The organism is Sphingobium sp. MP9-4, from assembly GCF_005281675.1.
Lineage (GTDB): Bacteria > Pseudomonadota > Alphaproteobacteria > Sphingomonadales > Sphingomonadaceae > Sphingobium > Sphingobium yanoikuyae.
On record NZ_LUFI01000024.1, the window covers coordinates 1 to 57,671 of the forward strand.

Annotated in this window: 49 protein-coding genes; 35 read left to right on the forward strand and 14 right to left on the reverse strand. The window is 60.0% G+C overall.

Annotated features, from left to right (window positions below; all coding sequences use genetic code 11):
- Position 1 precedes the first annotated feature (1 nt).
- Positions 2-991, forward strand: a complete 990-nt coding sequence (locus tag A0U87_RS06310) for a cation transporter (protein ID WP_240700508.1) — start codon at positions 2-4, stop codon at positions 989-991.
- On the opposite strand, the gene A0U87_RS06315 is transcribed toward A0U87_RS06310, so the two are convergent.
- The gene (locus A0U87_RS06315; protein ID WP_048936698.1) at positions 988-1,935 is read right to left on the reverse strand and encodes a cation diffusion facilitator family transporter; all 948 of its coding nucleotides are present in this window, start codon (positions 1,933-1,935) and stop codon (positions 988-990) included. The genes A0U87_RS06310 and A0U87_RS06315 overlap by 4 nt on opposite strands.
- A gap of 5 nt (positions 1,936-1,940) precedes the next feature.
- Positions 1,941-2,549 (reverse strand): NAD(P)H-dependent oxidoreductase, encoded by a 609-nt coding sequence (locus A0U87_RS06320; protein WP_048936697.1) that lies wholly within the window; start codon positions 2,547-2,549, stop codon positions 1,941-1,943.
- Positions 2,550-2,864: 315 nt separating this feature from the next.
- Here A0U87_RS06320 and A0U87_RS06325 point away from each other — a divergent pair, with 315 nt between their 5' ends.
- From A0U87_RS06325 to ligD, 3 genes are read left to right on the forward strand one after another with little or no spacing between them, the layout of a single operon-like run.
- Positions 2,865-3,749 carry a Ku protein gene (locus A0U87_RS06325; protein ID WP_048936696.1) on the forward strand — a complete coding sequence of 295 codons (885 nt, stop codon included), beginning with the start codon at positions 2,865-2,867 and terminating at the stop codon, positions 3,747-3,749.
- The gene (locus A0U87_RS06330) at positions 3,749-4,225 is read left to right on the forward strand and encodes an MgtC/SapB family protein (protein WP_037509452.1); all 477 of its coding nucleotides are present in this window, start codon (positions 3,749-3,751) and stop codon (positions 4,223-4,225) included. The genes A0U87_RS06325 and A0U87_RS06330 overlap by 1 nt, the downstream gene beginning before the upstream one ends.
- A complete protein-coding gene (gene ligD / locus A0U87_RS06335) occupies positions 4,222-6,735 on the forward strand; it encodes a DNA ligase D (RefSeq protein ID WP_048936695.1) in 2,514 nt (837 codons plus the stop codon). Before A0U87_RS06330 ends, ligD begins: the two co-directional genes overlap by 4 nt.
- Positions 6,736-6,935: 200 nt before the next feature.
- Here ligD and A0U87_RS06340 read toward each other — a convergent pair whose 3' ends face one another.
- Genes A0U87_RS06340 through coxB form a run of 5 tightly spaced genes read right to left on the reverse strand, consistent with a single transcriptional unit; the run spans position 6,936 to position 12,427 of the window.
- Positions 6,936-7,976 (reverse strand): c-type cytochrome, encoded by a 1,041-nt coding sequence (locus A0U87_RS06340; protein ID WP_004209547.1) that lies wholly within the window; start codon positions 7,974-7,976, stop codon positions 6,936-6,938.
- Entirely contained in the window at positions 7,973-8,569 is a 597-nt protein-coding gene (locus tag A0U87_RS06345; protein ID WP_004209548.1) for a cytochrome c oxidase assembly protein, read from the reverse strand. Before A0U87_RS06345 ends, A0U87_RS06340 begins: the two co-directional genes overlap by 4 nt.
- Entirely contained in the window at positions 8,566-8,943 is a 378-nt protein-coding gene (locus A0U87_RS06350) for a hypothetical protein (protein WP_004209549.1), read from the reverse strand. Before A0U87_RS06350 ends, A0U87_RS06345 begins: the two co-directional genes overlap by 4 nt.
- Positions 8,940-11,462 (reverse strand): cbb3-type cytochrome c oxidase subunit I, encoded by a 2,523-nt coding sequence (locus A0U87_RS06355; protein ID WP_004209550.1) that lies wholly within the window; start codon positions 11,460-11,462, stop codon positions 8,940-8,942. The genes A0U87_RS06350 and A0U87_RS06355 overlap by 4 nt, the downstream gene beginning before the upstream one ends.
- Positions 11,459-12,427, reverse strand: a complete 969-nt coding sequence (gene coxB, locus A0U87_RS06360) for a cytochrome c oxidase subunit II (protein WP_004209551.1) — start codon at positions 12,425-12,427, stop codon at positions 11,459-11,461. Before coxB ends, A0U87_RS06355 begins: the two co-directional genes overlap by 4 nt.
- Before the next feature lie 186 nt (positions 12,428-12,613).
- Here coxB and A0U87_RS06365 point away from each other — a divergent pair, with 186 nt between their 5' ends.
- The 9 genes from A0U87_RS06365 (at position 12,614) to A0U87_RS06405 (ending at position 26,137) form a co-directional block, all read left to right on the forward strand.
- Entirely contained in the window at positions 12,614-13,042 is a 429-nt protein-coding gene (locus tag A0U87_RS06365; RefSeq protein WP_004209552.1) for a DUF2231 domain-containing protein, read from the forward strand.
- Positions 13,039-14,334: a sorbosone dehydrogenase family protein gene (locus A0U87_RS06370; protein ID WP_099230799.1), complete on the forward strand. Its 1,296-nt coding sequence runs from the start codon at positions 13,039-13,041 to the stop codon at positions 14,332-14,334. The genes A0U87_RS06365 and A0U87_RS06370 overlap by 4 nt, the downstream gene beginning before the upstream one ends.
- Positions 14,335-14,362: 28 nt before the next feature.
- Positions 14,363-14,602 (forward strand): hypothetical protein, encoded by a 240-nt coding sequence (locus A0U87_RS06375; protein ID WP_004209555.1) that lies wholly within the window; start codon positions 14,363-14,365, stop codon positions 14,600-14,602.
- A 248-nt stretch (positions 14,603-14,850) separates the two neighbouring features.
- On the forward strand, positions 14,851-17,583 hold the full coding sequence (locus A0U87_RS06380; protein WP_234415678.1) for a PAS domain-containing protein: 2,733 nt from the start codon (positions 14,851-14,853) through the stop codon (positions 17,581-17,583).
- Positions 17,584-17,766: 183 nt separating this feature from the next.
- Positions 17,767-20,013: an acyl-CoA dehydrogenase gene (locus A0U87_RS06385; protein ID WP_004209557.1), complete on the forward strand. Its 2,247-nt coding sequence runs from the start codon at positions 17,767-17,769 to the stop codon at positions 20,011-20,013.
- Positions 20,010-21,296 (forward strand): acetyl-CoA C-acetyltransferase, encoded by a 1,287-nt coding sequence (locus A0U87_RS06390; RefSeq protein WP_004209558.1) that lies wholly within the window; start codon positions 20,010-20,012, stop codon positions 21,294-21,296. The genes A0U87_RS06385 and A0U87_RS06390 overlap by 4 nt, the downstream gene beginning before the upstream one ends.
- A gap of 8 nt (positions 21,297-21,304) precedes the next feature.
- On the forward strand, positions 21,305-23,398 hold the full coding sequence (locus A0U87_RS06395; RefSeq protein ID WP_234415677.1) for a 3-hydroxyacyl-CoA dehydrogenase NAD-binding domain-containing protein: 2,094 nt from the start codon (positions 21,305-21,307) through the stop codon (positions 23,396-23,398).
- Positions 23,395-25,239, forward strand: a complete 1,845-nt coding sequence (locus A0U87_RS06400) for an acetyl-CoA hydrolase/transferase C-terminal domain-containing protein (protein WP_137405296.1) — start codon at positions 23,395-23,397, stop codon at positions 25,237-25,239. Before A0U87_RS06395 ends, A0U87_RS06400 begins: the two co-directional genes overlap by 4 nt.
- A gap of 49 nt (positions 25,240-25,288) precedes the next feature.
- Entirely contained in the window at positions 25,289-26,137 is an 849-nt protein-coding gene (locus A0U87_RS06405) for a formate/nitrite transporter family protein (protein WP_037490759.1), read from the forward strand.
- 9 nt (positions 26,138-26,146) lie between these two features.
- On the opposite strand, the gene A0U87_RS06410 is transcribed toward A0U87_RS06405, so the two are convergent.
- A complete protein-coding gene (locus A0U87_RS06410; protein ID WP_037490762.1) occupies positions 26,147-26,866 on the reverse strand; it encodes a glutathione S-transferase in 720 nt (239 codons plus the stop codon).
- Between the two features lie 265 nt (positions 26,867-27,131).
- On the opposite strand from A0U87_RS06410, the gene A0U87_RS06415 reads away from it, so the two are divergent.
- Positions 27,132-27,341 (forward strand): hypothetical protein, encoded by a 210-nt coding sequence (locus A0U87_RS06415; RefSeq protein ID WP_037490766.1) that lies wholly within the window; start codon positions 27,132-27,134, stop codon positions 27,339-27,341.
- A 76-nt stretch (positions 27,342-27,417) separates the two neighbouring features.
- On the opposite strand, the gene A0U87_RS06420 is transcribed toward A0U87_RS06415, so the two are convergent.
- A complete protein-coding gene (locus A0U87_RS06420) occupies positions 27,418-29,118 on the reverse strand; it encodes a GGDEF domain-containing protein (RefSeq protein ID WP_037491889.1) in 1,701 nt (566 codons plus the stop codon).
- 465 nt (positions 29,119-29,583) lie between these two features.
- Between A0U87_RS06420 and A0U87_RS06425 the strand changes: the two genes are divergently transcribed.
- Together A0U87_RS06425 and A0U87_RS06430 are read left to right on the forward strand one after the other, a co-directional pair.
- Positions 29,584-30,138: a hypothetical protein gene (locus A0U87_RS06425; RefSeq protein ID WP_004209566.1), complete on the forward strand. Its 555-nt coding sequence runs from the start codon at positions 29,584-29,586 to the stop codon at positions 30,136-30,138.
- A gap of 284 nt (positions 30,139-30,422) precedes the next feature.
- Positions 30,423-30,716, forward strand: a complete 294-nt coding sequence (locus A0U87_RS06430; protein WP_004209567.1) for a hypothetical protein — start codon at positions 30,423-30,425, stop codon at positions 30,714-30,716.
- Between the two features lie 60 nt (positions 30,717-30,776).
- Here A0U87_RS06430 and A0U87_RS06435 read toward each other — a convergent pair whose 3' ends face one another.
- Positions 30,777-31,535 carry an N-formylglutamate amidohydrolase gene (locus A0U87_RS06435; protein ID WP_004209568.1) on the reverse strand — a complete coding sequence of 253 codons (759 nt, stop codon included), beginning with the start codon at positions 31,533-31,535 and terminating at the stop codon, positions 30,777-30,779.
- A 32-nt stretch (positions 31,536-31,567) separates the two neighbouring features.
- Between A0U87_RS06435 and A0U87_RS06440 the strand changes: the two genes are divergently transcribed.
- Genes A0U87_RS06440 through A0U87_RS06450 form a run of 3 tightly spaced genes read left to right on the forward strand, consistent with a single transcriptional unit; the run spans position 31,568 to position 35,341 of the window.
- Positions 31,568-32,518 (forward strand): transglutaminase family protein, encoded by a 951-nt coding sequence (locus A0U87_RS06440; RefSeq protein WP_004209569.1) that lies wholly within the window; start codon positions 31,568-31,570, stop codon positions 32,516-32,518.
- A complete protein-coding gene (locus A0U87_RS06445) occupies positions 32,512-33,327 on the forward strand; it encodes a transglutaminase family protein (RefSeq protein WP_004209570.1) in 816 nt (271 codons plus the stop codon). The genes A0U87_RS06440 and A0U87_RS06445 overlap by 7 nt, the downstream gene beginning before the upstream one ends.
- Positions 33,320-35,341 carry a M3 family metallopeptidase gene (locus A0U87_RS06450; RefSeq protein ID WP_004209571.1) on the forward strand — a complete coding sequence of 674 codons (2,022 nt, stop codon included), beginning with the start codon at positions 33,320-33,322 and terminating at the stop codon, positions 35,339-35,341. The genes A0U87_RS06445 and A0U87_RS06450 overlap by 8 nt, the downstream gene beginning before the upstream one ends.
- Positions 35,342-35,508: 167 nt before the next feature.
- On the opposite strand, the gene A0U87_RS06455 is transcribed toward A0U87_RS06450, so the two are convergent.
- Together A0U87_RS06455 and A0U87_RS06460 are read right to left on the reverse strand one after the other, a co-directional pair.
- Positions 35,509-36,357, reverse strand: coding sequence for a transglutaminase family protein (locus tag A0U87_RS06455; protein ID WP_004209572.1), 849 nt, complete (start codon positions 36,355-36,357; stop codon positions 35,509-35,511).
- Between the two features lie 160 nt (positions 36,358-36,517).
- Positions 36,518-38,347, reverse strand: a complete 1,830-nt coding sequence (locus A0U87_RS06460; RefSeq protein WP_099230805.1) for an ATP-binding protein — start codon at positions 38,345-38,347, stop codon at positions 36,518-36,520.
- A 239-nt stretch (positions 38,348-38,586) separates the two neighbouring features.
- Here A0U87_RS06460 and A0U87_RS06465 point away from each other — a divergent pair, with 239 nt between their 5' ends.
- The 5 genes from A0U87_RS06465 (at position 38,587) to A0U87_RS06485 (ending at position 45,864) form a co-directional block, all read left to right on the forward strand.
- Positions 38,587-40,731: a catalase gene (locus A0U87_RS06465; protein WP_004209575.1), complete on the forward strand. Its 2,145-nt coding sequence runs from the start codon at positions 38,587-38,589 to the stop codon at positions 40,729-40,731.
- 182 nt (positions 40,732-40,913) lie between these two features.
- Entirely contained in the window at positions 40,914-41,408 is a 495-nt protein-coding gene (locus A0U87_RS06470) for a nucleoside deaminase (RefSeq protein WP_004209576.1), read from the forward strand.
- A 28-nt stretch (positions 41,409-41,436) separates the two neighbouring features.
- On the forward strand, positions 41,437-42,096 hold the full coding sequence (locus A0U87_RS06475) for a PAS domain-containing protein (RefSeq protein ID WP_240700510.1): 660 nt from the start codon (positions 41,437-41,439) through the stop codon (positions 42,094-42,096).
- Positions 42,093-45,518, forward strand: coding sequence for a chemotaxis protein CheB (locus A0U87_RS06480; RefSeq protein WP_004209580.1), 3,426 nt, complete (start codon positions 42,093-42,095; stop codon positions 45,516-45,518). Before A0U87_RS06475 ends, A0U87_RS06480 begins: the two co-directional genes overlap by 4 nt.
- On the forward strand, positions 45,511-45,864 hold the full coding sequence (locus A0U87_RS06485; protein ID WP_004209581.1) for a response regulator: 354 nt from the start codon (positions 45,511-45,513) through the stop codon (positions 45,862-45,864). The genes A0U87_RS06480 and A0U87_RS06485 overlap by 8 nt, the downstream gene beginning before the upstream one ends.
- 94 nt (positions 45,865-45,958) lie before the next feature.
- Here A0U87_RS06485 and A0U87_RS06490 read toward each other — a convergent pair whose 3' ends face one another.
- On the reverse strand, positions 45,959-46,219 hold the full coding sequence (locus tag A0U87_RS06490) for a hypothetical protein (RefSeq protein WP_004209582.1): 261 nt from the start codon (positions 46,217-46,219) through the stop codon (positions 45,959-45,961).
- A gap of 242 nt (positions 46,220-46,461) precedes the next feature.
- On the opposite strand from A0U87_RS06490, the gene amyA reads away from it, so the two are divergent.
- Entirely contained in the window at positions 46,462-47,940 is a 1,479-nt protein-coding gene (amyA, locus tag A0U87_RS06495) for an alpha-amylase (protein ID WP_004209583.1), read from the forward strand.
- 204 nt (positions 47,941-48,144) lie between these two features.
- On the opposite strand, the gene A0U87_RS06500 is transcribed toward amyA, so the two are convergent.
- Positions 48,145-48,795 carry a sigma-70 family RNA polymerase sigma factor gene (locus A0U87_RS06500; protein ID WP_004209584.1) on the reverse strand — a complete coding sequence of 217 codons (651 nt, stop codon included), beginning with the start codon at positions 48,793-48,795 and terminating at the stop codon, positions 48,145-48,147.
- Between the two features lie 231 nt (positions 48,796-49,026).
- On the opposite strand from A0U87_RS06500, the gene A0U87_RS06505 reads away from it, so the two are divergent.
- The 10 genes from A0U87_RS06505 (at position 49,027) to A0U87_RS06555 (ending at position 57,548) form a co-directional block, all read left to right on the forward strand.
- Positions 49,027-49,578, forward strand: a complete 552-nt coding sequence (locus A0U87_RS06505; protein WP_004209585.1) for a type 1 glutamine amidotransferase domain-containing protein — start codon at positions 49,027-49,029, stop codon at positions 49,576-49,578.
- A 59-nt stretch (positions 49,579-49,637) separates the two neighbouring features.
- A complete protein-coding gene (locus A0U87_RS06510; protein WP_037490782.1) occupies positions 49,638-49,928 on the forward strand; it encodes a hypothetical protein in 291 nt (96 codons plus the stop codon).
- Between the two features lie 387 nt (positions 49,929-50,315).
- The gene (locus tag A0U87_RS06515; RefSeq protein ID WP_004209586.1) at positions 50,316-51,032 is read left to right on the forward strand and encodes a Crp/Fnr family transcriptional regulator; all 717 of its coding nucleotides are present in this window, start codon (positions 50,316-50,318) and stop codon (positions 51,030-51,032) included.
- 54 nt (positions 51,033-51,086) lie between these two features.
- Positions 51,087-51,287, forward strand: coding sequence for a hypothetical protein (locus tag A0U87_RS06520; RefSeq protein WP_004209587.1), 201 nt, complete (start codon positions 51,087-51,089; stop codon positions 51,285-51,287).
- Between the two features lie 161 nt (positions 51,288-51,448).
- A complete protein-coding gene (locus A0U87_RS06525; protein ID WP_004209588.1) occupies positions 51,449-52,543 on the forward strand; it encodes a glycosyltransferase family 4 protein in 1,095 nt (364 codons plus the stop codon).
- Between the two features lie 8 nt (positions 52,544-52,551).
- Positions 52,552-54,771, forward strand: coding sequence for an amylo-alpha-1,6-glucosidase (locus A0U87_RS06530; protein ID WP_004209589.1), 2,220 nt, complete (start codon positions 52,552-52,554; stop codon positions 54,769-54,771).
- A 115-nt stretch (positions 54,772-54,886) separates the two neighbouring features.
- Positions 54,887-55,951, forward strand: a complete 1,065-nt coding sequence (locus A0U87_RS06535; protein WP_137405297.1) for an AI-2E family transporter — start codon at positions 54,887-54,889, stop codon at positions 55,949-55,951.
- Positions 55,952-56,042: 91 nt separating this feature from the next.
- Positions 56,043-56,255: a hypothetical protein gene (locus A0U87_RS06540; protein WP_240700511.1), complete on the forward strand. Its 213-nt coding sequence runs from the start codon at positions 56,043-56,045 to the stop codon at positions 56,253-56,255.
- Positions 56,256-56,519: 264 nt separating this feature from the next.
- Positions 56,520-57,005, forward strand: coding sequence for a hypothetical protein (locus A0U87_RS06545; protein WP_004209592.1), 486 nt, complete (start codon positions 56,520-56,522; stop codon positions 57,003-57,005).
- A 396-nt stretch (positions 57,006-57,401) separates the two neighbouring features.
- Positions 57,402-57,548, forward strand: coding sequence for a lmo0937 family membrane protein (locus A0U87_RS06555; RefSeq protein WP_004209597.1), 147 nt, complete (start codon positions 57,402-57,404; stop codon positions 57,546-57,548).
- Positions 57,549-57,671 lie beyond the last annotated feature (123 nt).

A 57,671-nucleotide genomic window follows, 5' to 3' on the forward strand; every position in this document is an offset into this window, starting at 1 on the left:
GATCTCGCCGCATGAACTTCCACGCGACTGTGTAAGCTATCGAAATGAGGGGTCCCTTTTAGACGCCGATCACCCCGCTAACGGGGTTCTTTTTGCACGCCGATTCACACGCCTGGAATATTGGAACATCTTCTGGACCCTAACCATCATCGTGACGATGGGCCTAGTGCTTGGTCAGAGCCAGACGATGAAGACCGCGTGGATAGAGGACACGCTGGGCCTGGTTCCGCCTGTCATGTTCCTGATCGCCGCGCATTTGGAGCGTCGCGCCCATCGATCGCGCCGCTTTCCTTTCGGTTTCGAGCGGGTCAACGGCCTTGGTTTCTTTGTGGCGGCTGTTGCACTGACTGCCGTCGGCGCGCTGCTCCTCTACAATGCGATGATGGCGCTGGGCTCGCAGGAGCACGCGACCGTCGGATCGATCGTCATTCTGGGGCATGATATCTGGTTGGGATGGCTGATGATCGCCGCCCAGATTTACTCCCTCATCCCGCCGCTCTTCATCGGCCGGAAGGAACTTCCGCTGGCGCAGGCTCTCAACGACAAGCTGCTGCATACCGACGCACTCATGAACAAGGCCAATTGGCTGACCGGGGCGGCGGGGCTCGCCGGTGTCATTGGGCTGGGGCTTGGCTGGTGGTGGGCTGACTCGTTGGCAGCAGCTATCATTTCGCTCGATGTCCTCAATGACGGTATCAAGGCGTTGCGCTCTTCCACGGCAGAACTGGTCGATGGTGCGCCAAGGGCGCTTTCCAGCACTGATCTCTCGGATGATGCGCAAAGTCTGTGTGATCGCCTCAGCGCTGAATTTCCCGGTGCCACGATACGGCTGCGGGAAACCGGCCGCCTTATTCGGGCCGAAGTGCATGACACGCATCCACCGGGCGAATGTCGTCACCCGCGCCATTATTGGCCGGAGGGTGAGGACAGGTCCTGGCGGTTGGCACAGGTGAGCTTCATCCCGCCTGTTGGACGCGAGGAAGGAAATTAGGCCGGCGGTGTTTGTCGCACAGCATCCGACTGCTTTTCCGGCCGGATGTAAATGGACGTCAGATCGGGGACGCAAGCCTTCATTTCGCGTTCAATATCCTCGATCAGACGCTCTGCATCTCCCATCGGCAGATCGTCGACGAAATCAGCACTGATCGCTACGAAAACGGCATCAGGCGCGGTATGGATCGTACGGACATGATTGACCGCGCTGATCTGCGACCGCTTGGCGAGAATGGTCCATAGAACCGAAATGATCGCCGGGTCGGCGCTTTCGCCGATCAACAGGCCTTTGGCTTCGCGCGCAAGCAGAATAGCGACCCCACCCAGAATGAGACCAATGGCAATCGATGCAAAACCGTCAATCCGTGGATTTGCGAAATAATGGCTGGCCCAGACGCCGATGCCTGCAATGGCGAGGCCGATCAGCGCAGCGCTGTCCTCGAACAGGACAATGAACCCGGCGGGATCCTTGGATCGGCGGATCGATTGCCACCAACTGCTGGCACCGCGCTTGCCGTTGAATTCGCGCACCGCGATGAACCAGCTTGTTCCTTCAAGCAGCACAGCAACACCCAGCACCACATAATTGATCGTCGGATCACGCAAGGGCTCAGGTTCGGCGATGTGCAACCAGCCCTCGTAGACCGAAACGCCCGCGCCGACGGCAAAGATCAGGATCGCAACGACGAAGGCCCAGAAATAGAGTTCGCGGCCATAGCCGAAGGGATGGGTGGCGTCGGCGGGACGTCTGGCCTTTGCCTGACCATAGAGCAGCAGAACCTGATTTCCGCTGTCGACCAGCGAGTGGACACCCTCGGTCAGCATGGAAGAAGAGCCACTGATCGCCGCCGCCACGAACTTGGCGACCGCTATCCCGACATTGGCGAAAAGCGCGCCATAGAGGACGATATTCTCGCGGATTTGGCGTGACAGACCGGCCATCGCGTTCAGCCTGGATAAGGGCTGGACTGAAGCAGGCTTGCGAGATGCGCGGCATTGCCGGCGACCATTTTCGCCGTCTTCATTACCGCCTCCGGCGTCTCGCCGAGATCCTTGAAATCGACCGCCCCCATCGCTTCGCCGACCCAATAGCAGGCCGCAACAGCGGGGATCGTCCAGCCCACATCGTTCAAAGCCTGGAACAGCTGAGCGGAGCAGAAGTGGGCGCCATCTTCATTACCCACGATTGCTGCGACAGCGACCTTCCCATAGCTCGGCATCCGACCCTCATCGTCGGTCTCGGAGAGGAAGGCATCCATCCGTTCCAGGACGCGTTTGGCGATGCTGCTGATCTGCCCCATCCAGATCGGTCCTCCGAAGATCACAATGTCATGAGCGAGTATCTTCTCGCGCAGTCCAGGCCACGCATCGCCATCCCCTTCGTCGGAGCTAACGCCTGGCCTGATGTCAAGGGCTGCAACCCGGACCGTTTCGCTGACCGTCACATCATTCTTGTTGAAGGCCCTCGTCAACACGGCGATCATCGCGTCGGTCGAACTCTCCTGGCGGGAGTCCGCCTTGAGCGTGCAGTTAAGCGCCAGCGCCTTGAGCGGCATGTGTCATCTCCTTGAGGGGCCAGGATCAGCAGAACGCGCCCATCCCTTCTTCGCGGAAAGAACACCTGGGCGCGTAATGGGTTCTGCGGATCGAGGGAGAATTGGCTGAGCGATGCCGCTGCTGTGCAACTTCCGCGTGCACGAAAGTTCAGCGACACGCCCCGATCAGGTGCCGGTGCCAGATGGTAGCAACATGAAGATGAGTGATTTGCCTTGCCACCCCATGGGAATGGCGAAGCTGTGCTGTCGGCTTTCTGTTGGAGGCTATCACGGAACCAACTTGCCGATTGCACGCTCTCATCGGGGAGGTCGCACATGGCTGCACGCGCATTTTGGCAGGGCCAGATCAAGCTGGCACTGGTGTCCATCCCGGTCGAAGTCTATCCCGCAACCAAATCGGGTGCGGCGGTCAGCTTTCGTCAGATTCACGAGCCAACCGGCAAACCCATTCATTATGAAAAGGTCGTGAGCGGCGTGGGGCCCGTCGACCGAGATGAGATCCTCAAGGGGTTCGAGCTTTCAAAAGGCAATTATGTGCTGCTCGAACAGGAGGAAATCGAAGCGGTCAAGATTGAGAGCCGCAAGACCCTCGACCTCGTCCAGTTTGTCGAGGCCGATGCGATCGACGTTCTTTATTATGAGAAGCCCTATTTCGTCGTACCCGCCGATGACCTCGCAGAAGAGGCCTATGCGGTGCTGCGGGATGCGCTGCGAAAGGCAAAGAAGGTCGGACTTGGCCAATTGTCGGTCCGTGGACGGGAACAGCTGGTATCGATCAAACCCTGTGGACGGGGGCTGGTCATGGAAGTTCTGCGCTATGCCGACGAGGTAACCAAGGCGCAGACATATTTCCGAGGTTTGCCTGCCGATACGGCGGATGAGGACATGCTCGATCTTGCTACCAGCATCATCGACAAGCGAACGGCGCCCTTCAAGCCGGAAGAGTTTCGCGATCGCTATGTCGATGCGCTCCATCGCCTGATCGAAAAGAAGAAAAAGGCCAAGGGGAAGCGGATAATAGAAGAGGTGGACGATGAGCCGGCGCGCAAGGGCGGCAATGTCATCGACCTGATGGCGGCGCTCAAGAAGTCAGCAGGAGAAACGGCTCGTACCACCGCGACGAAGAAGAAGTCGAAAAGCGGTTCGCCGACAGACACTGGCAATAGACGTGCGACTGCAGCCAAGCGCAAAAGCGCGTGATGACGCTGAATCCCGATACCCCGCTCCACCTTATCGACGGGCCGGTCATGCTGCGCCTGAGCATTGCTGCTCTGCTCGGCCTGCTTTTGGGGCTCGATCGACAGTTACGCGGCCATGCAGCGGGGCTACGCACCCATGGCCTCATCTGCTTCACCAGCGCCCTTATGACTGTCTGTGCAATCGCGCTGCACAATCAGTTGCAAGGCGAGGGGAATATAGATCCCCTGCGAGTCTTCGAAGCTTCTGCCGCATTTTCGGGCATCATAGCGACTGGCCTCATCATATTCAGCAAGGGTGAGATCAAGAATCTGACCACGGCAGCCCATATCTGGCTGGCGTCGATGATCGGAATCGCTTCCGGCGCTGCCCTCTGGCCCCTGGTCGCCAGTGCCACTCTCGTCGCGATCCTCATGCTCAGCCTGCTGGGATTTGTGGAACGGCGCTGGCTCGCGTCCGAGGAGCGACCGGGCGAATGAGCCGGCTCCATCCCCTTGCCTCCTATAATGCCAAACGGGACTTCAATCGCACCAGCGAGCCTGAAGGCAAGATGGCAAAGAAAGGCGGTAACAGTTTCGTTGTCCAGAAACATGCCGCCACAAGGCTGCACTGGGACTTCCGGTTGGAAGTCGATGGCGTGCTCAAGAGCTGGGCCGTCACCAAGGGGCCGAGCCTAGATCCCGATGACAAGCGGCTTGCTGTCCGCACCGAAGATCATCCTCTGAGCTATGGCAGTTTCGAGGGTAATATTCCCAAGGGCGAATATGGCGGCGGCAGTGTGATGCTCTGGGACCGCGGTTGGTGGGAACCGATCCCGGGAAAGAGCGCGAAGGATATAGAGGATGGCCATCTCCATTTCATCCTGCATGGCGAACGGATGAAGGGGGAATGGCTGCTGGTGCGGATGAAGGGGCGCGCGGGCGAAAAGCGCGAGAATTGGCTGCTCCGCAAGATTGAGGATGGCGAAGCCCGCCGGAATGGCGATCTGGTCGAGCGCGCGCTGACAAGTGTTCTGACTGACCGCTCGATGGCGCAAATCGCCGGGGACATCGCCGGCACGCAGTCATTGAAAGGCGCCAGGGGCAAGACATTCACGGATAGGATGCAGGCGGCAAACGCGCATAATGCAAAGATCGGCAGGACGAAGGTGAAGGCGATCGCCAAAACGGAGGCTATGCCGCGCTTCATCAAGCCGCAGCTTGCAACTTTGGTCGACCATGTACCGGTCGGCAACGAATGGCTGCACGAGATCAAATATGACGGATATCGCGCGCTCGTTGCAGTCAGTGGCGAAGCGATAAAAATATATACGCGCAGCGGCCTGGACTGGACGGACAAATTTGGTCCTTTGGCCGGAGCCATAAAAGCGCTCGACCTCCCGCCTGCATTGATCGACGGCGAGATCATCGCCTTTGACGCTGACGGCAATCCCAGTTTTTCGGCGCTGCAGGCGGTGTTGAAACGGGGCCATGGCGCGGAGCGAGCCGACACGCCGTTCCATTTCTTCGCTTTTGATCTTCTTTCATTTGACGGCATGGATTTGAAGTCTCTCCCCGCAATCGAGCGAAAGGAGCGGCTCGAAGCCTTATTGGCGGATGCAGAACAACCGATCCACGTTGCCGATCACCTGATCGGCTCGGGCGAGAAGCTCTACCGATCGCTTTGTCAGGCCGGGCAGGAAGGCATTATCGCAAAGCGCGTCGATGCGCCCTATCGCAGCGGACGGACACGCGCCTGGGTGAAGGTCAAATGCACTCGTCGGCAGGAATTCGTGATCGTCGGCTGGACCCGTAGCAAGGTAAAAGGGCGTGCCTTCTCCTCCCTGCTACTGGCGCAGCATGAAGGCGGTGCACTGGTCTATAAGGGCAAGGTCGGCACTGGTTTCGATGCCGCCACAATGACCGACCTGGCCGAGGCCATGAGTCCGATTGCGACCGGCACGTCGCAGATCATCATTTCCGCCGCCCAAGCGCGCGGCGTCCAATGGGTCAAACCCAAGCTCGTTGCGGAAGTCGGTTTTGCCGAGTTCACAAGGGAGGGTCTCGTGCGACATGGCAGTTTTCTGGGGCTACGAAGCGACAAGTTGGCAAAGACGGTCAAGCCCGAAAAAGCGGCCCCAACGCCTCCTTCGGCCACAGCCATCAGGATCAGCAATCGCGCGCGCGTGATTTTCCCGGAGAGCGGGCAGACCAAAGGGGAGTTGGCCGATTATTACGCGCGGATCGCCCCGCTGATGCTACCTTTCGCCGCCAATCGGCCGATCAGTCTTGTGCGATGCCCCCAGGGCCGCGCGAAGAAATGCTTTTTCCAGAAACATGACAGCGGCGCCTTTGGCGACCATGTCCGCCATGTTGCGATCCGCGAGAAAGACGGCGGCTCGGAAGATTATCTCTATGTCGACGATGCCGAAGGCCTGATCGCTTGCGTCCAGATGGGTACGATTGAATTTCATGGCTGGGCGAGCCGTGCCGATGCCGTCGAGAAGCCCGATCGCATGATCTTCGATCTTGATCCCGACGAGGGCATGGATTTTGCACGGGTGCGTGAAGCGGCAAAGGATATTCGCGATCATCTGCGCGACATCGGTCTGATCTCCTTCGCCATGCTGTCGGGAGGGAAGGGGGTCCATGTCGTCGTCCCCCTCAGCCCCACCCACGACTGGGACGCACATAAGGATTTCGCCGCCCGTTTCGCCCAGGCCTTGAGCGCGGCAGAACCCGATCGCTTTGTCGCCACGATGAGCAAGGCCAAGCGCAAGGATCGCATATTCATCGACTGGCTGCGCAATCAGCGCGGCAGCACCGCCATCCTCCCCTACTCGGCGCGGGCACGCGCCGGCGCGCCCGTAGCCATACCGGTCGACTGGGACGAATTGAACGATTTGCAGGACGCCCATCCCTACGAAATTGGAGATGCCGAAATATTGGGGGAGCGCGCGGGGAAGCTCAAAGGCTGGGGCTTCGCTGCGCAGACCCTGCCCGATCTATGATCCGTTTCGGGCACCATGAACCCCGCCATGCGTTGTTGGGAGAAGATCAGCATGAAAGGATCATAATGCCCCATCACAAGGAGCGTCCTGCCCGCAAAGCCACCAGTCGCCTTGCGCTCTACCTCGTCTTCGCATTCATCGTTGCAGCCATCCTGGCTTTCATCTGGGTCAACATGCACGCCTAATCGGGCGATAGCCCCTTAGTCCGAACCGGACTGCGCCACGGTCCGTGCCAGTTCATCGATCTGATCGACCGGGATACGTCTTGCTATCATCGCCATGGTGTCCGGCGGCAGGCGCGCGTCGATGACATTATCGTCTTGCTGCCAAAGCCGCAGGCGCGCAGCAAGATAGCCTGGCTTCTGCCCGGCAAGAATGGGCGCCGCCTTGCCGACTGCATGACAATTGCTGCAGGCGGGCAGGGGCTGACCGAAACGGTCCAGCCCCGGTGAACTGCGTGTGGTGGCAATATTCGCCAGCCCGGGCATCGCAGAGAAATAGGTCGCCAGCCTCGCCATGTCCTCGCGCCCGGTCGTTGCCAGCGCCGTCTGCATGACCGCACTGCTGCGCTTCCCCGACACATATTGGCGCATGCTGGCGACCAGATAGGCCGCGCTCTGCCCAGCCAGGACCGGAATATCGGATTGCTCCCTCCCCCGACCATCGACGCCATGGCAGCTTGTGCATGCCGACAAGGTTGCCGGAGCAACGCCGGGCAGACGTCCCTCCTCGCCAGCCTGGGTCAGCGCTTGATATTGCGCCGCCGTCATATGCGGCAAGCGCCGGACGAAAGCGGTCATGCGCCTTACTTCGTCCGGTCGATCAGCCGCCGCCCAGGCCGGCATGCCGGTGAATTTGACGCCATGCCGGATGATCCAGAATAATTCGCGATCCCGCCATTCCCCTGCCGTCCGGGCAAGATCAGGCGCTGGCGGCGTTGCCTGCTGCATCACGGGTGATGGACGCACACCCGGCGCGCCATGACAGACCTGGCAGGCCTGACGAAAATGCCCCGCTGCACTGACCAGGCCCTCATCGTCGAGCGGATCGGGCGGTGCGTCCAGCCAGGCATAAGTCCGCACGGAATTGCGCATCGTCCAGTGAAGGAACCAGTCGGTAATACGCCAATGGCCCGACGACGCGGAAATCTTCATGGCCCCGGACCAGGCGAACAGCATGCCGAGAACCCCAAGTCCGAGCAACGCGACAATTGCGCGCTTCAAGCTGATGCGAAGGATCATGCCGCCCCCCTCTGGCGCAGGAGGCTCGCCAACAGGACAAGACCACCGATGAAATAGCTGGCCCCGCCAACCAGCAGCATGAGGACACCGCTCAGTTGCTGGTCGATCAGCGGGTCCATGCCGGCCAGATGATGATGATCCGCCGCCGCGTAGAGAGGCCGTGGCGCCAGGCCTATCAGGACACCAAGCAGGGTCATATGCATCGATGTCAACAACAGGGCACCCATGCCAGCGGCCCGATGATCGGCGCGGAGCACCGATGACCAGAGCAGCAGACCTGCGCCAAGGAAACAGAACTGCTCGAGCCCGAGCAGAGGCAGGGACGTCATTGTCGCCGCGCGAAGGGCCGGCAGGTGCCAGAGCCAGACCGTGACAAGTTCCACCAACATCATCGCCATCGGGCTTGCGAGGCCGGGCCAGAGACGCGCAGGATCAAGCCGCCCTTGCGAAAGGCCAAGGGCAAGAAAAGGCGCTGCAATCGCCACGGCAATCATATGGCCTGCCATGTGGCCAGTCATGCCAAGCGGCAGCACAGCCAGGATCCAGCCGATCGGTACCAGCGCGAGGCCGGCGGCAAGTGCGGCGCGTTTCATCGGCAGTCCCGCAGGAAGATGACCGGAAGCGCCGTGAACAGCACCCCGACGAAGCTCAGCCCTGCCAGGAGCAAGGTCGACTTGGCCAGGAAACGGAGCCGGTCGATCCGGGTCGAGTCCTCATGGGGCGGCGGATTGCCCGGCAGGCGTGCCTGCGCCCAGGCGATCCATCCCGAAAGCCCGATCATCAGCAGCGCAAGCATCGTGCCGATGACGAACAGCAGCGGAAAACTGGCAAAGCGCCCGGCCTTGGCACAGGAGATGGCCGCCCAGAGATAGGACGCCAGGAAATGACCCGCCCAGATGGCTGGCGGCACGATCAGCGTCCAGAGCGTGACCTTGAGCCGCTCATGCCATTTGCCTCGCTCGCTCATGTGACCTGCGGGAACAGGCCGATCGTCGCATAGGTGACGATAGCGGTCAGCGCATAGAAATGCATGTAGACGGTGACGTTGCGCAGGTCCGCGTCATGCACCGGGGACATGCGCCCGGCGAGACTGCGCGCGAGTGCATAGCCCTGCATGATGACGGCAACGCCCGCATGGGCCGCGGCCCAGATGGCGAGTGTCCACACGATTGCAGGATAGCTGTGCGCCTGCGGGTCCATGCCATGGGTCCATGGTCCGGCGAGCCCTGCCCCGACTCCGGCAAGGCTGAGTAGTAGCGCGACCATGAGGCAGAGCCGTGCCATGCCGACATGCTTGCGGGCATGCACCTCGCGCGCGCCTAGCGTCAGCAGCCAGCTTGCGATGCCCAAGAACAATGCGAGCATGGGCCAGGCCATGCCGGGACCGTCCGCCAGAGCGACCGGCGGGAAATCGGCATGGCGGGTCCAGAAGAAGAAATAGCCGAAGACCAGTCCGGAAAACGCGGTCGCATCGGCCATCATCGTGATGAACATCGCCCACCAGCCTGGCGCAGAGGGCCCGGAGAGATAGAGCGGCAGCTCAAGGCCGTGGCCGATCGGTTTGCACGGCTTTTCGGGAATTTCGGCCGTCCCGGTCCAGAGCCACCACAGCGCCATGGCGAGTGTGGCAACGCCACTGACGAGCGCAGCCCAGTAGAGATGATAGGTGGTGAGGATGAAGACCCCGCCGAGCGCGACCGCCGTCAGCATGGGCTTGATGCTAGGGGTTCCCAGGCGGATCACGGCCAGTGGCCGGGCATCAAGGACGCTCGTGACGATCGTCTCGCGTCGCCCCTCCTGTGCATCGGGCAGGAAGAAGCGGCCCTCATCCACCTTGCGCACGAAATCTGTCTGGTCCCAGATTGGATAGCGGCTCTCGATCAATGGCACCGACCTTATGCCCCAGTCCTCGTCCTCGGGATGGGCGAGCCACTCCAGCGTGCCCGCATTCCAGGGATTGCGGACGGCCCGAACACGGCGCGGCGAGAGGCTAAGATCGACGCATATCACCGCCACCCCCGCGGCAAACAGCCAGGCCCCCAGGGTGGACGCCATGTTGAGCCCGCCCAGCCCCAGCTCGGTAGGATAGGTGAAGACGCGCCGCGGCATGCCCATGAGCCCGGAAAGGTGCATCGGGAAGAAGGTCAGGTTGGCGCCGACGAACAGCATCCAGAAAGCGATCCGGCCAAGCCGGTCGGACAGTTTCTTGCCCGTCACCAACGGCCAATAATAATAGAGGCCGGCAAAAAGCGGCATCAACGTGCCGCCGATCAGCACGTAATGGAGATGGGCGACGACGAAATAGCTGTCATGCGCCTGCCAGTCGAACGGTGCGACTGCCACCATCACGCCGGTAAGACCACCGATCACGAAAATGGCGAGGCTGCCGGTCGCATAGAGTAGGGGTGTGGACCAGGTGACCCGCCCAGCCCACAGCGTCGCTATGAACACGAAGATCTGGACGCCGGTCGGAATGGCCACGGCTTCGGAGGCAGCCGAGAAGAAGGCGAGGCTGATCTTCGGCAGCCCGCTGGTGAACATGTGGTGGACCCACAGGCCGAAGGACAGGAATGCGGTGCCCACAGCGGCCAGCACGATCCATGGATAGCCCAGCAGATGGCGGTTGGCGAAGGTCGGCACCAGCATCGCGAACAGCGCGATCGAGGGCAGGAATATGATGTAGACTTCGGGATGACCGAAGATCCAGAACAGATGCTGCCACAGGAGCGGATCCCCGCCCCGGCGCGCATCGAAGAAGGGCCAGTCGAGCAGCCTTTCCATTTCGAACAATATGTCGCCGGCGATGAGCGGCGGAAAGGCAAAGAGGATCATCACCGCCACGACCAGTATGTACCAGGCATATAGCGGCATGAGATTGAGCCGCATGCCCGGCGGTCGACATTTGAGCACGCCGACGATCAGTTCGACTGCGGCCGCGACCGACGACACCTCGATGAAGGAAAGGCCGAGCATCCAGATATCGGCTCCGAGCCCCGACAGGTCGGTGCGGGTGGTCAGCGGTGGATACATGAACCAGCCGCCGTCAGGGGCGGCATTGAAGAAGATCGATCCCCCGACGAACAGCCCGCCGATCAGGAAGGACCAGTAGCCAAAGGCCGACAGGCGAGGGAACGGCAGGTCGCGCGCGCCCAGCAATTGCGGCAGCAGGATGATCGACACCGCCTCGAACATCGGCACGGCGAAGAGAAACATCATCATCGAGCCGTGCAGGGTGAAGAGCTGGTTGAAGGTATCAGGCCCAACCAGATCATTGTCGGGCACGGCAAGCTGGGTGCGCATGATGAGCGCGAGCACGCCGGCAAAGAGCATGAAGCCAAAGGCGGTCAGCACATACCAGACGCCGACGCGATTATTGTTGCAGTCGGTCCAGCGCAGGAAGATCCCCCTGGGCGGCGCCCACACCGCGCGCAGCCTTTCTTCCTGCGCCGCGCGGAGCGCCGGGTCATCCTGATCGTGGAGGCTCATTTCAGCCCCTCGAGATAATGGGCAATGGCAATGGCCTCCTGCTCGGACAGCTGGGGATAGGCGGGCATGCGCGCGCCTGGCTTTGCGATCTGGGGCGCTCGGATGAAGGCGGCGATATTGGCGGTGGTCGGTGGCAATATCCCGGCCCCCAGCGTCCGCCTCTGTCCAAAACGGCTAAGGTCAGGCCCGATCGCCGCATCATGCGCGGTTCCCCGGATGGCATGGCAGGCGCCGCAGCCATGCGCATCGAAGAGAGACTGGCCCCTCGATGGGACCAGGCCCTTGCCGGCCCCGCGCGCGCCCGCCAGCCATGCGTCGAAATCAGCCGGGTTCATCGCGATCACGTCGAAGGCCATTAGCGCGTGCGACAGGCCGCAAAACTCCGCGCAAACGCCCCGGAAGCGGCCGGCCTTTTCGGCGCGCACAACCAGCCTGTTGGTCCGTCCGGGTATCATGTCCATCTTCCCGGCAAGACCGGGAATCCAGAAACTGTGGATCACGTCCTGCGCGCCGAGTTCAAGGATCACCGTCCGCCCCACGGGAAGGCGGATCTCATTGGCAGAAACAAGTCCAGGCCCCGCGCGTGATGCCCCATAGGCGACCCGCCACCAGAATTGCTCGCCCTCGACCCGAATGGTGAGGTCGCCAGGCGCTGTCTCGCGCGGGCGCATGGCAGGCAACGCATAGAGAAGCAGCGCGCCAAGGATCAGGGCCGGGCCGATGGCGCCCAGCCACAGGATGATCCGCATGCCGCTACGATGGCTGAGCGCCCCTTCCGGAGCGCGAAGCGCACGAACATAGATGAGGACCATGACCGTCACGATGATCGCCGCGCCGATGGTCAACAGGATCGCCATCTCGCGCACCTGCCGTGCTTCGGCGCCGAAGACATGGAGGGCCGACTGCTGCGCATTGCAGGCGCCAAGGCCGAGCAGTAAAATGGTCCAGAGCCATGGATTGCGCATTGCGCCCGCGTCACCCCTTTCGCGCCGCATCCTATGTGCAGCGTCTTTCGTGCCAACACGCGAAGCGGCATCCGGTTCAAACATTTCTGTTTCGTAACAAGTGGATGAATTGCCGGTGTCGGCGAAACCAAAAGCCAGCCGGCGCATTGGCGAGGGATCGTTCTTCCTTCGACAAGGAGACCTGTCTTGCCCAGCGCCCCGCCGCGCACCCGGCCCCTGCTCCATCCGCTTCACGGCCTGCTGCTCGCCTGGCCGGTCGCCCTGTTTCCCGCTGCCCTGCTGTCGGACATCACCTATCTCAACAGCGCGGAAATCCAGTGGAGCAATTTTTCGGCCTGGCTGATCACCGGCGCACTGATCGGCGGCGGCCTGGTATTGCTATGGGCCTTGATCGCGCTGGCGCGCGCCAAAGGGCCTGCACGTCGGCAGCATGGCCTTTATCTGCTGCTGTTGGCGCTGATGTGGGTCTGCGGGCTCATCAACGCCTTCCAGCATAGCCGCGACGGCTGGAGTTCGGTCGGGACCATTGGCCTTATCCTCTCCATCCTCAGCAGCCTGGCTGCCCTTGCCGCGGGCTGGACGGCCTTTGCGAGCTATCGGGAGGTTCGGCCATGACCGTGCGTGCCTTCATCCTGGGCGCCAGTCTCCTGGCACTTGCCGCCTGCGGGCGCAGCCAGCCTGGCCTTGACCAGACCGGCGACCGGCCGGATCTGCCCGATCAGCGCCAGACATTGCTGCCGCCGATGAAAATCGCGACGCCCGCTGGCTGGGGGAATGAAAAGCCGACGGCACCGGCCGGCTTTAGCGTGACGGCCTTTGCCACGGGGCTCGCCATTCCGCGCCAGATGCTGGTGCTGCCCAATGGCGACATTCTGGTGGCGGAAGGGTCAGGGGGATCGGCCCCCGCCCTGCGGCCCAAGGATGTCATCGCGACCCAGATCAAGGCCATGGGGAAGACATCGGTAAAGGGTGGCAATCGCATCACCCTGCTGCGCGATGCCGATGGCGATGGCCGCGCCGAATTGCGCAGTACGCTCATCACCGGATTGAATGCACCCTATGGCCTCGCCCTGGTCGAGGGCCAGCTCTATGTCGCGACACAGGACGCGCTGCTGCGCTTTCCCTATCGCGAGGGCGAAACGCGCATCACCATACCGGGCGTTGAGGTGACCAGATTGCCCTCGCGCATCAATCATCACTGGACCAAGTCGCTGGCAGCTGGCCCGGACGGATCGAAACTCTACGTCGGTATCGGCTCCAACAGCAATGTCGGCGAACGCGGCATGGCGGTGGAGGAAGATCGCGCCGTCATCTGGGAGGTTGATCGCCAGTCCGGCATGCATCGCACCTATGCCTCGGGCATCCGCAATCCGACAGCCCTTGCAGTTGAGCCGCAGACGCGCCGGCTCTGGGCCGTGGTGAACGAACGCGATGAGCTCGGACCGCAACTGGTGCCCGATTATATGACTGCGGTTCGCCCCGGGGCCTTTTATGGCTGGCCCTACAGCTATTGGGGACAGAATGTCGATCCGCGGGTGCATCCTCAGAATGCCGATATGGTGCGACGCGCGATCCGGCCCGATTATGCCCTGGGATCCCATGTCGCGGCACTCGGTATCAGCTTTGTAACAAGCCCCGGTCTTGGCCCCACCTATGCGCAGGGCGCCTTCGTCGGGGAGCATGGCAGCTGGAACAGGCAGGATCTCGCCGGCTATAAAGTGGTCTTCATTCCCTTCGCCAATGGGCGGCCGACCGGTAAGCCCCAGGATTTCCTGACCGGGTTCATCAAGGATGGACATGCCCGCGGACGGCCGGTGGGCGTGAGCTATGATCTGGTCCATGGCGCGCTCCTGGTCGCCGATGATCTATCCAACAGCGTCTGGCGGATAGCCCCAACCCGTCGCTGACATGAGGCAGAGGGCAAGGAGAGAGAAAATGGAGAAACGACAGGAAGACGGCGAAACGGTTACCCATCTGTCGAAAGTCGAGGCACGCAGCGGATCGCGTACCACCGTGACCCGCTCCATATTGGTGACAAGCCTCGCGCTCGTCATTGCGGTTCTGCTCATTGTGGTTGCGATCGGCTATTTCAGGGCCGACAAGACCGGCGCGGATGAGGTTAACAGCGATAACCGCGCAGGATCGGCCGCCCCCAGGACTGAAGCCGTCGAGTAATAGCGGCAATATCAGGTTAAATGCGCCAAGTGGATGGAAAGAACGCCGTCGTGCGCGGTGACAGGATGGCGAAGTCCGTCTATCCCCAAGTCATGGCCTCCATTTTTTCTCCGGCGCCCACGCACGCGGATTCGCTCAGAACACGGATAGCCTCTTTCCCGTGGGAGAAAACGGCACTGGGAGCCAAGGCCGGCTGGCCAATTTCGCTGCGGACCACGGTCGAGCTCGCGCTCGCCTCGGATTTTCCGATGTTCATCATGTGGGGGGAGGCGCAGATATTCCTCTACAATGATGCCTATGCGCCCTTTTTGGGAGCTCGTCACCCCGCAGCACTTGGCCAATCGATGTGCGATGTCTGGCCCGAGATCTGGTCCGAGCTCTCGCCCCTGATCGATAGAGCCCTTGGCGGCGAGACGGTTTCGGTCGAGGACATGCACCTCGTCATGACCCGCAATGGTGATGCCGAGGATACATGGTGGACCTTCTGCTACAGTCCGTTGCGCGACGACGCAGGCGATATCATCGGCGTGCTCGATATCGCGGTGGATGTGACGCAGAAGTTTACGGACGCCCGCAGGATCGAGGAAAAACGGGCAAGGCTGGAGAAAAGCGAAGCGCGTTTCAGCGCATTGGTAAGCGCGACCTCGGACGCAATCTATCAGATGAGCGCCGACTGGCAGGAAATGCGCCACCTCGACGGACGTGGTTTCCTCGTCGACACGCAAGCACCATCTGTTCGCTGGCTTGAACTCTATGTTCCAACGGATGACCATTCCATCGTGATGGACGCGATCGCCCGCGCCATCGAAGCCAGGTCCCCCTTCATGCTGGAGCATCGCGTACGTCAGGCTGATGGCACCATCGGCTGGACAGCGTCCCGCGCCGTCCCCATCCTCGACGATGACGGCAATATCCTTGAGTGGTTCGGCACGGCCACCGATGTAACGGCCTCGCATCTTTCGCGCGAAGCTCTGGCCACAAGCCGGGAAAAGCTGGAACTCGCGACACGCGCGGCCCGCCTTGGTCAGTTCGACTATTGGCCGCAAACCGGACAGCTTGAATGGGACGATCGCTGTCGTGCCCTTTTTGGCCTGCATCCCGGTGCCCCCGTCAGCTATGAAACCGCCTTTCTGGCGGGCCTGCATCCCGAGGATCGCGAAGGGGCCGACGCAGCGGTGCGCGCCGCGCTCGATCCGGCCGGCAGCGGCATTTTCGACACCGAGTATCGGACCGTCGGGATCGAGGATGGGGTCGAACGACATATCCATGCTCAGGGCCTGGCGATGTTCGAGGGCCAGGCCCCGATTCGCCTTATCGGTACCGTGCAGGACGTCACGGCCGATCGCCAGGCGCAGGCCAGTTTGCGGGAGGTCGAGGAGCGGCTGCGTCTTGCCGGACGGGCTACCAATGATGCGGTATGGGACTGGAACTTCAGCGACGATCATGTGACCTGGAACATCGCCCTTGAGCATGCCTATGGGCACAGGCTCGAAGATGTCGAACCGACCGGCGAGTGGTGGCTGGACCATATCCACCCGGATGACCGGCAGCGGATCAATGACAGCATCCACGCGGTGATCGATGGTAAGGGGACTGACTGGACTGACGAATATCGCTTCGCACGCGGCGACGGCAGCTATGCCGATGTGCTTGATCGCGGCTATGTTCTGCGTACGCCTGCCGGCGAGCCGCTGCGTATGGTCGGCGCGATGCAGGACATGTCAGCTCGCAAGGCTGTCGAGCGCCAGCTTGAGGAGGATCGTCGCAGGCTCATCGAGGAGGTCGAGACCAAGACGGCCGAGCGCGACAGGGCTGAGGACGCCCTGCGCCAGTCGCAGAAGATGGAAGCGGTCGGCCAGCTGACTGGTGGCCTTGCCCATGATTTCAACAATCTGCTGACGGGTATTTCCGGCGCCCTGGAAATGATGCAGATACGCATAGCGCAGGGCCGGGTCGGCGAGATCGACAAATATTCTGTCGCAGCCCAGGGCGCCGTGCGCCGCGCCGCTGCGCTCACCCACCGCCTGCTCGCCTTCTCCCGCAGGCAGACGCTCGATCCCAAACCGGTCAATTCCAATCGGCTGATATTCGATCTGGAAGAACTCATCCGGCGCACGGTTGGGCCGCAGATCGAGGTTGAGACCGTGGGCAAGGCCGGCATCTGGACCACCCTGGTCGATCCCAATCAGCTTGAAAATGCGCTGCTCAACCTCTGCATCAACGCGCGCGATGCGATGCCAGATGGCGGGCGCATCACGATCGAGACCGCAAACAAATGGCTGGACGACGCAGCAGCGCGCGAGCGCGATCTGGAACCGGGCCAATATGTCTCGATCTGCGTGACAGACACCGGCACGGGCATGACGCCAGAGGTGATTTCCCGCGCCTTCGATCCCTTTTTCACGACCAAGCCGCTGGGCGAAGGCACTGGCCTTGGCCTATCGATGATCTATGGATTCGCACGTCAGTCCGGCGGCCATGTGCGGATCTATAGCGAGGTCGGGACGGGTACGACCATGTGCCTCTATCTGCCCCGCCACTTCATGGAAGACGAGGAAAGCGAGGACGCGTCAGTCATTCCATCGCTGAGTGAGCAGGCGGCCAGCAATGAATCACGACGCGGTACGATCCTGGTGGTCGATGATGAGCCCACGGTTCGGCTCCTCGTTGTCGAGATAGCGCAGGAACTGGGCTATGATGTGCAGGAAGCGATGGACGGCCCAGGCGCCATGCGGCTGTTGCAAAATGGCGTGGCAATCGACCTGCTGATCACGGATGTGGGCTTGCCCGGCGGGATGAACGGTCGACAGGTTGCCGATGCCGCACTCAGCCTCCTGCCGGAGCTCAAGGTCCTGTTCATTACCGGCTATGCTGAAAATGCCGTCATCGGCAATGGCCAGCTCGCGCCCAATATGGCGCTCGTCACCAAGCCGTTCGCGATGGACGCATTGGCAAAGCGGATTGGCGATATGCTGCCCTGATCCCGCGAGGCGGCAATCGACCGAGCACTGCGCCGCCTCCAATATCAAGAGATCGTCAATCTTGCGGTACGACCGGCGGTCGGCCTGACAAGATTTTGCGGCTGAGTTTCAGGCAAGGCTTCAGGCCGCGACGGATCATGTACGGGGTCTTCCGCGTTCATGGGGCAAGCAAAAAGGACAGAGATGATGCTTGCCAACGCCCGCCGTGAAATCCTGACCCGCCCGATCTTCTCCCTCGTCGAGGCAGCCCTGCCCGCCCTTTCCGCTACGGAGAGCGAAGCGATCGAGGCTGGCAACAGCTGGTGGGACGCGGCCCTGTTTACCGGCAATCCGGATTGGGATCAGCTCCTTGCCGTGCCGCCCGCCAGGCTCACCGACGCGGAGCAGGCCTTCATGAATGGCCCTCTCGAACAGCTGTGCGGCATGATCGACGACTGGCGCATGACTTGGGAAACGCACGACCTGTCGCAGGAAGCCTGGGACTTTCTCAAGCAGGAAAAATTCTTCGGCATCATCATTCCCGAGGAACATGGCGGCCTTGGTTTTTCCAATTTCGCCCATAGCGAGATTGTCCGCAAGATCGCGACCCGATCCGTGTCCGCGGCCGTCACCGCGATGGTCCCCAACAGCCTGGGGCCGGGCGAACTCATCCTGCGCTTTGGAACCAAGGAACAACAGCACCACTGGCTGCCGCGGCTGGCGGATGGTCGCGAAATTCCTGCCTTTGGCCTGACCAGCCCGGAAGCCGGCTCCGATGCGGCGGCGATGATCGACGAAGGGGTCGTCTGCAAGGGTCAGTGGGACGGCGAGGAGGTGGTGGGCATCCGCCTCAACTGGCGCAAGCGCTATATCACCCTGGGTCCGGTCGCGACCTTGCTGGGCCTCGCCTTCAAGCTGCGCGATCCCGACCATCTGCTGGGCGGGCAGGAGGAGATCGGGATCACGGTCGCGCTGGTGCCTACCGACCTGCCCGGCGTGTCGATCGGGCGCCGGCATATCCCCTCGATGCAGAGTTTCCAGAACGGCCCCAATGAGGGCCATGACGTGTTCATCCCGCTCGACAACATCATCGGCGGCCCGGATCGCGTCGGCCAGGGATGGAAAATGTTGATGAGCGCGCTGGCGGCCGGCCGCGGCATTTCCCTGCCCTCCCTGTCTGCCGCCGCCGGCGCCTTCGCTGCCCATACGACCGGTGCCTATGCGCGGGTCCGCTCCCAGTTCAACCTGCCGATCGGCAAGTTCGAAGGGATACAGGAGCGGCTGGCGCGGATCGCGGCCAATGCCTATCTGCTCGATGGCGCCCGCCGCCTGACCTGCGCGGGGCTCGATCAGGGCAACCACCCCGCCGTCATTTCCTCGATCCTCAAGCTGCACGCGACCGAGCGCATGCGGACCGTCATCAACGACGCGATGGACGTGCATGGCGGCAAGGGCGTGATCGACGGGCCCAATAATTATCTGGGTAACCAGTATCGCGCGATCCCGGTCGGCATCACGGTCGAGGGCGCCAATATCCTCACCCGCAGCCTGATGGTATTCGGCCAGGGCGCGATCCGCTCCCACCCCTATCTGCTCAAGGAGATCCGCGCGGTCGCAGATGCCAATCGCGGGCGGGCGCTGGCGCAGTTCGACGATGTGCTGTGGAAGCATGTCGGCCACGCGCTCAAGACCGCGATCCGCGCTTTCGCGCGCAACTGGACCGGCGGCCTGTTTGCGCCGGCGCCCAAGGCCGGGCGCGCGACCCGCTATTATCGCCAGATGAGCCGCTATGCGGCGGCCTTTGCGTTCATATCCGACATTGCCTTCCTGACGCTAGGCGGTGAGCTCAAGCGGCGGGAACTCCTCTCTGCCCGGCTGGGCGACATACTGTCCGAACTCTATCTTCTTTCCGGCGCCCTCAAGCGGTGGGAGGATGAAGGGCGACAGGATGATGACCTTCCCCTGCTCGCCTGGTGCATGGACAGCGGCTTCGCGACGATCGAACAAAGGTTCGTCGAGATCATCGAGAATTTCCCCGCGCGGCCCGTGGGCTGGATGCTGCGCCTGTTCATCCTCCCCTTTGGCCGCCGTCGCCATGGCCCGACCGACCGGACCATCCGTCAGTGCGCGCAGATCATCCTGGAACCCTGCCCAGCGCGCGAACGGCTGATCGACAATGTGTTCATCGGCGGCCCGGAAGAACCCGTCGCCCGCCTGACCGAAGCCTTTCGCCTGATGGTCGACACCCAGCCGATCCATGACCGGCTGCGCAAGGCGCGGATCAAGGATTGGGCCAAGGCGCGCGAGCGCGGCCTGCTGTCGAGCGCAGAACTGGCGCAGCTTGAAGAGGCCGATCGCGCGGTCGCGGACGTCATCGCCGTGGATGATTTTGCACCCGAGGAGCTGCGGCGCAATCCCGCTGCATCGGACCTGGCACAGGCCGCCGAATGAGCCGGCCGGTCTATATTGTCGATGGCGCCCGCACACCGTTTCTCAAAGCGCGCGGCGGCCCCGGCCCGTTCACGCCTGTTGACCTGGCGGTACAATGTGGGCGCCCCCTCCTGCTAAGGCAGAAATTTGCCCCCGCGGATTTCGATCAGGTCATATTGGGGTGCGTCAACGTCATCGCCGATGAAGCCAATCCGGCGCGCGTCGCTGCCCTGCGTCTGGGCTGCGGGACGCAGACGACCGCCTTTACCGTTCAGATCAATTGCGGTTCGGGCATGCAGTCGATGGACACCGCCTACCGCTATATCGCCGATGGCGGCAGCGACCTCATCCTGGCCGGCGGTGCCGAAGCGCTCAGTCACGCCCCGCTCGTGTTTCGCCAGGATGCCGTCCAATGGTTCGCCGCGATGCAGGGCGACAAGACCAGCCCCTTGGCCTCGCTGAAAGCGGCCAGCGGATTTCGTCCCGACTTCCTCAAGCCCATCATCGGACTGGAACGCGGCCTCACTGATCCCATCACCGATCTTGGCATGGGCCAGACCGCCGAAATATTGGCGCACCTCTTCTCCATATCGAGGGCGGAGGCGGACGCTTATGCCGTCGAAAGCCACAAGCGTCTTGCCAGGGCGCAGTCGGAGGGATGGCTGGAGGGGGAACTTCTTCCTGCTTTTGCCAGGGATGGAACCGTATATTCCCAGGATGATGGGGTGCGGCCCGACAGCAGCACAGAAAAGCTCGCGACGCTGAAGCCGGTTTTCGAGCGCCCTTATGGGAAGGTCACTGCGGGCAATAGTTCGCAGATCAGCGACGGCTCCTGCTGGACCATCCTCGCCTCGCAAGAGGCGGTCGAGCGCCATGGCCTTATGCCCCGTGCGCGGATCGTCGACAGCCAGTGGTCGGCGCTTGATCCAGCCATCATGGGCCTGGGTCCGGTGCTCGCCTCGACGGCACTCCTCAAGCGCAACGGTCATGGATTGGCGGACATCGACCTGTGGGAATTGAATGAAGCCTTCGCTGCACAGGTGCTGGCATGTCTTGCGGCATGGGAGGACGAAGCATTCTGTCGCACCATATTGGGCCTTGAGGGGGCGGCCGGGCGCATCGATCCCTCGCGCCTCAATGTCGATGGCGGCGCGATTTCCCTGGGGCACCCCGTGGGCACGAGTGGCACGCGGATCGCACTGCATCTGGTGCAGGCGATGGAGCGGCTCGGGCTGAGGCGCGGCATCGCCACCGAATGTATTGGCGGCGGCCAGGGCGGCGCCATGTTGATCGAACGGCTGTGAAGGAGGCCATGATGAACGATCCTGTCTGGTCCTTTCTTGCCGATCGCGATCTGGAGACCGGTCCCGCGCCCCATCGCCCTGATGCCTTGCATCACTGGAGCTTCACGCGCGACGCCCAAGACATTGGCTGGGCTATCCTCGATCAGCAGGGAACGGATACCAATCTGCTGTCCCATGCCGTGCTTGAAGAGCTTGGCCATATACTCGGCATGATCGCCGACCGCGCGCCCAAGGCGCTGGTCATTCGATCAGGCAAGAAACAGGGTTTTCTTGCCGGCGCGGATATCAGCGAGTTTCGTGACATGCGCGACGAGGCGATGGTGCGGGACCGGATCGCCGCCGCACATGCGATCGTCGATCGGCTCGAAGCGCTGACCTTTCCGACCATTGCGGTCATCCACGGCTATGCCATGGGTGGCGGCCTTGAGGTCGCGCTGGCGTGCCATCAGCGCATCGCCATCGAAGGGACAAGGCTCGGCTTCCCCGAAATACAGCTTGGCCTGCATCCAGGTCTCGGCGGCACAGCGCGCTTTACCCATTTATGCGATCCGATCGCGGCGATGGAACTGATGCTGACCGGCAAGTCGATCGATACCAAGCGCGCGAAAGACATGGGGCTGGTCGATGCGGTCGTCCCTGAACGCCACGTCCACGCTGCCGTCATGGCCGCAGTTGCAGGAGAGATGGACCAGGGTCGGCAGGCATTGCTGGATCGATTGAAAGACGCCGCGCCAGTCCGCCATCTGGCGGCGCGGCAGATGCGCAGCCAGGCTGAGGCCAAGGCACCCTTGGCCCATTATCCCGCGCCCCATGCGCTCATCGACCTGTGGGAAACTCATGGTGGCGACCGGGAGGCGATGAAACAGGCGGAGGTCGCTTCCTTCGCGCATCTCATGATGAGCGATAGCGCGCAAAATCTCATACGCGCCTTCTTCCTGCGCCAGAAGCTCAAGGGACTGGCTGGGCCGGAAACGAAGACGATCGCCCATGTCCATGTCATCGGCGCGGGCGCGATGGGCGGCGACATCGCGGCCTGGTGCGCCTGGCGCGGCCTTCGCACCAGCATTTCCGATGTGAAGCCCGAGCCGATTGGCGCTGCTCTTGGCCGAGCCGCGAAACTGTACGAAAAGCTCGCCCATGGAGATCGGCTCAAGGTTCGCGATGCGCTGGATCGGTTGATCCCCGACCCGGATGGTGCGGGCATCGCCAAGGCCGACATTCTGATCGAGGCAGCCCCGGAAAAGGTTGATCTCAAGCGGACCCTCTATGCGAGCGCCGAGCCACGTATGAAGGACGGCGCAATCCTGGCGACCAACACCTCTTCCATTCCGCTTGAGCAATTGCGCGAGGGGTTACGCCATCCCGAGCGGCTGATCGGCATCCATTTCTTCAATCCTGTGTCGCGGCTCGATCTGGTCGAGGTCATCAGCCATGACGGGGTCGATCCGCAGGTCGAGGCAGGTGCAAGAGCCTTTATCGGCATCATCGGCAAGCTGCCGGCCCCGGCCCGTAGCGCCCCCGGCTTCATCGTCAACCGGATCCTTACCCCCTATCTGGTCGAGGCGATGACGATGATGGACGAGGGCATCGCGCCCGAGACGATCGACAGGGCGGCAATGGATTTCGGCATGCCCATGGGCCCGCTGGAACTTGCAGATCAGGTCGGCCTCGATATCGGCCTTGCAGTTGCCGCCATGCTCAAGCGAGAACTGGACTGGCCCATGCCTGCCACGCCGCAATGGTTGGCAGACAAGGTCTCGGCGGGTCAGTTGGGCCGGAAAGCCGGGAAAGGCATATATGCCTGGAAGGACGGCCATGCGGTCAAGAACAGCGCCCCGCAGCCCCCGCCGGAGATGGCGGACCGCCTCATCATGCCGATGCTCAACATGGCGGCCGCGACCCTGCGCGAGCAGGTGACCGACGATCCAGATATCATCGACGCTGCCATGATCTTCGGCACCGGATTTGCGCCCTTCCGCGGCGGACCGCTCCATTATGCCCACGCACGCGGGATTGGCGAAGTCAAAGCCGTGCTGGAAGGGCTGCGCGAAGCCCATGGCGAGCGGTTCCGGCCCGATCCGGGCTGGGACATGCTGCAATGAGGACCGGCGGGACCGGTCTTCTCGAACTTCGCTCGGCAGAGGAGGTCGCCGACCGCATCATCGCTCGCACTGACGGGCATATCGTCCTTGGCCTGCCATTGGGCCTGGGCAAGGCGCCTCATATCGTCAATGCCCTCTTCGCCCGTGCCAGCGCTGATCGCGCCATCAGGCTGCGTATCTTCACGGCGCTCACCCTCGAGCAGCCCTCGCTTGGCACGGACCTCGAGCGTCGTTTCCTCGAGCCCGTGTTCGAGCGGACAATGGGCGGATATCCGCGCTTTGCTTATGCGCAGGCGCAGCGTGCGGGCGAGATGCCGGCGAATATCGAGGTGAATGAATTTTTCTTCCAGGCCGGCAGCCGGCTCGGCAATGGAGATGCACAGCGCCACTATATTGCAGCCAACTATACCCATGCGATGCGCTATCTGATCGACCAGGGCGTCAATGTCGTTGCGCAGATCGTGGCGCGACGGGGAAACAGCTATAGCCTGAGCTGCAATAGCGACATGACCCTCGACCTGCTTGCCGAGCGCGATCGGGGCCGGGCCGATTTTGCCCTGATCGGTCAGGTCAATGACGAATTGCCCTTCATGCGCGGTCCGGCCGAAATCCCGTCCGATCGATTCGCAATCATTCTCGACAGCGCGCAGACACGCTTTCCCCTCTTCGGGCCGCCACGCCAACCCGTAAGCCCTGCCCAGCACGCCATCGGCGCCCATGTGGCCGCGCTGATAGCCGATGGTGGCTCGCTTCAGATCGGCATCGGCGCGATCGGCGACGCGATCGCCCACAGCCTGGTCCTCCGGCAGGAACGGCCCGATTCCTATCGCGCAACGCTCGACCGGCTGGGCGCTCCCAAGCCATGGGAAATGGGCCCGTTTGAGGAAGGCCTATATGCGCCGACCGAGATGCTGGTCGACTGTTTCCTCGATCTCATAAGGGCCGGCATCGTCAAGCGTGAAGTCGATGGCGCGATCGTACATGGCGGCTTTTTCGTTGGCCCGCGCAGCTTCTATGCCGCGTTGCGGGACATGGATGAGGATCTGCGCGATCGCATCCATATGCGCGAGATCAGCTATATCAATGCGCTGTTCGGCAACGAAGCGGCCAAGCGAAAGGCCCGGCAAAAGGCCCGCTTCGTCAACAGCGCCATGATGATCACGCTGCTGGGCGCCACGATCTCGGACGGGCTTGAAGATGGCCAGGTCGTCAGCGGCGTAGGCGGCCAGTATAATTTCGTCGCGCAGGCACTCGAACTCGACGGCGCGCGTTCGATCATCACCCTGCCTGCCACCCGGCGTCACAAGGGCGAGACCCAGTCCAATTTCGTCTGGAGCTATGGCCATGAAACCATCCCGCGCCATTTGCGCGATATGGTCGTGACCGAATATGGCGTGGCGGACCTGCGCGGCCAAAGCGATGAGCAGGTCATCCAGCGCCTGATCGCCATCGCCGACAGCCGCTTTCAAGGCGAACTTGTGGAAAAGGCCCGGTCCGCGGGCAAGATAGCGCCCGACTGGGACATTCCCGAAGCGTACAGGGATAATCTCCCCGAGCGGATCAGCGCGGCCATGCCCAAGGAGACATTTCCGTCCTTCCCGTTCGGCACGGACTTTACGCAGATCGAGCAGCGGCTCCTGCCGGTGATGCAATATCTGGCAGACCATGCGACTAGGCCCGCCCAACTGGCCGCCCTGATTGCCCGCGGCCTGCGCGGTGGTCAGCCCGACGAAGCGGAATCGGCCGCGCTCGAGCGCATGGGGCTGGATGCGCCCCATGGCGTCAGGGAGCATAGCTATCGCGCGCTCATCCTGGGAGCCTTGCGCAGTGCCGGACAGTAAGGACAGGAAAGAGGCGACCGGGCCAGGCGTCGTTTCGACAGACAGGGGAATGGAGCAGATGAAGGACGGCAAGGATAGCCCGCACCCCGATCTTGACGCAGAAGAGGCCGCCCATGTCGAGGAGCGCAGCACGGGTTCGGCAAAGGTCGTCCATGAGGTCGTGCGGCTCCAGGGCGAGGAGGAGCTGGATCGCCCGATCCTTGCGCTCATGCTTTCCGGCCTGGCCGCCGGCCTCGCGATCACCCTGTCGCTCATGTCCGAACTGTTCCTGCGGGCAAGGCTGCCCGACACAGAATGGGCGCCCCTCATCTACCTGCTGGGCTATCCGGTCGGATATCTGATCGTGATTATGGGACGGCTTCAGCTCTTTACCGAAAGCACGGTCACTGCGGTTCTGCCCGTCGCGACCCGTCCGAGCCTTAGCAATCTGGGCAGGCTCGCGCGCCTGTGGGCCTGCGTGCTGGCTGGGAATCTTGTCGGCGTGACGCTCGTAAGCGCGCTGATGGCCGGTGAGATCATCATCACGCATGAACAGCGCATCGTGGCGCTCGATATTCTCGCCAAGCTCGAATGGCAGGACTGGTCGAAAACCCTGATGCTGGGCATTCCGGCTGGCTTCATCATGGCCGCGATTGCGTGGGCCTTGCCCAATGCCAAGGGCAGCGAATTCTGGGTAATCTTCCTCCTGACCTATGTCATCGGTCTTGGCGGCTTTTCGCATGTCGTCACCGGTTCTTCCCAGATCAGCTTCCTCTGGTTGAGCGGCGAGGTCAGTTTCCAGCAGGCCTGGTTCGGCTTCTCTCTGCCTGCACTCATTGGCAACATCATCGGTGGTAGCGGCCTGTTCGCGGTCCTGGCCCATGGGCAGATGCGAAGCGACCTTACCGAAGGGGGATAGCGTTCGGTTTCAACCGTCGCCGGCAGGCAGAACTGCGCGAAGAGACTTCTCGATTTCCCCGCCGCAATAGGCCTCGCCATAGCGCTTCACGCTTCTTGCCTCGAGCCTCGCCAGGGCAGGATGAGCGCGCAGACGCTGGACCAGACCCATCGTTGCCGGCGCATGTTGGGCGAGCATGGCAGCGATCGCGCCGAAGCGGCTGGCCATGGTGCCCCATAATGTCACGGTCACGATATCGGCCAGATCCGGTTTTGCGGTGCCGAGCATGAACCCCTTTCCAGCTTCAAGGCCGTTGCTTGTGCCGACAGCCTCCCAGATGCGCATCCATTTCACCAGCCGAGGAATAAAGCTGGCCCATCGATCCTCCGTCCACATCTGCCGGCCGCCATCCAGCGTAAGTTCGTCAATGATATCATTCGCGTCGTTGACGAGCTTGACCGTCAAGGCGCGGTCGCGGGCACCGCCATGCACAAGGGCAAGACGTTCTGCCAGATAGACCATGATTGCTGGCATCTGCGACAGGGCAAATCCGGTGTCATTATCAATCAGGAGGGGTGGTCCCATGAAGGGCACCGGCTGATCCTCCGAAGCCATTTTCATCAGCGCGGCGATCTCACCTTCATCATGTTCGTTCCAGCTCTTGCCCGCAAAGGCAAGCGCGGCCCGGATGAACTGTCCGCGGAATGGCAATGGCCAATAATAGAGCTCGAAATCCCTCTCCACCCTCATCCCTCCTTTACATCCGTGCCTGTGCCAGAAGGCTTTCCTGGGCATATTGGTTGCCATGAAAATCTTGCTGGCAACCTCCGGGCTGGAATGGTGCACAGGAACACAGTGGCGGAGTTCGCGTTCTCCAATATGAGCTATCAGCAGTTTCCAGCAGCAGTTTCGGGGGCCAGCCAGGCGATGAGACCGAAGCTTCGATGGGGGGCATAGCCTCAAAGAAGGTCTTCTCCGCCAATGATAGTGCAATTGCGCAGGGAGCTTGGGACGCATGTCGAATGAAATAGGTTCGGTTCGGCAATGGGATGAGGGGGACCTGATGGAAGCCTTTCTTCTCATCCAAAGCGAGCGCCATACCAGTGACGACCAGATAATTTTTGCAGAAATGCGGCGCCGTGCCGGTGGCGGCGCACGTGAGCAGCACGATGCTTCTAACCGGCCTCGACTGTGGAACTTCGAGCCGGACCGGCCTCTGCTCTGAGATATGGTCGCCAGCCCGGCGCGCGCCAAAGGCGAGGCGTTGCCGGGCCGGGACACCTCAACCCGCTGCAACCCCGTCAGGCGAAAAGCGGTCTGTCATTTCGGCGAGCGCCCGCCCACTCATCCAGGCGGATTGCGATCTGATCGCGCCCCCCACGCTTTGCGTCGTAAAGCGCTTCATCTGCCAGCCGGTAGAGCGTGCCAAAGTCAACGCGGGATGCCGAGGCCGTCACACCGATACTCACCGTCACCATGCGATTGCCGATGATGTCGCCATGGCTCAGATCGGCCAAGGTTCCGCGCAGGGTTTGTGCAAATTGCTCGATGTTCCCAACTTCAGCTCCTGTGACCATCATCGCAAACTCCTCCCCGCCCAGACGACATACGGCACAGGAGGAATTCTCATGCTGTGCGATGCAGCGGCCAATTGCTGCCAGAACGTGATCGCCAGCCTCATGACCATAGACATCGTTGATCGACTTGAACCAATCGACGTCGATCAGGAGCAGGGCAACCAGCCCGCCTGATACAGGCAAGCCTTCGAGCATCCTGCAGGTTCTTTCCATGAAACCCCGTCGGTTTGGCAACCCTGTCAGAACGTCACGGCGGGCAAGCTCATGGGCCTTAGCCTCTGCGAGACGGGCGACGTCTCGTTCCGTCCGCAACCGGGCATGAGCACGCGAAGCGGCAGCGGAGAGCCACAATGTTTGCCAGGCCGCTGCGAACAGGACCAGAATTTGCGATCCACCGCCCCAGAACATCGCGTCCGCATCGAAGAAGCTGGTCGAAGCAAGGACGATCATTGGCAGTGCCCAGGCCCCACCCAGGCGCCGCGCCGCGCTGCTTCCCCGTCGCCATGCCTGGCCGATACAGGATGCGACCGCCGCCAGATTGGCCAGGACCAGCAACCCCAGCAGATTGCCGAGCATGTCGAACGGCCCCGAACGCATCAGCGAAAGCGGGATGCCCAATGCGCACACGCTTGCGGTGAGGCCCAGGGCGGTGCGCCTCAACCCCGCATCGAGATGCTGTTTTTCAAGAGCAGTGACGGCGCTCAAAGTGGCGAGCGTGATGGCGAGACAGGAGAGACCAGTGCAGATTTGGGCCGATACCGCGCCCGCCATCGAGGGAAAGAAGAACAGATGAAGTTGCGACCAGCACGCCCCCCATATGACCATGCAGCATGCCCATGCGGCCTGCCAGCCGGCATGTTGCTGACGGACGGCAAGAGCCAGTGAGGCGTTATAAATCGCGCCCACAATCAGCAGAACGAGCGCAGCACCGGTCAAGGTAGCCAGGCCAGTTGTCTGGGTGGCTTCTTCACCACGCTCGACAAGCCTCATCCGAAGGAGATGCGCGCTCGCCACTCTGTCAAATCTCAAGGTGAAGGCCACGACAGGAACGTCGCGATAGGGCGCGCGGAACGCGAGTTGGCCGCCAGCTCTCCAATAGGTCCCGAAATTGCCGCTCCGGACATGTTGCTGCTCGACGGCACCGTCACGATAGATGAAGCGCACGACCAGCCGATCAAATCGAGAGCTGTGGATGATCAGCGACAGATCCTCATGATCGCGCGAGCCCTGGGGCAAGGCGGCATGGAGCCACAATGTGCCCTTCTGATAGCCATCAGGATCACCATTGCAGACAAAATGGGAGGGGCGCGTGTCGTCAGGGGCGATCGATCGGCTCACTGCATGACATAGAGGATCGCCAATGCGTAGCAATTCAGCGCGCGCAGGCTGAGCCCCGCCCAGGATCAACAGTGCGATCGAGAACATGGCGCAGCTAATCGCAAGCCTATGTCGGGATAGTCCCCTGGTCAGGATCCGCGCATTCATCGCGGCCCCTCTAGCATGAAAATGCGTGAATATACTGGGCGCATGGCCACTGGCTCGCTTGCGGGCAGCGATCCGCCCGGCTCGCGTCAACGCTCACCATGGACTGACGGAGGCGGAAAAACATCTCACAATCACAAAACAAGAAATTTAATCCAAGTTAAAAAGAAAGGCCATCATGTTGCGGCGGACGGCTTCATGAAAATCCCGCCGCTAAATCCATGACGATATCGAAATAAATATTTCGAATGCTGCTCCATCCATGTCTTCTGCCTCAATAGACATTGGCGAACGCGCCCTGATAGTGTCAAAATTGCAACATAAGCATTATTGTTTTCGCACGCGGCAACCCCGGTGCATGCCCTTTAGTTTGAGCCTCGTGGAAATAATCAAACAGGGACGTACATCATGAAGAAGATCATTCTCCCATTGCTGGGCTGCCTGGCACTGCCGACTGCTGCCATGGCTCAGGACGACACCGCACCCGATGGCAGCAAAGCCTTCGGTATTGAACCCTATGTCGGCATTCTCGGCGGTTATCACACTTTCGACCGCGGGACCGAGTTCGGCAGCGTTCCGGGCGAGACGATCATGAACGGCGCCCTGATCAGCGGCATCGCGGGCGTGAATGTGCCACTCGGGCCGGTGTTCGTCGGGGTGGAAGGGAACGCCTCGAAGGGCTTTAGCGACATCGACTGGGAATATGGCGTGAAGGGCCGTGTAGGCGCCCGCGCAGGCGAGAGCGGTTTGATCTACGCCTCGGCCGGCTATCAGTGGGTCAATGGCAAAGGCGGCTGGCCCGACGAGAAGGACTGGATGTACGGTGCGGGTGTCGAAGTGGGGCCAAAGGAGATCGGCCTCGGCGGGGTCACTGGCAGCAGCGGCGTGCGCCTGCGCGTGCAGGTCGACACCTATGATTGGGACAGTTTCCGTCCCATGGCTGGCGTCATTTTCCACTTCTGAAAATTACCACACAGTTCCATGGGAAGGAATAAGACATGGCCTTCCCCCGGGACGCACAGGCTGATCGCGCAGCCGCTTCTGGGCCGCATGCGCCTTGAGTGGAAGATGGGCGCTGCCATGGGGTAGAGCGGGCAACTACAGCGGGCCCGTTCACCCATTCAGCCAGAATGTGCCGGGCTCATTCACATGATCTGGAGATTTTCTTCCCGCACCATGAACCCGTTGAATATCAAGGCGTTTTGAGTGGGCTACTGCGCTCTTTGCAGGATTTTGGAGGCTCGTGCATGACGATCGAAGTTCGCTTCCCCGATGGCAGCCGTCGGGATGTGCCGAGCGAGCTTCGTATCCTGCACGCAGACAGCGCGAGCGAAGAGCCTGCATTCTGGCATCTACCGCTCAACTGCGATTCCTATTGGCGTTTTGCGTTTGACGGCGTCCACTGGAATGCGCGCCCCAGAACGGGTAGCCTTGCCATGTTCCGTAGTCCGGGCATCGAGTGGTGGCGGGGCATCGTAACAATGTCGGACGAAGCGGCTTTGGGTCAGGAACAGTGTCTTCTGGTCGCCGTCAACGCCTGATGGCCTATGAATTTTCTTGAACAGCGCGAGGCGATGCGCTCACCATGGTGTCAGCATATTCTATGTGAGCCGCTGCCAGGCCTCTTCCATCGCATCGCGCAGTCGCGCCGCCCAGAAGGATTGCCCCTCGCCTTGGGAAATAAGGTCCTGCCTGACCTCGATTTCAGCGTAGCGAAGGTCATTTGAAAGGGCGTGGAAGGGCATGCTGTAATCGGTTTCATCCATGGCATAGGGAGCATTGTCGCCCACCTTGATCGGCAACCGGCGTAGCGCGTCCAGCAGGCAAATCGCAAAATCGATCCGGCCGGCGGCGTGCAGGACGCCCACCGACCAGGGGCGCCTCATCTCGTCCAGTATCGGGGTGAAACTATGGAGCGCGAGCAGGATTGTCTCCTGCCCCGCTGCCAGCCGAGCTGAGATCATTTCTGAAATGCCGGAATGATATGGAGCATGGATGGAGGTGACACGCGCCAGCCTGTCGATTTCGGTCAAACCCTGATTGCCACCGATATCGGTCCCATCGGACGACGCTGGTATCGCGTCGTCGCGCGCGGGATCGCGATTACAGTCGATGACCAATCGCGAATAATTCTGGAAGATGAAAGGGGCATCGAGGAGACGCGCCAATTCCAGGCCCATATCTCTCACGCCTATGTCGATTGCGATATGCCGAGACCAATCGGCCGGGCCTACGCCAAGATCACCCAGGGCCGAAGGAATTGCCAGCCCTGCATGATCTCCGGTCAGGAGGAACGGGGAGGAGCCGTTCGCGTTGATGACGGTGAAGGGCGCAGGATCGGCTGGCACCAGTAGATTCATGGTTTCTCCCTGCCCATTGGGAACTTCCTTTCATGCCGTTGCTCACAATCGAACATGTGACGACTTATCGCTATCAGCAATCGGTGTCGCTGGGCGAACATCGCATCATGATGCGGCCGCGTGAGGCCTTCGACCAGCGACTGCTCCGCGCGCGGCTCGATATCGATCCCCAACCTTGTGAATTGCGCTGGCTGCATGATGTGTTCGGAAATTCCGTGGCCATTGCTCTGTTCGACAAACGCACGTCGCAGCTGAAAGTCGCGAGCGCGGTTACGCTCGAGCATGCGCCCTTGACGCAGCAGCAGGTCGACGTCGAACCCTATGCCCGGCTTTTCCCCTTCACCTATTCATCGGAAGACATGCCCGATCTGTTGCGGTCGATCGAACGAAACCATCTCGATCCCGAGCGGATCGTCGACAATTGGGCCAGAGGTTTCGTCAGCAATCATGGTGATACAGCGACCATCGATCTCCTGACGCGGATCGCGACAGGCATCCAGCGTGACTTCACCTATGTGCCACGACATGAAAAGGGCACCCAATCTCCTATGGAGACGTTGCGCAAGCGGCAGGGGACCTGCCGTGACTTCGCCGTGCTGATGATTGAGGCTGTCAGGGCGCTGGGCTTCGCCGCCCGCTTCGTGTCGGGCTATGTCTATAATCCATCGCGCACCGAAGGGCTGGTCGGTGGCGGCAACACCCACGCCTGGGTCCGTATCTTCCTGCCCGGATCTGGCTGGGTGGAATTCGATCCGACAAATGGGATCATCGGCAATCGCGGCTTGATCCGCGTGGCGATCGCACGCGACCCGTATCAGGCGCTACCGTTGTCGGGCACCTGGTTCGGCCTGCCTGCAAGCTTTCTGGGGATGGATGTGAGCGTCAACGTCAGTCGTGCCGATCCAGAACCATTCTCCCTCTCCGGCCATGGCGCCATCAACAGCCGGCTTGCCGGCAATCAGGAAACGAACCCGACATGCTGATCCGGTGCGGCTATGATATCGAATTCTCGACCGAGAACCGGACGGCGATGATGGCCATGCTCAGCCTGCATCCATCGCGCCATCAGGATCTGCGAACGCCGCAGCGGCTGATAGCGGCGCCCGACATTCCGCTTTATCAATTCGAGGACGGGTTCGGCAATGTCGCCACCCGGCTCACCATCCCACCGGGCAATGTGCGCTTGTCATGCGACTTTGTGATCGAGGATAGCGGAGATCCCGACCAGCGCTCGCCCAGTGGTCCTCAGATGCCGGTGGAAGAGCTTCCAGATGCCGTCATGCCCTTTCTTCTGGGCAGCCGCTATTGCGAAACCGACCGTCTGATGGACGTGGCATGGGCTCAATTTGGTCATCTGGCCAGCGCGCGGGAAAGGGTGGAGGCGATCGTGGGCTTCGTGCATCATCATATTGAATTTGGCTATCAGCATGCGCGCGCCGACAAGACCGCCTGGAATGGCTATCAGGAGCGAAAGGGCGTGTGCCGTGACTTCGCCCATCTCGCCATAACCTTGTGCCGCTGCATGAATATTCCCGCTCGCTATTGCACCGGTTACCTCGGCGACATCGGCGTGCCTCCGGTAGATGCTCCGATGGATTTCAGTGCATGGTTCGATGTCTATATCGACGGCGCCTGGTATACCCATGATGCGCGCCATAACCGCCCGCGCATCGGCCGGATCCTGATGGCACGCGGGCGCGATGCCACCGACGTAGCCTTGACGACGGCTTTTGGCCCGGCAAATCTGGTGCGATTTCAGGTGCACACCCAGGAAGTAACCGCCCTTGACTGAGCAAAGCGACCCGCTTCTCCAACCCTGGCCTGGCCCGCTTGGCGCGCCACCTTTTGCGCGGATAGGTGATGACCAGTTCCTTCGCGCGGTCACGACCAGCATCGCCTGGCACAAGGCTGAACTTGATGCGATTTGCGAGCAGGTCGCGCCCGCGACCTTCGAGAATACGATTGCCGCACTGGAACGGTCGGGCGAGCCGCTCGCGCGCGTCCGGCGGTTGTTCTGGGCCCTGTCCTCGGCGAAGGGCACGCTGGCCATCCGCGAGGCGGAAGCTGAGATTTCGGCGCGACTTAGCGCGCATGCCGTCGCCATAAGCCATAATGCCCAATTGGCAGCGCGCGTCTTCGCAGTCCATGCTTCACGGCACGAGAGCGGCCTCACCCCGGAACAGGTCCGCCTCGTGGAGGATAGCCATGCAAGCTTCCTTAGAGGCGGCGCAGCATTGACGAGGGCTGGCAAGTACCGCTTTGCCGCCATCGAGGCTCGCCTGTCTGCCCTAGCAGTTCAATTCGGGCAGAATGTGCTTGCCGCAACAAATGCCTGGGTGCTCGATCTGGAGCAGAATGAGCTTGAGGGACTGCCCAGCGCAATATGCGAGGCGGCTGCGGCGCGAGCAACAGCAAAGGGGTTGCAGGACCGTTATCACATAACGCTCGATCGCACCGACCTGGAGGCATTTCTGACCTTTTCGAAGAGGCGCGACTTGCGCGAGGCCCTATGGCGGGCCTTCACCGCACGCTGCGACGGCGACCAACATGATAATTGGCCCATCATCGCCGAAATGCTCGCGTTGCGCAGGGAAAGGGCGGTCCTGCTGGGCTATGCCGACCATGCGCATTATGCGCTGGCCGACAGCATGGCGCATGATCCGGCAGCAGCGAGCGCGCTGATGCGCCAGCTGTGGGCGCCGGGCAAACGGCGCGCAACGCAGGAAGCTGCTGAACTGCAGGCATTGATCGATGCGGAGGGCGGCGATTTCCGCCTCGCGCCCTGGGACTGGCGCTTTTACGCGGAACAGGTACGACGCACCCGTTACGCACTCGATACTGCGGCAGCTGCGGAGCATTTGCGGCTCGATGCGGTGCGGCAGGCAGCATTCGACACAGCCGGCCGACTTTATGGCCTGAGCTTCTACAGGCGTGCGGACATAGAAGGCTATCATCCGGACGTCTGGGCCTGGGAAGTGAAGGAGAGCAACGGGAGCACTGTGGGTCTGCTCTTCACCGACTATCTGGCCCGCCCGGAAAAACATGGTGGCGCTTGGATGGGAAGCCTGCGGGTGCAAGAAGCGATGGATGGCGACGTGCGCCCGATCGTCTATCTGGTCGCCAATTTTGCCGCTGCTCCGCCACCCGACCGGGGTGCGACCCGCCTTTCGATTGATGAGGCGCGCACCTTGTTTCATGAATTTGGCCATGCATTGCATGGGCTTCTTTCACGAGTCACCTACCCCAGCCAGTCCGGAACTGCGGTTGCCCGCGACTTCGTGGAATTTCCGAGCAAGTTCATGGAGAACTGGATTGTCAGCCCGCAGGTGCTCGCCGATCTTGGGATGCCTGAAGATCTGATCAGCGCCATTCGCGAGGCGGAGGCTTATGGTCAGGGCTTTGCCACCGTGGAATTGATCGGTTGCGCATTGGTGGACCTTGCCATCCACCAGAATCCGGACGCTCAGATCGATCCTCGCGCATTTGTCGAGGCGCAGCTTGATGCGCTCGCAATGCCCCGCGCGGTCGGGTTGCGCCATCGCTTTCCCTATTTCACGCATATCTTTGATGGCGGCTATTCGGCTGCCTATTATAGCTATGCCTGGTCCGAAGCACTGGATGCCGACGCATTTGAGGCTTTTGTCGCGACAGGTGATATTTTCGACCCCGGTCTCGCATCGCGGTTCCGCGAAGAGATACTCGCCGCAGGAAATAGCCGCGATCCCATGGCGTCCTTTCAGGCCTTCCTGGGACGCGCGCCCGACGGAACGGCCTTGATGCGAGCAAGGCATCTTCTCGACGCTTGAACGCCCCTGGCGCGCGATCCGTTTTGCCGAGAATGAACCACGGGTTGAGGCCAATCACGCCTCGAGCCATCCGCCGCGCTGCACATGGCCTTAATGGTGATCGCATAGCGGAGAGAAGCGGGCTGCATGTCCTCATGCAAGGGTAGCAGACCCATCGAGGGGCCTTGTCAGGCGGCGATGGTCAGCGGGGTGTCGACATGCTGTCCGATCTGGATCACCTCATCAGTATGAACCTTGAACGAGGCCAGTCGCATCGGACCGAACGCCGTGGTCAAAGCGGTATCGGCTGCGTCGCGTCCGCACGCCATCAGGATGCGCCCTATGCGAGGGACATGATGCCGCGCATCGAAACTGTGCCACTCACCACCCAGGTACACTTCGAACCAGGCGTGGAAATCCATTGGGACATCAACCGGATCGACGCCGATATCGCCAAGATATCCGCTGCAATATCGTGCCGGAATGTTCATGCACCGGCATAGGGCCACTGCAAGATGGGCAAAGTCCCGGCATACGCCAACCCGCTCATTATATGCCTCCCAAGCGGTCCTGGTGCATCGCGCATATTGATATCCGTAGGTCAGATGCTGGTGCACGAAATCGACAATGGACTGCACACGCTGCCACCCGGGCGCGATATGGCCGAAATGATACCAGGCTTTCTGGCAGAGGAGATCGGTCTCGCAATAACGGCTTCCCATGAGATAGATAAGGACGTCCGAGGGCAAATCCCGAACTTCATGCTGGACTGCCGATGGACTTTGGCGATCGTGCAGGCCGCTATCGGCAATGGTGAAGTCACATGACAGGGTAGTGCGCCCTGCCGGCAGGGTCATGCGTGTGCAGATATTGCCAAAGCTGTCACGGTAATCATGGGTCGGGATCGGCGCGCCTGTCCTGATCCTGTGGGGGCTGCGAAGATCGGGAAACCTAGACGGTCGGATCGTGAGGAGGGAAATTAACGGCGTAGGAGCACCGGTTTCCAGGACCAGTTCATAGCCAGCACGAATGAGCATAACTGCCTTTCCAATTCGAGGCGCGATCTAGACATGAAAATCTACAGGTCATTCGATGGTTTCTTTGCCCAGAAATCATCCGACAAATGTTAAACCTTCATTATTTGATCAAAAGATGATCTATTCAATTATATTTGCAATAATTGGTATCCGCGTAGGGCTATATTACCGCCTGATGCTTTCGTTCTTCGCCGATGCATATCTCTCCCAACAGTCGGGACAGTTCATTCACCGAATAGGGTTTGTGCAGAAGTGGAAAGCCATGGCGGCTATCATCAGCCAGGACATGGCTATAGCCACTGGTGAGCACCACGGGGATTTCCGGCCAGCGCGCCCGGATCTGACGCCCAAGCTCCAGACCATCGATCCCGGGCATGACGACATCTGAAAAAACGATATCGATATTGGCGTGCGAACGCTCAAGCACCGCGATCGCCTCAGGAGCATTGGCCGCACGCCACGTCTTGTAACCAAGATCCTCGAGGAGCTGCGAAGCGAAGTCTCCGACCGGCTCATTATCCTCGACGATCAGAATATTCGCATGCTGGATGGCGCAACGTCCTGACGGCGTGACATCCTCCAGGGAATGTGGCGCGGCAGCCCGCGGCAGATAGAGGCTGAACGTCGTCCCGATACCCAACCGACTTGCAACGTCGATCTCGCCACCGGACTGTTTGATAAAGCCATAGACCTGGCTCAGTCCCAAACCCGTACCCTTGCCCACCTCCTTGGTCGTGAAGAATGGCTCGAATATATGTTCTATCTGCCCTTCGCTCATGCCCAAACCCTCATCCGTCACGGAAATCCTGACGAAATCGCCCCTGGCAGCCGCGAGGCCGCCGCGGGCCGGGATTGATCCGGCCGCTTCCACCGACAGGGTAATCCGTCCCTCTCCGTTCATCGCGTCGCGCGCGTTCACCGCCATGTTGATCAGCGCGGTTTCGAACTGGCTCGCATCGACTTCGACAAAACAGGAGGTGCAGATCGGGTCGACAACAAGGGCAATGCGCGAACCCACGACCGTTCGAAGCATATCCGCAACGGCTTCAACCTTGCGCGCGGCATTGAACGTCTCTGGTCGAAGGGCCTGGCGGCGCGCAAAAGCGAGAAGCTGGCTCGTCAGCTTCGCCGCACGGTCCGCGGTCTCCGAGATGGCATCAATATATTTCTTCTGCTTCTCGCGCGGCAGCTCGCGGGTCGCGAGAAGGTCGGCGGACCCACGGATGATGGTGAGAAGATTGTTGAAATCATGCGCAACGCCGCCTGTCAGTTGCCCGATCGCTTCCATCTTCTGAAGTTGGCGAAGCTGATCCTGAGCCGAGGACAGTTCGCGCGAACGCTCCTCGACACGCGCCTCCAGCGTGTCATTGAGCAGGCGCAGCTGTTCTTCCGCAATGGTCCGCTCCAGAAGGTCTGCGGCCTGCCGGGCGAGGATATCGAGCAGACGCAGGTCCCGCTCGGAAGGATGATGCGGACGATCCCAATGGGTGGAGATCATGCCGAGCAAGCGGCCGGTGCGCGAGAGAAGCGGCGTGGTCTGAGCCGAGCGGATGCCCGCGGCGCGAAACGCATCGAGGTCGGCAGTCCCGGCGATATCGGCCCATTTCTCGAAATCAGGAACAATGGCGCGCTGACCCATTTTCAGGGCTAGCGTGCAACTGCTGTAGGCTGCTGGACTGACCCACTGCCAGAACCCGACCGCTTCTGCCGGCAAGCCTCTGTGCGCCAGCAACTGGAGTTGCCCCCCATGTCCCGAAGGGTCATCGGCGGGGCAAAGGAGTTGCATCGTCCCGAACTGGGAGCCGGTGATGGCAACAGCGGCCTCCACGATCTTGCCATAGAGTTCGAACCGATCATTCTCGGCGATGAGCGTAACGCTGATCGCGTGAAGCAACTCGATATCGGACGGTTCCCTGGCCGGGCCCTGAACTTGCGACCCACGCGGCAATATCTGCGGCCCACGATATGTGACAGTCATCATCGCTCCCATGCCGCCATCATCGGCCGCGCTTCACGCCAAAAGAGGCATATGCACGAAAAGTTCCGGTGAGTTCTGGCCGCAGACATCACGCGCCCCAGTGCCGCGCGGTCGCTATCTAAGATTCATATTGATCCAGATTGGTCCTGGACATCTTCTCGCCTCCCGCCGGAACCCAGCCTCCCGCTTCCGGTTAGAGGTCTGTCTGCTGCGACAATCGCAGCCTATCATGCGCGTCAGGGAGAATTGATATGGCCGTTTCGGGTCCCAAAAGTGATGCTGCTCTGGAAAATGGTCTTGCCGATCACCAGCCCGGAGCTGGAAGTCCCGATTATGAGACGATGGTCGGAGAAGGCGGAGAGACGCAGCAGAGGTTGCAGGATGAGCGCTCCGGTGATGCCCTGACAGACAATTTCGGGCATCGGATCGCAGACAATCAGAATAGTCTGAAGGCCGGCGCCCGCGGTCCCACGCTGCTGGAAGATTTCGTACTGCGCGAGAAAATCTTCCATTTTGACCATGAACGCATCCCTGAACGGATCGTCCATGCACGCGGCTCTGGCGCCCATGGGATTTTCGAGTGCACCAAGGCCATTCCCGATGTGACCAAAGCGAGCATTTTCCAGAAGAAGGGTGCGAGCTGCCCTGTGTTCGTTCGTTTCTCCACTGTGGCCGGTGGCGCGGGTTCCGTTGATACACCGCGCGATGTGCGCGGCTTTGCTGTGAAATTCTACACGGAAGCCGGCAACTGGGACCTGGTCGGCAACAACATCCCGGTATTCTTCATTCAGGATGCGATGAAATTTCCTGACCTGATCCATTCGGTGAAAATGGAAGCGGATCGGGGCTATCCCCAGGCTGCGAGCGCCCATGACACCTTCTGGGATTTTGTATCGCTCATGCCCGAGAGCATGCACATGATCATGTGGGCCATGTCCGATCGGGCCATTCCTCGCTCGCTGCGGATGATGGAAGGATTTGGCGTCCACAGCTTCCGCTTCATCAACCAAGACGGCGACGGCAAGTTCGTGAAGTTCCACTGGAAACCGGTTCTGGGCGTTGCGTCCCAGGTCTGGGACGAGGCTGTCAAGACGGCAGGCGCCGACCCCGATTTTCATCGCCGCGATCTGTACGAAGCCATTGCCAGCGGTGATTATCCCGCCTGGGACCTGGGCGTGCAGATTTTCGATGAGGCTTGGGCGGCAGAACAGCCCTATGATGTGCTGGATGCAACCAAGCTGATCCCGGAAGAGGATATTCCTGTCGAGATCATCGGGCGCCTCACGCTCAATCGCAATGTCGACAATTTCTTTGCCGAGACAGAGCAGGTGGCCTTCCTGCCCAGCAACGTCATTCCAGGCATCGACTTCACGAATGACCCCCTGCTGCAGGGGCGGCTTTTCTCTTATCTCGATACGCAAAAGTCGCGTTTGGGAACGACCAACTTCCATCAGATCCCGATCAATGCGCCCAAATGCCCCTTCCACAATATGCAGCGCGACGGGTTGATGCAGACGCTGGTCCCCAAGGGGCGCGCCAATTACGAGCCGAACAGCCTGAACGAGGCTGGCGAGGATAGTGGTCCACGCGTTGCGCCCGAAACCGGCTTCACATCCTTTAGCGATAATGGAGAACGCAACGATCCCACTGACAAGATGCGGATACGTGCCGAAACATTTGCCGATCATTATAGTCAGGCGCGGATGTTCTATCTGTCGCAGACCGAGAATGAACAGGCGCACATCGCATCGGCCATTGTCTTCGAGTTGTCGAAGGTGGTGATGCCTCATGTGCGGCTTCGGGTTCTCTCGCGTCTGCGCAACATTGACGAGGATCTGGCGCAACGAGTCGCCGACGGGCTGTCGATCGCTCTGCCTGAAAAGGCGCCAGCAGCCCGAGACCTTGTGGAGATGCCCATCTCCGACGCTCTTTCTATCCAGAAGAATGCCAAGGATGGCTTCGCCGGCCGCAAGGTCGGAATTCTGTTTGCCGAAGGCTCCGACAAGGCGATGGTGGAGAAGCTCAAGACGGGCGTGGAGAAAGCAGGCGGCAGCGTCTTTCTGGTTGCGCCCAAAATTGGTCCCCTCAAGGTCAAGGGCGGAACGCTCGAAGCGGACGGCAAGCTCGATGGCTCGCCCTCCGTGCTGTTCGATGCGATTGCCTCCGTGCTGATGCCGCAAAGCGCGGAAATATTGTCGAAGCAAGGCGCTGCGGTCCAATGGTTCATGGACGCCTATGGCCATTGCAAGACCATCGCCCATTGCCCCGGCACGCAGATCATCCTCGACAAGGCGGGGGTGGAAAAGGACGACGGCGTCATTCCAAACGAGATGCTGCTGGACAAGGGCCCCAAGCGGCACTGGGCGCGAGAGCCGAAAATCCGCGATCTCGCCTGAGATCAGCTGCTAAGTCCGCATGCGCGCCATTAGTGCGCATGCGGACAATTCTGTGCTGAGCTGTCCGGGACGACAGATTCATTTCGTTGGCACATCCAAAGCAGCTGGCGCCGACATGAGGTCGGTGCGCGGCGCCAACATCTTAGCAGTCCTGAGGAACGTGTCAGGACGAGGAGGACCAGATGATTCAGCCCGAAGACGAAGCATGGATGCGCGAGGCTATCGCGATTGCGCGTTCAAAAGGGTCTGATCCTTCAACCTCCCCTCTGGGCTGCGTGATCGTGCTGGATGGGAGGATGATAGCCGGCGAACGCAATCAGACTCAGGAGTTACCCGACGCGACAGCCCATGCAGAAATGATGGCGATCAGGCGCGGTTGCGAGAATAGCGGTGACATGGAGCTGCGCGGCGCAACGCTTTATTCGACGCTTCAGCCATGTGGAATGTGCACGATGGCATCGATCTGGGCAAAGGTCGGAAGGGTCGTTTACGGCGCTGGAAGGCATGATGTTCATCAGATGTATTTCGAGGCAAGGCATGTCGACACGCTGGATTTCGTAGCAGAAGCCTATCGCGATGATATCTCGATAGAGGGGGGATGCCTGCGCGCGGAATGCGCTGAACTTTACTACCCGCCTGACGCAGATCTTTCGGAGGAGGAACAGGCCAACCTATAACATCATCATTTTCTGCCCAGATGGCGGCATGGCTCAATCGGGTCGGCTTGTTTCGACGATAAGCCAAGGGTATCGCGGAGCCGATGAAAGGGCCGGGCGTTGTGCGTGCGGATCAACTTATGGAGTTCTGATGCGCGCAATCCTCCCAGAGCAGCTGGCAAGCTATTTTGACAGCTCGCCTGTGGCTTTGTCGCTCGGCCGCGCAGAGGGCGATCATGAGCTGCTGTTGACGAATGAGGGCTTCAGGAACCTGACCGGCTATGCGACGAGCGAGATCGTCGGCCGCAATTGCAGGTTCTTGCAGGGACGCAGCCGGAATGAAGAGGCCCGCGCGCAGATACGGTCGTTCCTCCAGGACGATGGGCAGGCGAACGTGCGGACGTCCATCGTCAATTTCCGGAAGGACGGGCGCCCCTTCGTCAATCTTCTCTACATGACGAAACTTCGCGCTCAGTCGGGCCAGGTGCGCTATATTTTTGCGTCTCAATTCGATGTCAGTCGCACCCAGCCGGATCGACTGGCGGATTATGATCTCGACCTTGAGCGTACGCTTGACCGATTGAGTCCGGTCCTGGCGGAAAGCGGGATCGTGGTTGAAGGTTCGCTGATGACAATCGCGAATACGGTGGCCACCATAGCACAGGCCAAGCTCATATTGTCGGATCTGGACAATGGCGATTTCCTTTGAGCGGTGAGACGGCTAACCCCAGCCGGTTGCCGATCGTGGGCATCGGCGCTTCGGCGGGCGGGCTTGAGGCCCTGCGCGAAATGCTGGCGTCAGCCCGTGGCCAGACCGGCATGTCCTTCGTCATCGTTCAGCATCTTGATCCCAATCATGAGAGCATGCTGGCGCAATTGCTGGACCGCCACACGACCCTGGAAGTTCTCCAGTGCGAGGGTGGTGAGCAGATAGAGGCGGACAAGGTTTACATCATCCCTCCCGGTCGCGGCCTGGTCATACGCGAGGGCATGTTGGAACTGACCGACTTCGCGCAGCCCCGCGGTCTTCGCAGACCGATAGATGATTTCTTCATCTCCCTCGCGTCGGACAAGCAGGCGGATGCCGCCTGCGTCATACTTTCAGGTACCGGCGCTGACGGGACCATGGGCTTGCGTGCCGTGAAGGAAAATGGCGGGCTGTGTGTCGTGCAGGATCCTGAAACGGCAAAATATGATGGCATGCCGCTGTCTGCTGTGGGAACCGGACTGGTCGATTTCGTCAAACGTCCAAGCGAGATAATTCAATGTCTGGAAGGATTTTTCCAGCACCGTGCCACGGCCGAAACACCCGAACGGGAAGCTGCTCTGGTCGCCGATCATGTCGATGATCTGTGCAAGACACTGCGAACTGCGGTGGGCCATGATTTTTCGGGTTACAAGCGCACGACCCTTATCAGGAGGGTCGAACGGCGCATGCATGTGCTGGGGATCACGTCGGGCCACAGCTATCTTTCGCGGATAAAAAGCGACAGGGACGAATGTGAAGCGCTGTTTCGTGATCTCCTGATCAACGTCACCCGATTTTTCCGGGACGCAGATCTGTTCGAGCGTCTGAGGATCACGGTTATCGAGCCGCTGGTCGATCAGGCCGATGGCGAGGAAATCAGGGTATGGGTTCCAGGCTGCTCCTCTGGCGAGGAAGCCTACAGCGTTGCGATGCTCTTCGCCGAAGCTGCTCGCAAACGAAATATTCTGCCGGCATCCGTGCAGATCTTCGCTACGGATATTGATGAGCAGATGCTGCAGATTGCGCGCGAAGGAGTATATCCTGCGTCTGCGCTTGCAGATATTCCGCTGGCGCTGCGCGAGCAATATGCGATCCCTCACGCAGAAAGGTTCACGATCGTTCCCCAATTGCGGGACATGATCCGCTTCTCCAGTCATAGCCTGGTCAAGGATCCGCCCTTCTCGCGCATCGATCTGGTCTCCTGTCGCAATCTTCTCATCTATTTCGATGATCGGCTGCAGCAAACGGTCATGCCGATCCTGCATTATGCTGTTCGGCCAAATGGATATCTGTTTCTTGGACCGTCCGAAAGCGTCGGGAGATTCGAGCATCTCTTCCCGGCGATCGATCAGCAGGCGCGCCTTTTCCAACGCGCGCCTGGGCCACCCAATTATCCGATCGATCTGCCGGGTGGCGGCAGGCTCCGCGATCAACCCGCGACAGGTTCCGGCAACAGGCCGTCGGGTCGGTCGGCAAGCGATGAGACCATAGCGGTTCGTCGCCTCGTCGAGCGCTATACGCCCGCTAGTCTCGTGCTAGATCAGGATGGCGCCATCATCTCTGCCTATGGTCGGCTCGGCCGCTATTTTGATTTTCCGGTCACACGGACGGGAGGCTCGAGCGCGATTGGTCTCGCCCGCGCTGGGCTTCGCAACGTTCTTGGGCCGCTACTGCGCGAAGCGCGCGACAGTCGAAAGCGGGTCGTTGCGCGTGATGTGCAGGTCATGTCCGAATATGGCATGCAGCAGATCGATGTCATCTGCGATCCACTGACCGATGGCACGCTGCTTTTCGTTTTCCGCGACACGGCGCCTTTCCGCCCAGCGCTTGATCAGGATGTCGGCGAACTGGACGCAAGCGATGATCATCTCGATGCGTTGGAGGACGAGCTTCGTGTCACGCGGCACCGCCTGCGTACCGCTGTCGAAGAATTGGAGACGGCGAATGAGGAACTGAAAAGCTCCAACGAAGAAATGATGTCGATGAATGAGGAGCTTCAGTCCACCAACGAGGAGCTCACGACCGTAAATGATGAGCTGAAGTCAAAAGTTGACCAGCTGACTGTTGCAAATTCCGACCTTCGAAATTTCTTCGAGTCGACCGATCTGGCAGTGATTGTGCTCGATGGAAAACTTCAGATCAGAAGCTACACCGAAGCTGCGACGGCCCTTTTTCCGCTTCAGCCCAGCGACCGCGGACGACCATTGGAGGATGTCACGTCACGCCTTGCAGGGACGCTCTATCTTGATGATGCACGGTCCGTGTCAGAGGGGCATCCTGTGATCCAGAGGCGTGTCACGACCCGCGATGGCGCGAGAACCCTTTCGCTTCGAACATTGCCTTACAGAACCCAGAGCGGATCGACGGACGGCGCGACGCTCGTCCTGACGGACATTACTGACGCATTGTCTCTCGAGCGCGATCTTGCGGCCGAACGTGAGCGCCTTGGGATGGCCATTCGGGCAGGTGGCGTTGCAACATGGGAATATAATGTCGACACGGGCGAGGCGATCATCGATGACCATGGGCGTTCCATCCTGGGAATAGCGCCCGACATCGCTTCGACCGATGGTGAGCGGCGCCTGGCGCGACTGCATCCCGACGACCGTGAAGCTTTCGATGCAGCATTGGCGGAAGTTGTCGCGCAAGGGGGCGATTTCGAAGCGAGCTATCGCGTCGTCGAGAACGGCCAAACGCGTCGCATCAAGAGTTTCGGCAGGATCGTGAGCGATGGCTCAGTCCGTCATCTGGTCGGCGTCTCTATCGATGTAACGTCGGAATATATGCTCGCCGAGACGCGTGAACTGATGTTGCGCGAAATGAATCATCGCGTGAAGAATCTTTTCGCGATCGTGGGCGGAATGGTCTCCGCTGGGGCGCGGATTCATGATGATGTGCGTGCCTACGCCGCCGATCTGAGGGAGCGTATTGCAGCCTTGGGACGTGCGCATTCCCTTGCTTCGCCAACGGGGGAAGTACAGGCCATCAATCTGGAAGAGTTGGTTCGGACAACCATCGAACCCTATCGGGATCATGCAGCAATCTCGATCAGTGGACCTGAAATCCTCATCGCGCGTTCCTGCCTCTCGTCCCTGGCGTTGATGCTGCATGAATGGGCGACCAATTCGGTCAAATATGGGGCTCTGGGGGCCTCCGATGGGAGATTGAACATCGTTTGGAAACTTGACCATGATCTCCAGTTGACGTGGAGCGAAACGCGCCGGGACGCACTGAGCGAGGATGGCGACGTTGGGAGCGGATTTGGCACCCTGCTGGTCCAGACATCATCCCGACAATTGGGCGGGCATGTGGAAAGAGATATTAGCGACGACATGTTCACGATAAGCCTTACCCTGCCGGACAAGGTTCTGGCCGATGCCTAAGACGATCATGCTGGTTGAAGACGAGCTCCTGGTTGCCTTCGATGTACAGGACATCATTGAAGCTCAGGGCTTTTCGGTCGACGGCCCCTACATCTCTGTTAAGGATGCTGTCGCGGCGGTCACTGCGCAACTGCCGTCCTGCGCTGTGCTCGACGTGCGTTTGCAGGATGGCGAGGTCTTTCCGGCGGCTGATTTGCTCGAAAAAGCGGGCGTTCCAATCATATTCCATTCCGGGCATGCCGACGCCTCGGATCTCAAGCGGCGCTATTCCAAGGCTGCGGTGTGCGAGAAGCCCTGTTCGCCCGCGGCCCTGAGAGATACGATACTCGAGCTGCTCGCCGAATGAGCCCAATTTTTGCGTAGCGCTCCGCCACCATTTCCTCGCAGCACCTGACCACGCGCCTCAGGCCGTCGCAAGATGTCCCTGAAGGCGGAGATTTTCAGGCGTCGTCGGGGATGGTCGGATTGTTCGTTCCTGGCGCGCCGGGCATCAAGGCTCCGTCAGCATTCCGATCCTCCTCAGGTCCCGACCGTTCGCCCAGGGCGCGGTCGTCGGGCTGCGCCTCCTGACCGTGGATCGGCTGGTTTTTGGACTGCTCCTCCTGCGTGCGCCGCGCATCATTCGCGTGGTGACCATTGCCTTGCATAGTCGTGGCCTGCGGCTGCGCGGCTGCCGCGATAGCCAGGATGAATATCCACATGATGCTTCCTCTCACTTCTCCATAGTCGCTCTAATCTCCCGTGGAGCGACGTGGTTCCGGATTTTCTCCTCTTGCAGCCCCCAAACGGGAATCATGAGCAAGCGGCACACGCTTTCTATGGCTCGAATTTGTGCAGCCGTCGCGAAGCGCCCCGCGCAAAATCGGCAAGCAATTCGGCCTCTGCAACTCCTGTCCCATGCGCTCGTTTAGCGGCAGCGACTTATGTTGGAACGGGAGCTTTCATGGCCGGACGCACGCTGCTTCAGTTTTTCCACTGGTACTATCCTGATGGAGGCCAGCTCTGGGACGAGGTCGCTCAAAAAGCGGAGGATCTCAAGGAGTTGGGTGTGACGGACGTCTGGCTACCCCCGGCCTATAAAGGGGCTGCAGGCGGCTATTCCGTAGGCTATGACAGCTATGATCTTTTTGACCTGGGCGAATTCGATCAAAAAGGATCCATAGCCACCAAATATGGTGATCGCGCCGCGCTGGAACGGGCGGCGCATGCGCTGCACGACGTTGGCCTTGGCGTCATTCATGACGTTGTCTTCAATCATAAAATGGGCGCGGACGAGATGGAAACGGTCCATGTTCGCAGGGCCAATCCCGATAATCGGGACGAAGTGGAAGACCAAGCATTCCAGGCTCGCGCCTGGACCCGCTACGTTTTCCCTGGACGCCAGGGGCGCTATTCAGAGTTTGTCTGGGATGCCAGATGCTTCACCGGCGTCGACCATATTGAAGAACCGGATGAAGATGGCGTGTTCCGGCTCGTCAATGAATATGGTGATGGGGAATGGAATATCGAGGTCGACGACGAAAAGGGCAATTTTGACTATCTGATGGGATCAGACGTCGAGTTTCGGAACCGGGCGGTCTATGAAGAGCTCAAATATTGGGGCAGATGGCTGGCTGATCAACTGCCTTGTGACGGATTCCGTCTCGATGCAGCCAAGCATATCCCTGCATGGTTTTTCCGCGATTGGGTAGGGCACATGCGCGAAAGCGTCGGCGACGCGCTGTTTGTCGTCGCCGAATATTGGCATCCCGACATGACGGTCCTGCAAGCATATCTGGACATGGTCGATCGACAACTCATGCTTTTCGATGTCGGCCTTCTCCATCGTTTTCACGATGCGGCACGAGCCGGCGGCGATTTTGACCTGCGAACGATCTTCGATGGTTCGCTGCTGCATGCCGCCCCGGATCATGCGGTAACGATCGTCGGCAATCACGACACCCAACCGCTCCAGGCTCTTGAAGCACCCGTGGAGGATTGGTTCAAACCCCTGGCCTATGCCTTGATCCTGATCCTCGAACAGGGCACCCCATGCATCTTCTATCCCGATCTTTTCGGCGCACGATATGCCGATCAAGGTGGCGATGGGCACGCGCATGAGATCGTCATCGAGCCGGTGGCATGTCTGCCTCAGTTGCTCAGAGCACGGCAACTCTATGCCCATGGACCGCAAAGCGATCTGTTTGATGATCCACATTGTGTCGGTGTCATACGCCATGGCACCCAGGATCAGCCAGGATGTGTCCTGCTTGTGTCGAATGGCGAAGAGGCGAGCAAATCGGTCCAGCTCGGACCGGAGCATGCAGGGGCATCTTTCCATGATTTTCTGGGCCATCATGCTGAAGAGATAATCGCTGATGAAAACGGAAGCATCATCCTTAAGGTGCCCGGCGGCTCGATCAGTCTTTGGGTTCGCACATAACGCAATTTCCGTAATTTGCCTTCTTGGCCTTCGGCTCTTCTGGCAGCCTATTTCTTTCAATACAGGACAAGGTGCATCTCGAACGAACCGAGAGGCTGGCGGCGCCGGTTCAGGATCGGCGCGATGGCGGTCAGCGTAACTCTGGCGAGTCGTCGCAGACGGATAAGCGCGTTCTGCATCGCCCGGCCAAGTGAATGCAGCCCTTCAGGCAACGAGACGGGTCATGGCCTCACCCGGCTCTCCAGCCGGCTGTCGATCTTCAATGGCATCGATGACAGAAAACAGGTTTGTCACATTCTCATCGGCTTCGAATTCCGATCGGGACTGGGCTAATTGGCCATCGTTGATCAAAGCTTCGAGCGCCGTGCGAGCACGAGCAACGCGGCTTTTGACAGTACCGATCGCAGTGCCCATGATGGTCGCGGCTTCCTCGTAGGAAAAGCCACCCGCCCCGATCAATATAAGTGCCTCACGCTGAGGAACGGGGATCTGCGCGAGAGCGCGCACGACATCGGATAGCTCGACAATCTTCAACTGTTCCGCGGGCGCGGCAAGTAGTCTGTCTGCGACAAGATCGTCCCACGCCCCGACAAATTTGCTGCGCCGGCTGAGGCTGAAATAGTGATTGCGAAGGATAGTGAACGTCCATGCACGAAAATTGGTGCCGGTTATGAACCGCCCCCGCGCGCTCCAAGATTTCAGCATGGTTTCCTGGACCAGGTCGTCGGCAAGATCGCGATCACCACACAGACTGCGGGCAAAAGCTCTGAGTTGCGGCAGGACCAGCGTGAGTTCCCGCTTGAATGCTGTGTCAGTCAGCTTGTGCGGAGTCTCGGCGATTTGCGTTGCCGTCATACAGGCCCTTCGTGACGATGATGTAGCGCTGTGTCTGATAACGGGGTGGTTGACGATCTGTTCCGCTGGGGTCGGCGGGGCGAAGACCTGTCCGCCTCTGCGCCAGCCGCCTGTCGGCCATGGCAAGCCGGTGCGAGGCGCATGTTTACGGGGCGATCGGATCCTGCAGGGCCTCTGGCCGTTACCCCCTCATCTAACCCAGTCAGAAAAACTATTTCCAAAGGAGTCGCCATGTCGCTCAGCGACCGCACGATCGCCCTTCTCATCGCTCCGCGCGGTACGGAAGAAGTCGAATTTCTGGAGCCGATGAACGCCTTAAAGAGGGCGGGTGCGCGCGTTCAAGTGATCGGCCTTCAATCTGGCCAGGCACGCACCAATGTTCATGATCTTGATCCCGGTGGCGAATATGCCGTCGACATGACCTTCTATGAAGCAGATCCTGCATCTTTCGATGGCCTGGTCATTCCCGGTGGCAGTGTGGGTGCTGACAAATTGCGTGCCAGCCCCGAAGCGATATCCTTTGTCGAGGCAATCTTCGATGCGGGTAAGCCGATCGGGGCTATTTGTCATGCGCCCTGGCTTCTGATCGAAGCCAAGATAGCCCCCGGTCATTCGCTTACCTCTTATCCTTCGATCAGGACGGACATCGAAAATGCCGGCGGTCATTGGGTGGATGAGGAAGTCGTGATCGACGGTCAGTGTATCACCAGTCGCAGTCCTGATGATCTGCCGGCATTTTGTGCTGCGCTCGTCGACGCATTTGCAAACGCGTCATCGCGTTGAACTTTTTCTGGAACGGGCGGCGAACGCCGGCCGCCAATTTTGCAACAGGGTGAGGGTCAATGATTTTTCGTAAAAAGGCCATACAGGGTCGGGCATTTGGCCAGTCTCGTGATGAGGCGATGCAGGACGCGGTGAAGATCGGTATTGCGGAAACCGCAGCGCGTGCCGCTGTCACTGCGACAGTCACATTCGCGGTGGGTTGGCTCCTCAAGCGGACCTTCGAAAAAACGGTGGCGCAAAATGCGCAATCTGCCTGCAGGACAAAACCATCCATGGCGACCAATAGCCCTGCGGTGAGCTACAAACATACGCGAAAGCGGGCTGATATGGTTAGTCCGGACGCCTCCTGAAGAAAGACGCGCTGGAGTTTTCGAATGACCAAGGCTGAGCGATCTTTAGGCAAGGGTGCGACTGCCTGCGTGCAGCTTGACCAGAAAATTTCGAGTGAGCGCATTTCTTCGGATACAAAGCGGACATTGAGAAGTTATCGTTCGGTAAGTCATTGACTTGCGGCCCCCCTAGCCCTGCATCGAAAGATGCAGGGTTTTTAGTATCTGGCTTTCGTTGCGGCTCCCGCGTGATGCACCCGTGACCTTTTGACCGTGGCGACCGCGATCCAGTTCGCTCGGATCTCGGCCGGATTATCTGTGCGAAGCGTGAGTGATCCTTTGCACTCGACCCTTGTCGGGTGATGTGCGAATGCATTGATCATCCATTTTGCAATGCTGGACATGATGATGGTGTTTGCCGACTTTCTGCGAGGTCGAAGGCGTGACCTCCTGAGTGCCCAGGATCTCGAAGCGCTTGAAGCTGCGGTAGCTGACGTGCGAAACCTGCCTCCTCGCAAGACCTTCATCTCTCGCGATCAAAATATCACCATGAGCACCTATCTCATCGACGGCGTCATGTGCCGGTACATGGATGACCGGCAGGGAGAAAGACAGCTTGTTGCAGTGCATGTGGCCGGCGATTTCGTCGACCTTCATGGCTACCCGCTTGGTCATCTTGATCATGACCTCGCGACCTTGACCGCCTGTCGGGTAGCGTTGGTGCCCCATGTTGCGCTCGATCATCTTGTTGCGACGCGCCCGGCGCTTACGAAATTGCTCTGGTTCAGCACGCTCCTTGATGCTGCCATGCATCGCGAATGGATATTTCGCCTCGGGCGCCTCGATGCGATTGCGAGAGTCAGCCATTTCTTCTGCGAAACCGAGGCAAAATTGCGCGCGATCGGGCGAAGTGATGGATCGCATTTCATCCTTCCGATGACGCAGGCCGATCTTGGGGAGGCATGCGGAATTACATCCGTTCATATGAACCGGATGCTGCGGGAACTCAAAGATCGCAACCTCTTGGCGATGCATCGTCATGATGTTGAAATTCGCGATCGAAAAGGCCTGGCGCGGTTGGGCGAATTTGATCCCGCTTACCTTTTCCTCGACGACCAGAATTGACGGAACCGCCCTTGTCAGCCTGTCGTTGTCCGGGCTTGGAGAAGGAGCGAAAATATGCCAACCCCGGGTATCCATGAAGAAGCTGGCATCGCCTCAGCCCACGCCGGATTGATCATGCTGGATGGTCCCAACGGCATCGCCATAACGCTGACAGCCAGTGCAGCGGAGGGGACGGGTCTTTCCCTGTTGCGTGCCGCAGAACAGGCGCGTGAACAGTTGGAAAAAGGACAAACCGAAGATTTTGCGGAAGACTGAAGATAAAATCGTATTGATTTAGATCAATATGTCAGATCATTTCGGGTTTGCTCATTATTTTTATTGTTTCCGCAATGCAACTTTAGCCATTCATGCGGCTTTACTTTGCGGCTCGTGCGCTGGGGGAGGAACGAGGCCTATCTCCGTTAGAGGATAGCCGCATGAAGATCGCTCAAATCGCTCCCCTGGCTGAAAGTGTACCGCCCAAGCTTTACGGGGGTACCGAACGGATCGTCTCCTATCTCACCGAAGCTTTGGTGCATCAGGGGCACGAAGTGACCCTGTTCGCCAGCGGCGATTCACAGACTTCGGCCGAGCTTGTTCCGATCACGCCGGCGGCGCTGCGACTGACCCCGGGAATCGTCGACACGATCCCCTATCATATGATGATGCTTGATGCGGTGCGGCAACGGGCGGACGAGTTTGATGCGCTCCATTTCCATATCGATCTTCTGCATCTGCCGATGATCCAGGATTTCATCGGGCGCACCGTGACGACACTACATGGTCGGCTGGACCTTCCTGATCTGCCGCCATTCTATCGCTGCTTTGGCGATCACTGCCTGGTTTCGATCTCTGATCATCAACGGCAACCCATGCCCCCGGTCAATTGGGGCGCGACCATCTACCATGGTCTCCCGGCCGATCTGCTCACCCCCAGCCTTGGTGAAAATGAAGGTTATCTCGCCTTTCTCGGGCGTATTTCGCCTGAAAAAAGACCGGACCGCGCTATCCGCATCGCAGCCCGAGCCGGCATGGAATTGCGAATTGCGGCAAAAATCGACGCGGTCGACCGCGCCTATTGGGAGGAAGAGATCGCGCCTCTCGTCAAACTATATCCCAATATTCGCTTCATCGGCGAGATCAACGAGCGAGAGAAAGCTGATTTCCTCGGTGGTGCGAGCGCCTTGCTGTTTCCGATCGACTGGCCTGAGCCTTTCGGACTGGTGATGATCGAAGCCATGGCTTGCGGAACGCCGGTGATCGCCTTCCGCTGTGGATCGGTTCCGGAGGTCATCGAGGATGGGCGCTCGGGTTTCATCGTCGACAGCGAAGACGAGGCTGTCGAAGCGGTGAAACAAATTCGTCACCTCGAGCGCAAAATGGTGCGCGGCGTATTCGACGCACGGTTCACGGCTGACAGGATGGCTGCCGATTATGCCGCATTATATCATAGACTGCCTGGTGCGCGCACCGACGCAGCCTGGCTGCGTCGCCGGCGTGGCGAAGAATCGGAATTGCAGATCGTCGCATAGGAGCCGCCATGTCGCAGACCCAATCGCAGCCAGGGGTGTCGGGCATTGCAGGGGGACAGGCGCTGTCGCAGGCGCAAACCCAGTTCTTCATTCCTGCGACCGCCTCGTTGCATGAACGTCGCCCACGCACACTCAAGCATGGAGACAGCTTTGCTGTCTTTGATCACAGCGGCGACGCCATATCCGGGCCTGGTAGTCCCGAGGGTTTCTACCATCGCGATACGCGCCATCTTTCGCACCTGTACCTCACGGTCAATGGCATGCGCCCGATCCTGCTGAGTTCGGCGCTGCGGGACGACAATGCAATGTTGACCTGTGATCTGGCCAACCCGGACTTCATTGGAGAGGATGGGCGCGTAGAGGTGGAGCATGATCTGATCCATCTGCGTCGCAGCCGCTTTCTGTGGGACGGCGCGATCTATGAACGCATCATTGTCCGCAATTTCGACATTGCAGAGCGTCGGGTGTCGGTAGGCCTGTCCTTCGCTTCCGATTTTGCGGATCTGTTCGAGATACGTGGCATGACCAGATTGCGACGCGGCACCATGCACGAGCCGCAGGTCGGAGACGCCGATGTCCTGCTAGGCTATCGAGGACGCGATGACCTTGAACGCTCGACACATCTCCATTTTGATCCCGCACCCGCGCAACTAACGGCGGAGCAGGCGCTATTTGAAGTCACTGTTGGCCCCGGCAGTCGATCCACATTATTCGCACGTATCTCCTGCGAACATAAGAATGAGGTCGATCAACCCCTTCCCAAGCTCTTTCTAAAATCCCTGCGCGAGGCCATGCGTGCGCTTCAGCATGCGCGACGCCGCGCTGCTTCGATGCAATCGTCCAATGACCTGTTCAATGCCGTTTCGCGGCGTTCGGTTTCCGACATCTCGATGCTCTCCACCGATACAGAATTTGGGCCTTATCCCTATGCCGGCATTCCTTGGTTCAGCACCGTTTTCGGTAGGGATGCCCTGATCACTGCCCTTCAGACGATCTGGATGGACCCGGCCATCAGCCGAGGCGTGCTTGGATATCTCGCTGCGCATCAGGCGACGGATTTCGACCCGACAGCTGATGCCGAGCCAGGTAAGATTCTGCACGAAGTACGTCACGGCGAAATGGCCGAGCTGGGAGAGGTCCCTTTCCGTCATTATTATGGCAGCATCGATTCCACGCCGCTTTTCGTCATGCTGGCCGGCGCCTATTTGGAGCGCACCGGGGACCTTGAATATCTCGCTGGCTTGTTACCCAATATCGAGGCTGGATTGCGATGGATCGACACTCATGGCGATCGCGATGGTGATGGCTTCGTTGAATATGGACGCCTGACGGATCAGGGCCTGCAGAACCAAGGCTGGAAGGACAGCCATGATTCCATCTTCCATGTCGATGGCAGTATCGCCAGAGGCCCGATCGCTCTGGCTGAAGTTCAAGCCTATGTTTATGGCGCGTGGCAGGCGGCAAGCCTCATCTATCGTGCGATGGGCGATCTGGATCGCTCGGAAACCTATCTTGCCCGGGCTGTCGATCTCCAGCAGCGTTTCGACGCGTCTTTCTTCGACGCGGAACTGGGAACATATGTGCTCGCGCTCGATGGGCAAAAGCAGCCCTGCCGGGTTCGTTCCTCCAACGCAGGCCATGTCCTCTACACAGGCCTGGCACGACCAGAGCGCGCGCCCATAGTGGTGGCAACCTTGATGGCGCCCGCCTCATTTTCCGGCTGGGGCGTCAGGACGATCGCGTCGACCGAAAAACGCTACAATCCCATGAGCTATCATAATGGCTCAATCTGGCCGCACGACAATGCGCTGATTGCCGCAGGCTTTTCGCGATATGGGTTTCAGCGTCAGGCGGCGCAGATATTCGAAGGACTCTTTGCCGCTGCAACCTATGTTGATCTCATGCGGCTGCCTGAACTGTTCTGCGGTTTCCCGCGACGACGCTCCCAAGGCCCGACCTTTTATCCGGTCGCTTGCAGCCCCCAGGCATGGTCGGCGGCGGCCCCGCTATCTCTGATCCAGGCCAGTCTTGGACTGGCATTTGATGTCTCGTCCAACGAAATCCTTTTCCGCCAACCCACCTTGCCGACATTTATCGACCGGCTTTTCATCAAGGCGTTGCCATTGGGCCTGGCTGAGGCGGATATCATGCTTGAGCGTCTGGGAGATACGGTGGTCGTCAAACCGCAGCATCGGGACAGTCAGGTGAGGATTGTCAGTATAGCGTGATGAGCCAGTCCAAGGAGCGCACACAGCTGAGCCGGATGGCATCAGCCGACTATTTCACCCGCGCTCAAGATGCTGGTCCCGCTCAGCATATCAGCAATGATCGATCGGAATTTGGATGATTTCGCGCGAGCGTATCGACAATGGAGGATTGATCCTCTTCATCGCCATCTCGACGCTCGGGCTGGGTCTGATTGTTTCAGGTTTCATCTCGGCATTATTGTGGGCTGCTCTGGCGGCCCTGCTCTTTCAGCCGCTTTACAGACGTATCCTGTTCGACTGTCGCGGGCGACGCAACATGGCGGCGGCGTTGACGCTGCTCATCATTATCATAGCTGTCATCATGCCGGCCCTGATAATCGGGAGCCTCGTGATCGAGCAGGCAAGCGGCGTGTACGCAAAGATCAGAAGTGGCCAGATCGACTTTGTGACCTATTTCGGTCAGGTGCATGCTGCTTTGCTGATGCGGTTGCAGCAGTGGGTTGAGAATGCCGGTTTTGGCACGTTTGAGCGGGCACAAGCCAAGATTTCTCAGGCATTGAGCAACAGCGCGAGCATATTGACGCAGCGCGCATTGACCATAGGCGCGGACGCAGCAGCTTTCGTGCTTTCCTTTGGGGTGGGTCTCTATGTGAGTTTCTTTCTCCTGCGCGATGGGGAGGCGTTAGCATCGCAGATCATCACAAGACTGCCACTTGAACCGACCATAGCCCATCGGATTGCAACCCGCTTCGTGATCGTCGTGCGCGCGACCATAAAGGGATCGGGAATTGTCGCCCTGGCGCAAGGCATGCTAGGCGCAGCAACTTTCTGGATAGTAGGCATGCCTGCCGCCCTTCTATGGGGGGTGCTGATGGCGATTGCCGCCCTGCTACCAGCGATCGGACCTGCGATAATATGGCTGCCGGTAGCGACCTATCTGCTTGCTACGGGCGATTTTTGGCAGGCCGTCATCGTGGTTGCTTCCGGCGTCTTTGTGATCGGTCTTGTCGACAATCTCCTACGGCCCATGCTCGTAGGTCGAGATACCGGTCTGCCGGATTGGCTCATATTGGTGACGACCCTCGGCGGTATCGAGACGCTTGGCCTCAGCGGCATCGTGGTTGGGCCGATTGCTGCGGCCTTCTTCCTGACGGGATGGGATATATTGGCAGAGCAGAAAGCCGCTTCCACGCGAGACTGAACAGGGAATTGTTGGATTCCGCATAGCCCCCATGAACGCAAGATCGACCCGGGGGGAACGAAACGGCGATTGCCGCATTGTCGGCGAACCAATGGCGCGCCTTGCAGGATCTTCGATGATGTTCAAATATGTTGCGATCAGGCAGGAAAAGGGCCGCTGGCATATCAGCGCCGAGAGCGGCCGACCGGGCGATCCAGTCCTCAGTCTCGACAACAGAGGTTATGCCTCGCGCATGGACGCCCTGCAGGCTGCGATGATCTACGCGCAGGACAATCGCCTGGATATTGTTGAGATGGCCCCTTGAGGCGACCGGAAGCCTGCCACGATCTCTCTCCCCCATGCTCCGGTCGTTCGCGATGCTGTCCTTGCAGACGCGAATCGCGGAAAAAACTTGAACCGAAATCTGCGGCCCTATCGATCACCCACGAGATGAAAATTACGGCTTGCGAAGCCATCGGATGCAGGCCCCTCGCAGCGCGACTATGCAATCCGTCGCCGCAGCTTGGGACGGGGCTGCGATATGAGCCAGTGTCGGTCGAACTCGTCATTGAAACATCAAGGAAAAGGCATGATCTTTAAGTCGATCCTTTTCTCGCGTGATGGTTGGGTGCCCAATAATTCTGCCATCCCGGTCGGGCTGTACCTCGGAGTCGAGCCAAGCGAGAGGACGGATCTGGCCAAGGCCTTCGAGGCGCGATTTGCGAGCCATGGCTGGCTACCTGAGTGGCGTGACAAGATCTATGATTATGATCATTATCACTCGACTGCGCATGAAGTGCTTGGAATGGCCTCGGGTCATGCCACTCTCGCACTTGGAGGTTCGGCCGGATTTGAAATTGCGGTGGCGGCCGGCGATGCGCTGATGCTGCCGGCCGGAACCGGCCACCGCGCAGTCAAGCAGAGTCGGGATTTCCTCGCGGTAGGCGCTTATCCTGTCGGGCAGATCTGGGATATTTGTTGCGTCTCGCCAAGTCAGAGCATGCTGGATCGAATCAGCAGCCTGCCGCCGCCCGAATATGATCCGGTCACCGGCAGCAGAATATATTCACCGTAAAAGGCGGCTCCTCACCGCAACGTGCAATGCCAAGAGACCAGAGCAAATCGGCACATCATCTGTCTGTAGCCTGACATCCTTCACCGTTACGAAGTTTGCTAACGGATTGGACCATTTCAGATCTTTGAGCGTTCATTGTGTCGAGGAGACCGGCCTGATGCAATTTTCCCCCTTAATGCACTTCGTTGAGGCGCCACCCTCTCCATTGCCGCACCTGGCCATTTTGGCGGACGCCGAAGAACTGCAGCGGTCGGACGACAATATTTCGTCCCGATCTTCAACCGGCCAACATGTCGCCATGGGTGGCGCCATTCTGCTAACGGCTCTCCTGTTCGCGCGTGGGCTGAGATGATTTATATTTGGACAGTTTCTACTCGATGAAAAAGGAACGCCTCTATGTTGTGGACAATTCTCCTAGTCCTTCTCGTTCTCTGGGTTCTGGGCGCGTTCGTCATTCCGGTCGGCGGTGGCCTGATCCATCTACTCCTGGTTCTGGCCGTAATCGTTCTGGTCTATCAGTTCGTGACCGGAAGACGGGCCTGATAGGAAAAACCGGGCGCCCAAAATTAGCGATGTGAACCAGCGGAATGTTGGGGGGCTAGGCGCGAGTAACCCATGCCCTTCAATGTTCATCAAAGGCGGGATTTCTGATCACTAACATTCTCT

Coding starts and splice junctions, on each gene's coding strand:
- A0U87_RS06315 (WP_048936698.1), bottom strand. CDS start 1,935: ATGGCCGGTCTGTCACGCCAAATCCGCGAGAATATCGTCCTCTATGGC.
- A0U87_RS06320 (WP_048936697.1), bottom strand. CDS start 2,549: ATGCCGCTCAAGGCGCTGGCGCTTAACTGCACGCTCAAGGCGGACTCC.
- A0U87_RS06325 (WP_048936696.1), top strand. CDS start 2,865: ATGGCTGCACGCGCATTTTGGCAGGGCCAGATCAAGCTGGCACTGGTG.
- A0U87_RS06330 (WP_037509452.1), top strand. CDS start 3,749: ATGACGCTGAATCCCGATACCCCGCTCCACCTTATCGACGGGCCGGTC.
- ligD (WP_048936695.1), top strand. CDS start 4,222: ATGAGCCGGCTCCATCCCCTTGCCTCCTATAATGCCAAACGGGACTTC.
- A0U87_RS06340 (WP_004209547.1), bottom strand. CDS start 7,976: ATGATCCTTCGCATCAGCTTGAAGCGCGCAATTGTCGCGTTGCTCGGA.
- A0U87_RS06345 (WP_004209548.1), bottom strand. CDS start 8,569: ATGAAACGCGCCGCACTTGCCGCCGGCCTCGCGCTGGTACCGATCGGC.
- A0U87_RS06350 (WP_004209549.1), bottom strand. CDS start 8,943: ATGAGCGAGCGAGGCAAATGGCATGAGCGGCTCAAGGTCACGCTCTGG.
- A0U87_RS06355 (WP_004209550.1), bottom strand. CDS start 11,462: ATGAGCCTCCACGATCAGGATGACCCGGCGCTCCGCGCGGCGCAGGAA.
- coxB (WP_004209551.1), bottom strand. CDS start 12,427: ATGCGCAATCCATGGCTCTGGACCATTTTACTGCTCGGCCTTGGCGCC.
- A0U87_RS06370 (WP_099230799.1), top strand. CDS start 13,039: ATGACCGTGCGTGCCTTCATCCTGGGCGCCAGTCTCCTGGCACTTGCC.
- A0U87_RS06375 (WP_004209555.1), top strand. CDS start 14,363: ATGGAGAAACGACAGGAAGACGGCGAAACGGTTACCCATCTGTCGAAA.
- A0U87_RS06380 (WP_234415678.1), top strand. CDS start 14,851: ATGTTCATCATGTGGGGGGAGGCGCAGATATTCCTCTACAATGATGCC.
- A0U87_RS06385 (WP_004209557.1), top strand. CDS start 17,767: ATGATGCTTGCCAACGCCCGCCGTGAAATCCTGACCCGCCCGATCTTC.
- A0U87_RS06390 (WP_004209558.1), top strand. CDS start 20,010: ATGAGCCGGCCGGTCTATATTGTCGATGGCGCCCGCACACCGTTTCTC.
- A0U87_RS06395 (WP_234415677.1), top strand. CDS start 21,305: ATGATGAACGATCCTGTCTGGTCCTTTCTTGCCGATCGCGATCTGGAG.
- A0U87_RS06400 (WP_137405296.1), top strand. CDS start 23,395: ATGAGGACCGGCGGGACCGGTCTTCTCGAACTTCGCTCGGCAGAGGAG.
- A0U87_RS06405 (WP_037490759.1), top strand. CDS start 25,289: ATGGAGCAGATGAAGGACGGCAAGGATAGCCCGCACCCCGATCTTGAC.
- A0U87_RS06410 (WP_037490762.1), bottom strand. CDS start 26,866: ATGAGGGTGGAGAGGGATTTCGAGCTCTATTATTGGCCATTGCCATTC.
- A0U87_RS06415 (WP_037490766.1), top strand. CDS start 27,132: ATGTCGAATGAAATAGGTTCGGTTCGGCAATGGGATGAGGGGGACCTG.
- A0U87_RS06420 (WP_037491889.1), bottom strand. CDS start 29,118: ATGTTCTCGATCGCACTGTTGATCCTGGGCGGGGCTCAGCCTGCGCGC.
- A0U87_RS06425 (WP_004209566.1), top strand. CDS start 29,584: ATGAAGAAGATCATTCTCCCATTGCTGGGCTGCCTGGCACTGCCGACT.
- A0U87_RS06430 (WP_004209567.1), top strand. CDS start 30,423: ATGACGATCGAAGTTCGCTTCCCCGATGGCAGCCGTCGGGATGTGCCG.
- A0U87_RS06435 (WP_004209568.1), bottom strand. CDS start 31,535: ATGAATCTACTGGTGCCAGCCGATCCTGCGCCCTTCACCGTCATCAAC.
- A0U87_RS06440 (WP_004209569.1), top strand. CDS start 31,568: ATGCCGTTGCTCACAATCGAACATGTGACGACTTATCGCTATCAGCAA.
- A0U87_RS06445 (WP_004209570.1), top strand. CDS start 32,512: ATGCTGATCCGGTGCGGCTATGATATCGAATTCTCGACCGAGAACCGG.
- A0U87_RS06455 (WP_004209572.1), bottom strand. CDS start 36,357: ATGCTCATTCGTGCTGGCTATGAACTGGTCCTGGAAACCGGTGCTCCT.
- A0U87_RS06460 (WP_099230805.1), bottom strand. CDS start 38,347: ATGGGAGCGATGATGACTGTCACATATCGTGGGCCGCAGATATTGCCG.
- A0U87_RS06465 (WP_004209575.1), top strand. CDS start 38,587: ATGGCCGTTTCGGGTCCCAAAAGTGATGCTGCTCTGGAAAATGGTCTT.
- A0U87_RS06470 (WP_004209576.1), top strand. CDS start 40,914: ATGATTCAGCCCGAAGACGAAGCATGGATGCGCGAGGCTATCGCGATT.
- A0U87_RS06475 (WP_240700510.1), top strand. CDS start 41,437: ATGGCTCAATCGGGTCGGCTTGTTTCGACGATAAGCCAAGGGTATCGC.
- A0U87_RS06485 (WP_004209581.1), top strand. CDS start 45,511: ATGCCTAAGACGATCATGCTGGTTGAAGACGAGCTCCTGGTTGCCTTC.
- A0U87_RS06490 (WP_004209582.1), bottom strand. CDS start 46,219: ATGTGGATATTCATCCTGGCTATCGCGGCAGCCGCGCAGCCGCAGGCC.
- amyA (WP_004209583.1), top strand. CDS start 46,462: ATGGCCGGACGCACGCTGCTTCAGTTTTTCCACTGGTACTATCCTGAT.
- A0U87_RS06500 (WP_004209584.1), bottom strand. CDS start 48,795: ATGACGGCAACGCAAATCGCCGAGACTCCGCACAAGCTGACTGACACA.
- A0U87_RS06505 (WP_004209585.1), top strand. CDS start 49,027: ATGTCGCTCAGCGACCGCACGATCGCCCTTCTCATCGCTCCGCGCGGT.
- A0U87_RS06510 (WP_037490782.1), top strand. CDS start 49,638: ATGATTTTTCGTAAAAAGGCCATACAGGGTCGGGCATTTGGCCAGTCT.
- A0U87_RS06515 (WP_004209586.1), top strand. CDS start 50,316: ATGGTGTTTGCCGACTTTCTGCGAGGTCGAAGGCGTGACCTCCTGAGT.
- A0U87_RS06520 (WP_004209587.1), top strand. CDS start 51,087: ATGCCAACCCCGGGTATCCATGAAGAAGCTGGCATCGCCTCAGCCCAC.
- A0U87_RS06525 (WP_004209588.1), top strand. CDS start 51,449: ATGAAGATCGCTCAAATCGCTCCCCTGGCTGAAAGTGTACCGCCCAAG.
- A0U87_RS06530 (WP_004209589.1), top strand. CDS start 52,552: ATGTCGCAGACCCAATCGCAGCCAGGGGTGTCGGGCATTGCAGGGGGA.
- A0U87_RS06535 (WP_137405297.1), top strand. CDS start 54,887: ATGATTTCGCGCGAGCGTATCGACAATGGAGGATTGATCCTCTTCATC.
- A0U87_RS06540 (WP_240700511.1), top strand. CDS start 56,043: ATGGCGCGCCTTGCAGGATCTTCGATGATGTTCAAATATGTTGCGATC.
- A0U87_RS06545 (WP_004209592.1), top strand. CDS start 56,520: ATGATCTTTAAGTCGATCCTTTTCTCGCGTGATGGTTGGGTGCCCAAT.
- A0U87_RS06555 (WP_004209597.1), top strand. CDS start 57,402: ATGTTGTGGACAATTCTCCTAGTCCTTCTCGTTCTCTGGGTTCTGGGC.